The organism is Microcoleus sp. T3_B1 (assembly GCF_036700445.1).
Lineage (GTDB): Bacteria > Cyanobacteriota > Cyanobacteriia > Cyanobacteriales > Microcoleaceae > Microcoleus.
The window spans coordinates 1-55984 of sequence record NZ_JAUBOX010000017.1; the positions used below are offsets into that span (position 1 = coordinate 1).

Sequence of the window (55984 nt, forward strand, 5' to 3'; positions counted from 1 at the left end):
TTTGTGTGTTTTTATGTCTATTTGGAAAAAGAAGGCCTGTTTTTTGGTTGAAGATAATCTACAATTATCATTGGGGTAACTATCTACCGAAAAAACTTATCTTTAATCGAGCTTGAATATATCGATCGCTCTTATTCTTGATGTGCGATCGATTATTCAGCAAGCCCTAATTATGAGAATGATTTAGGATTGCTATAGTACAGTTACATCGATTAGTAGACCATCCGTAGATGCGGAATAATATCAACTCAGCCCTTCATCGGAATTATTCATCTCTCTTCCCTTCCTCTGTATCCTCTGCGTCCTCTGTGGTTTAATCATTCCGATATAAGCGGAATTGAATATCCTAAAGAAGCTGATAAATTAATGCAGCCTAATTGCAGTTAAGGCAAAAACAACGCATCGCTGACTAAATCCCACCTGCTAAGGGGACTCGCCATGCCGAAAATTCCTGAATTTGTAACTCCTAATTCCCAAAGGGCGGTAAATCGAGTAACTGATTTTTAGAAGGTGGAAGCTGGGCGGGATTTTTGCCTGGGGCAGAAGTTTGGCGGATTTCCAGAGCAGTTTCGCCAGGATTTGCAGTGCGAGTAGGTACTATCTCTAAAGAATATACTGTCTCCGTTTTTGCAGGGGCAGGATTTTGGGCTTTCGTGAGCAAGTCAACGGCATCTCCGAGGGCGCTAGTTAAATTTTTGCTAGTTTCGGCGTGACGGGCTTCTTCTTGTTTGAGGGCTTGAGTGAGTTGTTTAACTTGTTCGATCGCCCGATCGCGTTCTTCGAGAACTTCTGCTAACTTAGCTTTAAGTTCGCCTACTGTTTGCAGTTGTTCGACTTCCTGCTGGCGAGCAACTCCAGCATCGTCGCCTTCGGGCACAAGGGGGGAAAAATTTTGTAATTGCTCTATTTGTGCTTCCAGAGAAGCGATGGTTTGCTGAGTTAATTTAGCATCATTCCGCCGCTGCTCGGCTTCGGTATTGTATAGTTGGCGCCACTGAGCGGCACTTTCACCGGCCTCATCTCGATCGCGCGAAACTTCTGTTAACTGCTGTTGCAGCCGCTTGATTTCATCTAACCACTGTCTGACATCCTGAGCCATAATATTGATTTTAGATTTTAGATTTTAGATTTTAGATTTTAGATGGGGGAATTGGGAATTGGCAATTGCGAGTTGATAATGCCTTAATTAATTAACGACTTGTGTACCTCATCTTTCGCCCCATTGCCTGTGCGCTATGAACATTTTTTACTGGTTGCGCTACCTGATTTTAGCTTTGTTTCAGGCATTTTTGAGGCTGCTTCGAGCACTCAAACGGAAATTTGGGGGATTTTGGCTGTTTTGTCGGTGTTTGACTTGGGGCACGCTCAAGGAAGTCGGGGCGAAGGCGGGAGAACAGCGCTTGCCGGGGCTGTCTGCGGAAATGGCCTACAATTCTATGCTGGCGCTGTTTCCGGGGCTGTTGGCTATCTTATCTGCGATCGCCCTCTTTGAACCTTTGCAGTCAACACTGTATCAAATCGCCCGTCTTTTGGGCGAAGTTATACCCGATGACGTGCGGAAGTTGATTGGTGGCTTAATCAAAGAAATTCTGTTAACTCGCAGTAAAGGGCTGTTTTCGGTGAGCTTTCTTGGGGCGATTTGGGCATTTTCTGGAGTAATGAGCGCGGCGATGGCTGCACTCGATCGCATCCATGAAATCCCTAGCGATCGAACTCGACCATTTTGGAAAGCAAAACTTATTTCTCTGGCGCTGAGTATCGGTACAATTGTGCTGTTAATTCTAGCATCGGGAGTAGTCTTTGTCAGCGACTTAATTGTACAAGCTATTGCCCGCCAGAGTTGCCTGCTGGAGTCCGTTGCCAATTGCGATTTAAAAGATGTTCAAAATTGCTTGCTACTCGCCGGCAATTGCCCTTTGGAGTCGCAATTGTTAGGTGTTTGGCGGCTGTGGCGGTGGCCGATTTCTTTGGGAATTGTATCACTTGCCTTTGCCTTTGTTTACCGCTACGGGCCTAGCCGCCGTCAACCAGATATTCCTATTTTGTCTGGAGCTGTTTTTGCTGCTATTTTGTGGGCGCTCTTTTCAGCTTTATTTCGGGTTTATGTTGGGCATTGGGGCAATTTCAGTTGGACTTACGGCACGATCGGAACTTTTATTGTGTTGCTGCTGTGGCTCGATATTTCTTCTTTGGTGATGCTGATCGGCGCTCAGTTAAATGTAACAGTCGCAAAGGCAATGAAACTAAAATAACGGGCATTGGCCAAACAGGGCATTGGCCAAACAGGGCATTGGGCATTTGTTATTTGTTATTTGTTATGACAACAGTGAACAGTGAACAGTGAACAGTGAACAGTCAAAAAACTATTATTAATTACCGGATGCCGGCTTACCTGCGGAGTAAAGTGCTGAGGATACCCGCAACAAAAGACAACAAAATTAGTATCCATATCACACCACCGGGAATGAATGTCAATATCCCAACACCTCTGAGAATCCAAACTAGGAGGGTGAGGCCCAGGATAGTCAAAAAGATGCGGGTAGATAGTCGCATTTGAAATCTAGGAGAATTAGTCATGTTGAATATTAAAGTTTTGTCTGGATCAATGATAGCTGCTTTGCTGGCGATCGGCAGTTACCTCACCTTAATTTCGGTTCCGGGTTCCGCTATTGCGCCTAGGGGTGCAAATAAGCTGGGGGAAACGGCAAATGCTGCTCAAAAAACACCTTCTGCAAGTTTAACAATTTCCGATCGCACAATTGGAGCGGCGAAGGTGGGAATGACTTTCGGACAATTGAAAAAGGCTCTGGGTTCCACGGCGCAGTTTAAGGTAGAGTCTCCTTTTATGGTAGACTTTGATGCTGTGGCTGTCAGCCGATCGGGAAAAGTGCAATATCGGATTATCTACGCTGCGGGTACAAAGCTAAAAGATACCGATGTCATTGAACTTTTGATGACTGATAATTCTAATTATAAAACTGTTCAGGGCGTCGGGCCGGGAATGACTCTGAAACAAGCTGAGGCCATTTACGGCAAGGCTACTTTATCTTATAACGTGGATAATGAAATGAGAGAAGGGGTTGTATTTGCCAAGCAACCCACTAGAAACATTATGTTTGTTCCCAAGGCTGAAGGGAAACAATTTGCGGGAGTTTATGGCGCTGGTCAAGGGGGATTTTTTCAGACTAATAAGTATCAGCCTAATGCTGTGATTAAGTCTGTGATGGTGCGAAAGTAAGTTAGTAGTCCTGGACGCAAAAACGCGGTTTTTTAACGTAATTGCGTCATTTTAGGTTGATGGCGATCGCGAGAAACCGGGTTTTTTGCTGTTTCAGCAGGCTGTAAAAAGTATTCTCGCAAAAACCCGGTTTCTGGACACCTGCGCGGACTGAAGAAAACAAAAATTAAGGATTACCTGTGGGTAACTCCAAATACTCTTCATTGTCAAGATAATCTCTGATATTTTCCAGTATTTGCGTCAAATACTCTACGACTTCTTCCTTAATTTCTAATAGTTCCTCAATAGCCTGATCTTGCCCCACTTCCTCAAAAGACTTAATCCCATGCGCCAAATCATTCCTGTTGCTTTTAACAACTACAAGATTTTTCCCGTTCTTTGTCTTAGTAAAGTCTGTTTGATATGAAAAACCATATTTTTCTGCTATTTCTTTAATCAACCTAGCATCCACATTTCCTGAAAACAGTTCCTCGCGCTCAAATGTAGCTGTGATGATATCTGTAGAGATTTGGTTGATTGTTAAATGAATTTTCTTAGGAGAACGATTTTTAAGATTTTGAAGAACAACTATTTTAATTTTTGGTTTGAGATCGTCAAAAGAGATGGCTTTATTTTTAAACTCCTCGAATATGGCTTCAATCGCATTTCGCATAGTGGATTCAACTAAGTTATACAGTAACAAAAAACCATTAGCTCTCAGAGTTTTTGCTAACTCAGGATCGAGACTTTGTATTTTGTATGTGCCAGCAGGATCGAATACAGCTAACTTCGTTGTCTGTTTTTCCAAGCTCTCCAGAAAAATGAAGTAATCATCCACATCTTTAGCGCGTGTATGAAAGTCGAAGAGTACAGTTTCCATGATTATCTTACCAGTCGATCGCAGATATATTCAATACACACAACTACTTTTTGATTCCTCAAACTAATACCCAGAGATTTTTGGCTCTCTTTTAAATGTATTTACTTGGCTATTAAAATGATTGTAGCCGCTCAAATAAATCTCTTCGGAATTCCTCATTGGCAGTTTTGCTTAGTTGGATTACCCGAAGTGTAGTTCGATTGAAATGCCTCTGACGAGGCAGGAGTAAATCAGCAAACTTAAATCCATTCAAATGCTCTAATTTTTTCAGTCCAATTAAGGTTAATTCGTTGTTTACAAATCTGGTTAGAGTACGAATGCGTTCTGCACCGTCTACGATCTCTAAACGTGATTCATCATTTTCATCATCACCGATATCAGCAACGAATAGATAAGGTATTGGCAGCCCCAAAATTACAGATTCGATAAACTTTGATTGCCTTGCTTCATCCCAAGTCATTTCACGTTGGTAGTCGGGAATAAACAACTTATTAGTATCATCGTCAATTCCTTCCATATATTTTTGAACGAGTATTTCGAGTGGATACTGTTTGGTGTCGTAATTAATTTGCTGCCGATTGTCGCGAATTTCCATTTCAGCAGCATTTCTGTCTTGCAGCGTAATTTGTTCTAGTTTCGATCGCATATTTTTAAGTAACGAGAAAGTGGTGTGGATACGATCATTTTACCACAGCCCAAGGTTGATAAAGTCCTGTTCGGAGAATTTTAGTCTTGAGGCCACCCCAGTATAAATTCTGATTTGGCTAAGATGGTACGGACGATCGCACTTATCAAAAAAAGTGCGATCGCCAATGTTTAATTAACTGAAACCGCCGCGAAAATTACCATTTATAACGCGCTGGTGACGGAATTGGAAGGGCGGCCCAAGGCCGATAAACGGTGACTGTCCCCACTGGAATCGAACACAACCTCGAACTTAACGTGGGGTATAGTTTGACGCAGAAACTGAAAATGCCCGTCTGCATCTGAACGACTGCGGAAGCGGGCAACAATTATCCATTGCTCAGAGGGTAACAAACGGGCGATCGCCCAACAACACAAGCGTTCTTTGTATGTCATCATAGAATTTGTCTCCATTGAATGTTGGAGCCAGAGCCAGCCCGGAACCTTGGACAGTAAGGGGCTGGCTTTTGACTGTTTACAGGTGGTATTATAACACACAATGACGTACAATAATTTAAAACAACTTAAAATGAAATATTTTTATCGGTCTTAACTCAAAACAGCGTAAGATGGACTGTATTGAGATTTTTTGTAGTGCAACGAATGGCTTCACGGGGAAGAGTTACCGCATACCTACCAGAGGAAATTCAAAAAGCTCTGGAAGAATGGGCAGAAGAAGAAAGCAGATCCGTTAGCAGTTTGACAACTTACCTGCTGACGAAATCTGTTAGAGAGCGCCAAGAGCAGAAAAAGGACCAATCCCGGAGCGATCGCCCGAGTTGAAGACGGCGCCATACTGAAAGGGTTTGCAGTGTAAAATTTAAGACAATTGAAGTAAAACCGTGCCCACCTATGCCTTCACGAATGCGAGTTACAGTTACACTGCCAGAAGACGTTCATCAAGCCTTGTCCGAATGGGCCGAAGAAGAAGATAGAACCCTCGCAAACCTGCTTTCCCATGTGGCAGCTAAAGCAGTCAGAGAACGCCAAGAGCTCAAAAAAGATAAATCAGAAAACGATCGCCCTTAAGAACGATCGCCCGCAATCCCATCCGCGTCCATCAGCAGTAAAAAAAAGAACCATCGCCTCAAAAAAATAAGGTGGGCCGCAGCCCACCCTACTCAAATTATTTCGCAGTCACCAACTGTGCCGGCAGCCGCTTAAACGCCAACCTTTCATTCTCGATATCCACAAAAATGGTATCGCCGTCAGAAAAATCTCCCCGCAAAATGCCCTTCGCCATTTGCGTTTCCAACTCGCGTTGAATTCCCCGCTTCAGAGGCCGCGCACCGTAAACCGGATCGTAACCAATTTCTGCTAAGAAGTCGATCGCAGATTCCGACAATTTCAGAGACATTTTGCGATCGGCTAACCGTTTTTCCAAGCGCTTAACTTGCAACAGCACAATCTGCCGCAGTTCCGTCTTACTCAAACCGTGGAAGATAATCATCTCATCAATCCGGTTCAAGAATTCCGGGCGGAAAGTTCCCCGCATCGCTTCCATCACCCGACTCCGCATTTGTTCGTTATCTCCCGCCACATCTAAGATGTATTGAGAGCCGACATTCGATGTCATAATAATCACAGAATTCTTAAAGTCTACTGTGTGACCTTGAGCATCGGTAACGCGGCCGTCATCCAGAATTTGCAGCATGATGTTGAATACATCCGGGTGCGCTTTCTCGATTTCATCGAATAGAATCACTGAGTAAGGACGGCGGCGCACAGCCTCAGTTAACTGTCCACCTTCATCGTAGCCAACGTATCCCGGAGGCGCACCAATTAACCGCGAAACCGCGTGTTTTTCCATGTATTCCGACATATCAATTCGCACGATCGCTTCTTCGGTGTCGAACAGATAAGACGCTAATGCTTTAGCTAACTCAGTTTTACCAACACCCGTGGGGCCGAGGAAGATAAAACTCGCAACCGGACGATTGGGATCGGCTAAACCTGCGCGCGATCGCTGAATTGCATCTGCAACCGCCGTCACCGCTTCATCCTGTCCAATTACCCGCTTGTGCAGTTCATCTTCCAAGTGCAAAAGTTTCTGCATTTCCGATTCAACCAACTTGCTGATCGGAATTCCCGTCCACTTGGAAATAATCTCGGCAATGTCAGCTTCAGTGACTTCTTCCCGCAGCAAAGTTTTGCCTGTGGTTTGAGTTGCTAACAGTTGAGCTTCTGCTTCTTGCAGTTGTTTTTGCAATTCGGTTAACTTGCTATATTTCAACTCAGCAGCGCGGTTCAAGTCATATTTTAGCTCTGCTTGTTGAATTTCAATGTTAACCTTGTCAATCTGTTCTTTAATCTTTTGAATGTTTCCGATGACACCTTTTTCCGATTGCCATTGGGCGTTCAAAGCGCTTTGCTGTTCCTTGAGGTTGGCTAAGTCTTTTTCCAGTCTTTCCAAGCGCTCGATCGAAGCAGCGTTACTTTCTTTTTGCAGCGACAGTCTTTCCATTTCTAGCTGCAAAATCCTGCGGTCAATTTCGTCTAGTTCTTCCGGCTTGGAGGTGATCTCCATTTTGAGTTTAGCGGCTGCTTCGTCCACTAAGTCAATGGCTTTGTCTGGAAGGAAGCGATCGCTAATATATCGAGTAGACAAAGTAGCCGCCGCCACTAGGGCGCTGTCAGAAATTTTCACGCCGTGGTGAACTTCGTAGCGTTCTTTCAAGCCCCGCAAAATCGAGACAGTATCTTCAACTGTTGGTTGGTCAACATAAACTTGTTGAAAACGGCGTTCTAGTGCCGCATCTTTTTCGAGGTACTTGCGGTATTCGTCGAGAGTTGTAGCACCGATACAGCGCAATTCTCCCCTCGCTAACATCGGTTTGAGCAAGTTACCGGCATCCATCGATCCTTGAGTCGCACCCGCACCGACAACGGTGTGAATTTCATCAATAAATAAGATGACTTTGCCGTTGCTGTCCATCACTTCTTTGAGCACCGCTTTCAAGCGTTCTTCAAATTCTCCCCGGAATTTTGCCCCGGCAATTAACGCGCCCATATCTAGGCTAATTAATTGTCTGTCTTTGAGAGATTGCGGCACATCTCCGGTGATAATTCGCTGGGCGAGTCCTTCGGCGATCGCAGTTTTGCCGACTCCCGGTTCCCCAATCAATACCGGATTATTTTTGGTGCGACGGCTCAAAATTTGAATCGTGCGGCGGATTTCGTCATCCCGTCCGATTACCGGATCGAGTTTGCCTTGACGCGCGGCTTCTGTCAAATCTCGGCCGTATTTTTCCAGCGCTTCGTATTTGCCTTCTGGATTTTGATCGGTCACTTTGTTCTTCCCCCGGACTTGGGTAATGATATCTTTGAGCTTGCCTTCATCTAGTTTAAATTCTTGTAGTAGATTTCTGCCGAAGCGATCGTCCTTAACGTAACCTAGTATCAAATGCTCGATCGAAATAAATTCATCGCCGTAGTCTTTGCGATAAGTTTCGGCGCGATCGAGCAAAGTGTCGAGAGAACGACCTAGATAAACGTTGCCGCCGCTTCCAGTAATTTTCGGCTGGCGACTGATAAACTCATCAGTGCGATCGCGCAATTTTGCTACAGAAACTCCCGCTTTGTTAAATAAGCTGCTAGCAAGTCCCGATTCTTGTTCCAGCAAAGCTTTCATCAAATGTTCGCTTTCTAGCTGCTGCTGCTGACCTGCTTTGACGATTTCGGGGGTGCGGGCGAGGGCTTCCCAGGCTTTTTCGGTAAATTGGTTTGGATTATTCGGTTGCATAAATTTTAATTCCCTGCATTAAAAATGATGACTGCTGTAGAGGCAATTGCTCGATCGCCCGTACAATTGTCATTGTAGGGAGTTGCAGACGGGGGACGGATCGGTGTTCCCCTATCTTGAGATAGGTATTTCCGTCCTGTGTAGCAGTGTCTGGCAAGGAAAAGCAAACTGTCGCCCCTAAAAGTTGGACTCTTGGATAAGACTGAGATGTTGCACCATTGTCAATAAGCTTTTTATGAACAGGCTTTCCGGCGTGTTCCACAAGAAGAAAATTCACTCTTTGTAGAACAGGCCGGAAAGCCTGTTCTGGAGAATAGTACAAGATGTGAGATAAGACCAACTCTCACATTAAAAATGCTTTCTAGTGCCACTTGAAAAAACGGCACATTCTTAAACAGTCTCCTGCTGCGGAAAATGGAGAAATACTCATGTAAATAGGAGAGAGGACTTGAGAAGCGTCACAGTCCTATAGCTAAACCGGAAGCGTTATTGTTTTACTCATCAATAACAGCCGCTATAACTCTCACACATGGAAAAGATAGCTATGAAAATTTTACCTTTAACAGCGTTAGGAATTATAGCAAGTGCCGCGATCGCAGTAGCCCCTGAAGCTTGGGCAAATACCTGGCGTGCCGCACACCGGATGTCTGGTTTTTCCGCCGACAGCAATTACTACTTGTATCTAGAAAGTTCCAGAGATACAGGAGCGGGAATTCCCAAAGCAGAATTGCAAATTGTCCAAGTTGCTGCAAATTCCTGCATCAGAAATGGGTGTATCGAAACTAAATATGGCGAACCAGACTCCAATAAAAGCACTAAAATGGCAGAAGATGACTTGCTTAAAAAAACTTGGAATAGCAGGCAAACTTTGAAGTTAACTCCTCCTCACGCTGGAACTAAACTCAACATTATTTCTCGTACTCCCGGAGCCAATGGAAGCGAGACAGTCGCCGTCAGAGTCAATACAGCAAAGCCTTTACAAATTCGCCTAGAACAGCGGCAAAAAAATGCTTCTGCTGGCAGAGAAAGCGCCGCCATGCGTCTTGTAATTAATCATAACGGTCGGCAGCGTGTCCTCGGAACGCTGAACAATTTTCAAGATTGGGTGTTCTCTTATTCAATCCGAGAAGTTCGTTTGTCTCCGAACCGGCGCAATGTCGTTGTGCTGGTGGACAAGACAGAACGCACTTTTGAAGGAGTCTTGAAAACTACTGTTGTACAAGGCTTTGTTCTTTAGGCTTGCTATATTGCCAGGTTTTAACCTGGGAATTATCAAAACTTACGCAGAACCCCTATATAGCAATCCTAAATCATTTGTGAATTTCTTACTCCCTCCCCTTGGTAAGGGGAGGGCTGGGGTGGGGTAAAAATTTACGACTCCTGCAAGGATTGCTATTTTACTATCTCTAGACCGAGATGAAATCTTCAGAACCGATGAGATTGGGAGCAACACCTATCAAAGAAGCTAAAACTTCACCGCTGCTGGCTACTGTAATTAATGTGCCGTCAGTTCCCGGCGAAATTGATAGCTGTCCGAAGGTCAAACCATTGATTAATTGCACGGTATCTTGAGACTTGGCGAAATCAACGATCGTATCAACTCCCAACCCGGCACCTAAAACAAATACATCATTGCCCGCGCCGCCGATTAGAATATCGTTTCCCAAACCGCCGTTGAGGGTGTCAAAACCTTTGCCGCCATACAGGACATCGCTGCCGTCGCCCCCGACAAGGATATCGTTGCCCCGCAAACCCATAAGTACGTCATTCCCTTCCACACCGTTGATGATGTCGTTGCCGCTGGTGCCAAACAGGATGTCGTTGTCGGGACTGCCGTTGATGCTGTTATCAGGAGGGTTATTGCCTGGAGTGCTACCGGTGTCAGAAACAAAGACATCGAGGCGGCTATTGAAAGTAAAGTTAGTATCCCCCGGTACGAGGTTACTAGCCTCAGATGAAAACGCTACTTTCTGCCCATCTGCAGAGATGGAGGGCTCAAAAGACCCGCTGTTCCCCTGATTACCGGCTGAGTCAACTGAGACGCGGGTGGTGGTATTTGTCAACAAATCCCGCACGAAGATATCGTGGCTATTGTTACTATCCCCCGGCACGAGGTTGGAGGCATTAGAAGAAAACGCCACAAACCTCCCGTTGGCTGAGACGGAGGGGCTGAAGACGGAGGAATCGTTCGCCTGATTGCCGGCTGAGTCAACAGAGACGCGGGTGGTGGTATTGGCTAGCGTGTCCCGCACGAAGATGTCGTGTCTATTGTTAGTATCCCCCGGCACGAGGTTGGTGGCATTAGAAGAAAATGCCACCAACCGCCCGTCGGCTGAGATGGAGGGTTCGCCGAACCCATTATTCCCCTGATTACCTGCTGAGCCAACAGAAACGCGGGTGGTGGTATTCGTCAACAAATCCCGCACGAAGATGTCAGGATTATCGTTAGTATCCCCCGGCACGAGGTTTGTGGCATCAGACCTAAATGCCACAAACCGCCCGTTGGCTGAGATGGAGGGTGCGCCGGAATACTTGTTTCCCTGATTGCCTGCTGAGTCAACAGAGACGCGGGTGGTGGTATTCGTCAACAAATCCCGCACGAAGATGTCAGGGTTATCGTTAGTATCGCCCGGCACGAGGTTGGTGGCAAAAGATAAAAATGCCACAAACCGCCCGTCGGCTGAGATGGAGGACCCGACGGAATGGCTGTTCCCCTGATTGCCTGCTGAGTCTACAGAGACACGGGTGGTGGTATTGGCTAGTGTGTCGCGCACGAAGACATCGTTTTTATTGTTACTGTCCCCCGGCACGAGGTTGGTGGCATTAGAGGAAAATGCCACAAACCGCCCGTCGGCTGAGATGGAGGACCAGACGGAAATGCCGTTCGCCTGATTGCCTGCTGAGTCAACTGAGACGCGGGTGGTGGTATTAGCTAGAGTGTCGTGCACAAAGATATCGGATTCAGCGTTAGTGTCCCCCGGCACGAGGTTGGATGCTGGAGATCCAAACGCCACAAACCGCCCGTCGGACGAAATGGAATGAGAGGAGGATACCGATGGACTTTGATTGGCCTGATTGCCTGCTGAGTCAACTGAGACGCGAGTAATATTCATAAACCCTCATATTTCAATAGTCCGAACTGTTTTTATTTCGTAGTCTGAAACCCTCGGTTTTCCCTTGGTAGCTCGATCGCCTTGGAGCCTTGAAACCCTTATTCTACGGCTGGTAATCAAAAACTGTCCGAAGTATTGATATTTAAGAGTACAACTTTGGAGATGGGTTTTGCGATCGCACGGCAATTGGGGCTATTTACACTTTATCCCCTAACCGCCTTGGCGGTTGCTATATCAATACATTTTAAAATTTCCCTCTTCCTTCCTCCCTCTTTCTTTTTCCTTGAATATCTGCCTCCTGACTATTGACGAATACTCAATAATTAATCCGTGTATCCGTGTCAAAATCCATATATTGCCTCACCGAAAGCATCCAGGATACAAGCCCCCGGATTCATCCGTCCAGAAATAAAAAACCTGTATCCGATGAAACTTGCCCCCCGAATTTATCCGTGGGGTCAAGGCTTCAATTCTTTAATCTAAAATCTAAAATCTAAAATCTAAAATCGATTGACTTCATGCCTGCATCACAACCCGTTCCGGGAGACTGACAATAAAAGTTGAACCTTTACCGTCTTCGCTTTCGACGCTAATTTCGCCACCGAGAATTTGACACAAACGCTGGCTAATTGTCAATCCCAAACCTGTGCCTCCATACTTGCGGGTAGTCGAAGCATCAGCTTGGGTAAAAGGTTTAAATATCTGCTCTAATTGCTCGTTTGTCATCCCGATGCCGGTGTCGCTGACTCGAAACATTAAAACTTGAGAAGTGTAGCTTGAACCCGAGTTAATATCATTATTTTTATTTTGTTTCGCCGCTCTAGATTTTTCAATTTTAATTCTTTCTACGCCGATAGTAATGACGCCTTTTTCGGTAAATTTGGCAGCATTGCTGAGCAAATTAAGGAGAATTTGCCGCACTTTCGGTTGATCCGCATACATTGTGCCGAGTTCGCCTTTTGTTTTCAGTGCTAAAGCATTGCCTTTTTTTTCTACTAGCGGTTGAGCAGTAGTCATCACTTCTTCAATCATGGTCGCCACGTCGAAGTTTTCCAAATAAAGGGTGACGTGACCTGCTTCTATTTTGGAAATGTCGAGGATGTCGCTAATCATATCCAGCAGGTGTTTGCCTGCGGTTTGAATTTTTTCTAAGTCGGGGAGAAAATCTTCGGAACCGGAATCTTGAGCATCTTCTTGCAGCATTTCGCTGTAGTTGATGATGGCATTGAGGGGGGTGCGGAGTTCGTGGCTCATGTTGGCGAGAAATGCACTTTTCGAGCGGTTGGCAGCTTCGGCTGCTACTTTTGCTTCGTGCAATTCTTCTGTGTATTCTGCTACTCTTTGGATCAGTTCGTTGAGGGAAATTGCTAGCATTCCCACTTCGTCGGAAGTAGTGACGGGTACTTGCAGGTCAAAGTTAGATTCTTCTGTCACTCGCTGAGCAATGAGGGTGGTGGCTTCTAGGGAGCGAGCGATCGCCCCGCTGGTGTATGCTGCTAGAATTGCTGCGATCGCACCTGATATCAAGAGAGAGCAAACGAGAATGAGAGTTCCGAGTTTTTCGGCATTTTCGTAGGTTCTCAATGCCTCGTCTGCTTTTTCGCGAAAGTTGACGGCCAGTTGGGCTGAATCCTCGGAAAACTGTTTGAGTTTCAAAGCAGTTTCGCCCGCCACAAAATTGTTCAAGTTCCGCCCCAAAGCCTGCTGCTGTTGCGGATTCAAAGCAGATAATTTGGCAGCAGCCAACAATTTTTGTACTTGTTGAAAGTATGATTCTACGGTTTTGCCGTTGGCTTGAGCGAACTGTTGAAGCTGTTGGTAGTCTTTGGCAACCTCGGGATTCTTCGTCGGCGGTAGGGTTTGCAGTTGTTCGAGGATGCCGCTCATCTGAGCAACGCGAGTCAGGAATTCCGATCGTTGGCGATCAAAAATTTGCGGTTTGGTCGTCAGACTCGCCAGCTCTTGCTGCTGAATTCTGACTTCCTGCACCGTGTTGTTGAGGTTTGTCAGGATTTCCGCTTTATCTCGGTCGAGCGCTAGTTTTTCTCTAACTTGCTGTTTGTGATAGGATTCTACTCCCCGTCCCGCCACAGCACCCAAAACGGCAATACTAATGACCAAGGCGTATCCGCAGCCGATTTTCTGCCTGATACCCAAGCGGCCCAACAGACTTTTCAACCCTATTTGAGGACGGTTCTGCAGTTGATTTTTCAAAGCTAAGGTTAAAGACATGGGCAATGTACTCGTCACCTTTGAGAGGCACCATCTATATTCTAATTGATGCCTGTCTGAGGGTAAATAAAGTTCTGGCTTGAAGCGAGCTTTCGGCAGTTATTGGGCCTTTGCAAGGTTCCACAGCTCGATCGGCTTGACAGTTTGGAGCAGTTATGCGTAACAAATTATAGCAGAAGAAAGAAGAAAGAAGGAAGAAACAGTCAAAGGGAGGGTTTGAGTAATTAAGAACGTCCTCACCGTCGGGCGTGGTTGCGATATTATGAGTGGCGAGTTATAAGTTGCAAGTTATGAGTTAGATGTCTGATTCAAGACTCTACTCTACTCGCAACCCACAACTCTATCCCTGTTCCTCTACTGGCAAAGTCGAAATTGTGCTATCTCCGCAGGAATTCTTGAAGCATTAGGTACGCTAGCACTTGCCGGAACGAAGATTCCCAGGCCGTAACTGCAACCCTCCGCCGTCTTGCATTCCCCAGGCTTAGCACTGATTTGATATTCGCCTTGGGATGGGGGAGTAAAAGAGATTGACGCCAGTTCGCCTGTTTTTTGACTCACAGCGATTTCCTGACCGCTGGCATCCTTGAGAGATAAGTTTAAATCCTGGCAATTTCCGTCGCAAGTGGCAACAAAAACATACTCCACATTAGGATGCAGTGTTGCTCTAAAAGGAGATGAAACTTGCTTGCGAACTTGGCCCAGCAACGGCACAAATACTAATTTTTGACCGTTGCCTTTCCGCTGGTCAACTTCTGTTTTCAAGCGACAAACAACCGTTTTTTGGTCGTTGGTCAGTTCTTGAGCAATAGCATTTCCTACGATTGCAGTACCGAGGAGCAGGGTCAGGCCAGAAATAACCAGATGTTTGAAATTCATTGATGTCCCTTAATGGTAATTTTTTGCTAATTGATTGGACTTCCACAAAGAATCTATCGGTAGGGTACGTCTCGGCGCGCCTTACTGCGACAGGTAGTGTCTAATTTAGCAGGCCTGATGCAGCACTGTCTATTTACAAAGGCAATTGATTAATTGTCCCTATATACAATCGAGATTCTGCTAGTAGACTACCAATTGCCATCTCTGACTCCATCGGGATCGACTTTGAGCTTTTTAATTTGTGCTTGAGGAATGTCAACAGATGTATCGTCTTGCTGCGGTGCAAATCCCTGATTTTCGTCCATCTCTTTGACAGACTTGACTTGAGAAAGGATACTTGAGGGTGCGACAGAGCCTTTTTGTTCGTCGTAAAGGTCGAACCAAGGAAGATTGTATTGACTGTAAGTTTTGGCAGTAACTGGCGTGTTTGGCGGTTCTTTACCAGTGATTTCCCGATACATCATGCTATTAACAATGTGGACGTATACTCTGCCGAAATTTGTCTCGTCCCAGGTGTTGATACCGTAACTATCGGGATAAATTTCTTGTTTCATTTTACCACCTGCTGCTAATCCCATTTCCGCACCACCAAATGCGATACAATCGAGAGGTGCAAAATCACTAAAGCCTCTACCTCTCAGTAATTGTGAGGGCGGCGGTTCTTCTGGAAATAACCCTGGTTTCGGATCGAATACAATGATTTGAAGGCCACCAAATTCTTCTTTACCAGTTACTTGTCCTTCGACAGTGTAACCCATACCGAGAGGCATAGCAACAAATTGGCGGATGTAACCTTCACCAGCATTGATACCATCTAACCAGGGTTGATCGGGACAAATGACATAATCTTGGTCATCAGCTTGCAGTTTTTGCTGCCAAGGTTTGCCTGAAACGGCATTGATTTTACCAACAGCAATTTTAACAGCATTGGGCCGCCAATCAACGCCTCTAAAATAAATCCACAAAGCTTCCCGTTGATACATGGGAATAAACACGCCCCCGTGTTCTTTCCAAGTTTCAGGTACTCTAGAAATGTAGTCATCAACTTTGCAGACTGGAAAATCGCCTAATCCCGGCGGTAAGGGATAGGTTTTACCGTCGTCGGGTATCCGCAAAGTGCGTTCAAAATTCAGGGAGAAGTGTTTACCGAAACAGATAGCGTTGTTTTTTACGGTGATTTCTAACATGGGGATTCTTAGATAAAGAACAATTACCACAAAATCAAAATTTCGCTCATTTGCCGTTCTGTCTAAATTGCCAAGCTGGCACAAACTTGGAATCACCCCAAACGCCGCGGCGATTTTTCTTAGCTTCGGCTTCTGCTTGTTCCAGAATACTTGCACTCGGACAGTTTTTCAAGTAAGGACGGTAAACCATTGCTAATCCTTCGCGGGTCAAAACTTCTTGGGCAAATGTGCCGTTTGGCAAGCGAACTTCGCTAACTTGGCGGCCGTAGCGGTCAGTATCGGTGACAGTCAAAACAACGCGACCACCCCCTTTTTTGACTAGCTGCTGCATTCTTTGGTGGGCTAGATTTCCCCACTTAAATTGATTTTTTTTTGCTGCTGCTTTGCTATTTTTCTCAGCATTGGTGTGCGCGACTTCCGGTGCATCTACACAGGCAAAACGCACTTTGATATCTTTCCCGGCGGCATCACTGGCGACAAGGGTGTCGCCGTCGCTGACTCGCTTGACAGCATAGTTATTCGGTGCAAACTTTTGCGGACACCCGAATAGTAGCAATAGCACAGCAACTGCACTTATGGTTTTTATTTTTGGGAAAATGGCGATTTTAAGTTGGCTCATATTTCTGTGTTTTATTTAGTTTCCATCCAATTTTGCCCAGCGTGGATGTCAACTATCAGCGGTACGCTAAGTGGCAGAGCATTTTCCATCGCACTTCTAATTTTCGGCTGCAATTCTTCCCATTCATCGGGAGGTACTTCAAAGATTAATTCATCGTGAACTTGCAGCAGCAGCCGCGCCTGATAGTTTTGCAAAATTTTGTGTACCTCAATCATGGCAAGTTTAATGATATCAGCACTAGAGCCTTGAATCGGAGCGTTGGCTGCGGCCCGCAAAGATTGGGCATCATCTCTGCTGACAGATTTAAGTCGATCGGAGTGAATGTCTTGGGGATTGCGGCCTTTTAAGTCGCGGAGGCTTTCGCTCTCGAAGTTTAAGTAACGGCGGCGGCCTAAAATTGTGGTAACGTATCCGAGGGCGATCGCCTCTTTTTTTACTTTCTCCAAAAATTCAAAAACTTTACTATAGCGAGCGTTAAATTTAGCAATAAACTCCTTGCCATCTTTGGAAGTCTTGCCCATCGATCGCCCAAACTTGATCGCTCCCATACCGTAAACTACCCCAAAATTAATCGTTTTGCCAAACCTGCGCTCGTCGGGAGTTATTTCTTCCTTTTCAAATAAAAGTTGAGCCGTCACGGTATGCACATCTCGGTTATTTTGATAAGCTTCAATTAACACAGGTTCTTGACTCAAGTGAGCCAAAATTCGCAGTTCAATTTGAGAATAGTCAGCAGACACCATCAGCCAACCTTCTTCGGGTAAAAAAGCTTTGCGAATTTGCTTAGAAAATTCCGTACCGATGGGAATATTCTGCAAATTAGGATTAGAAGAAGACAGACGACCTGTGTCTGTAACAGTTTGATTGAAATCAGTATGCAATCGCTGAGTATCGGGACGCACCCGCTTCGGTATAGCATCTACATAGGTAGAATAAAGCTTTTGCAGGGTACGGTAATCTAAGATAGCATCGACAACCTTATGGTCTCCTTGCAAATTTTCTAGGAAGTCAGCATTGGTGGAGTAGAAGCCTGTCGCAGTTTTACGAGACTTTTTGGTGTTTAGCTTGAGTATGTCAAACAGCAGTTCGCTCAACTGGGATGGTGAGTTCAACTTTAAAAGTTCACTGGGTGCTGTGTTGTCAACTTTCTGCTTAATTTCAGCCAAATTAAGGTTATTTTTTGGCAATATTTTCTTGAGATAAGGCTTTAAAATTGCACTAGGTACGGCTTCGTAAACTTTCTGAGGAACCGTCCCTAAAGTGGGTTCGATATGTTCGATTTTTTCGGCGAGATAAGCCTTGAAATCCTCAAGAGGTATGGCGTTATAAATTTCCTGCTCAATAGCTGCTAATTGCGGTTCCAGTTGATTGGAGAGTTCTTTAAGATGTCCTAGGTCTATGCGAACCCCCTGATATTCCATTTCTGCTAAAACTGGTTCTAGGGGCTGTTCTACTTCCAGCAATAACCCCTCCAAAGTTTTTCGGGGAAAGCTAGTTTTATCAGCTTCCTTCAATTCTGCTCTAAGTTTACCTACTAACTGAAATGTAGTGTAAACATCCATGCCGCAGTATTTAGCTACTTCTCCAATGCTGATGTCAGCAATTGTTTTGTTTTTTGGCACTAATTCATTGTAAGTTTGGGCAACAATGCCTAAGTATTTCTTTGACAATTCGCTGAGGCTGTGGCTAGTTTCTGGATTGAGTACGTAACTGGCTAGCATGGTGTCGAAGACGACTCCGGCTAGTTTGATTCCTTGACAACGCAGGATCGATCGATCGAACTTAGCATTTTGCAGCGCCTTGGGATAATTCTCGCTTTCCAAAATCGGACGCAAAGCATTCAAAACTGTGGCTTTGTCCAAGTTTTTGCCCGTTTTATGTCCCGTGGGAATGTAAGCGAGATCCTCTTCACCGATTCCCCAACAGCAGCCAATTCCGACTAATTCGGCGTCTCGCGGTTCGATCGCGGTGGTTTCGGTATCCCACGCCACGGGTGTAGTTTTGTCGGTGAAGGTTTGTAGCAGTTCGACTAATTCGTTTAACTGTTCGGTTGTTTGAATTATTCGGGGTTTAATGGGCAGTTTGTTTTCCTGCTGGGCGGCTTTGGTATCATCATGACTCCAAAAGGATAAGGCGTTTTCTTCTGAACTTTCAGAAGTTGGAGGTGACTTATCTATTGTGGGGTGGGCATCTTGCCCGCCCTGTTCCAAGGGCTTTTCTACACCCTCCAATGGCTGTTCTAGGGTGTTTTCCGACGAGGCAGAGCCTCTGGATATGCGTTCCCGGGCAGAGCCGGGGAACGAGGATTCTTCTTCTTGTTTTTCCTTCTCTTCTACGCCACCAAAACGCTTTTGAATTTGTTTAACTTTGCTTAAAAATGTTTTAAATTCCAACTTTTCCAGCATCGGAATCAAGGCTGATTCGTCAAAACCTATAAGCTGGCAATCTTCTAAGTTGATTTCTAATGGCACGTCTTGGACAATTGTCGCCATGCGTTGAGAATGATAAGCAGCTTCTTTGCCTTCTTCTAGCTTTTTCTTAGTTGCTCCTTTAATCTCGTCGATGGCTGCATAAATTCCATCAAGGGAATTGTAAGCTTCCAGCAATTGCAGGGCGGTTTTGTCGCCGATGCCTTTTACTCCGGGGATGTTGTCGGATTTGTCGCCGCACAAAGCTTTGTAATCTACTACTTGTTCGGGCAAAATGCCGAGTTTTTCTTTGACTGCTTCCGGGCCGTATTCTTGGGATTTGCCTTTGCCCGATCGCCTGAGTTCATCGGTACTCAAATATAATACGCTGATTTGTTTTTCGGTTTCTACTAATTGAAACAAATCTCGATCGCCCGTGAGGATTTTGACCTGATAACCCGCCGCGCTGGCTTTGTTTGCCAAAGTTCCCAAAACATCGTCCGCCTCGTAGCCGGGAGCAGTTATTGCAGGTAAATTCAAATAGGTGAGCAATTCTTGCAGATTTTTGATATCCGGCTTAAAATCTTCGGGTGTTTCGGCTCGACCGGCTTTGTAAGTGTCGTCTGCTTCGTGGCGAAATGTGGGTGTGGCGAGGTCAAAGGCGATCGCCATGTACTGGGGGTCGTGGGCCGCCATTACTTCCAGCAGCGACTTGAGAAAGCCAAAACAGACGCTGGTGGGAATGCCTGTTGTCGTTCGCAAGCCTCCGTCTCGACTTTTGGCAAAGGCGAAGTAGGAGCGAAAGGCCAGAGAGTGGCCGTCAACTAAGATGAAGATGGGAGCTTGATTTGCCGACACAGACACAAATACCGATCGCACGAAAGGATTTTCTCATTGTACTCAGTTGTCCGCCTGCATTGATCGACCGGAAGGATGGCCCGCAGACTTGAGGACGCTTGACACTCGATCGGATCTCGGCTTAATGTGCAGCTTGGCTGAGAATAGTACAAGATGGTGAAATACCTCACACTAACCTTGCGGTGAGCGTGTAGGCTTCGTGTCTCATTTGCCGTTGCGGGCGTTGGGGATATCCATTGCTGAATATTCGTCACTCAAGACGATCCAAGTCTTACACAGCATAAGAAGGCTTTGCAGCCTTTATCCCTTCGTAGGGAACCCACGCAGAAACCCTGTTTCCCAAGGCAAAAAACTATTCCGTATGACAAACTTGGATTGTATTTCAAATTAGGACGTATCCCAATAACCAGCGGTCTGTCTTTTCCCCCTTTCTCTCGCAGTTATCCTTGGTAAGCATACTACTGCTACTGTGACCTGTTGTTTGCAGCCGAGTGGGTGGGTCGCAACCACTTATATCTTACCATCTTTTTGTGAGAAATCAGGAAATTTTTGATTATTTCATAGACCTTGCGAAAGCTTATATCCCAACGCCCAATTGAGTACAATTACAGCGTGGGACTTACGCCAATTGAGTTAAGTACGATTCCCTAGGGGATAGCTTCGCTTCACGCGAATTTACCAACACCTGCCCGAAGCCTATGGCTGACATTAATCGATGCTACGAAATCCTCGAAATTGAGCCGGGAAGTTCCCTAGAAGAAATTAAGCGCGCTTACAGGGATTTAGCGTTTGTGTGGCATCCCGATCGGTTTGCCCACAACGATCGCCTGCAACAAAAAGCTCAACAACGATTAACAGAAATTAATGAAGCTTACCAGGAGTTGGTGTTATTTCTGAGTCAGCCTGAATCAAAGTCGATCGAACAACAGTTTCAGCAGCCACCGCCCCCTGCGCCGGAAAAGCCGCTGAGAAGGCGTTCTGCAAAATCAGCCGCCAAGCCTGGTTCCCAGCGCCGTCAAACCCGCCCAAAAGCCCCCTCCAAAAAATTTCTAACTCAAAAAAACTCTTCAAGCAAGAAACGATTTACCACTCACAATAGCCCAGCGTGGCGGGGCACAAAGCAACCAGGGCGAATCGTTGCGAGGAAAGCAGGGCCATCTCAAAACTATCGAAAGCTTACTTCGAGAAGGAAAACAGAATTTTCAACTCAATACTCAAAACCACGAATCCCGCCGAGGGAAGTGCGGCCATCTCAACACTATTCAAGCTTCCCTTGGTGGCCGCTGGCAATCGCTGTGGCGAGTTACGCTTTGACCGGTTGGATTTTGACGAAATCAGCGGCCCCGCTGTGGATGTGGGCTTTAATCTGCGGTGCAGATTGGCTGTGGGCCGCGATTTTGCTGGCGGAGGGTTCGGCAACGCCTAGAGTGTGGCTGGCGGCGTTAGTTTTGGCTGGGGCGGTAGGGGGGTCGATCGCTGGTTTTCAGGCGGGAGGAAGGGTCACAGGGGCTGCTTGGGCAGCAGTTGGGGCTGGTTTGGGGGCGATCGCCAGTTCCGAGGCCCAGTATCGGGCTGTGGCTGCTGTTTTGGCTGTAGGGGGAGTGGTGGCAGTGGTGGGATTGATGGCGGGAACGGTTTCTGGGAATTGGGTTAAGGCGTTGGTGGCGGCCGTGTGTTGGGCGATTGTCGGCTTGATGTGCGGGCTGGCGACGGAACTAGGCGTCAATTCTGGCGGCCCCGTCGGGCTCCGAGGTGCGATCGGGCTGGGGATTGGGGCGTGGGCGGGGGTTTTTGCTGGGGCGGGTTCGGGGGATCTCGTCCAAGCTTTGGCTATCGCCGGATCTAAGGCTGTTTATGGGGCTTGGGCTGCGATCGGCATTATTGCTGGAGTTGTGGCCCGGATGGTAGCCGCAGAAAGGTTGATCCACACCAGCAGCGGGCTTTACACGGTTATCCTGTTGGTGGCTACTTCCGGTTTTGGGCTGTGGCTGGGAAGTTGGTTGGGCGATCGTATCTTTTGAATTAGTCAGTTGGCAGTTGTCAGTTGTCAGTTGTCAGTTGTCAGTTGTCAGTTGTCAGTTGTCAACAGTTAACGGTCAACAGTCAACAGTCAACAGTCAACTATTCCGGAGGATTGCAACCGGAATTGATGTAAATCCCAGCACTTATCGCTTTTCAGCAGCGCTTCAAACTCAGCCCTTGGCAAAGCTGGGCTGAAAAGATGGCCTTGAATTTCGTCGCATTCGTACTCGCACAAAAAATCAAGTTCTTGCTCATTTTCTACCCCCTCAGCCACCACCGTCATGTTCATGCAGTGTGCCATTTGAATAATCGCTATTGTGATCGCTGCATTTTGGCGATCGTCTGCAATATCGCGAATAAAACTCTTGTCTATTTTGAGCGCATCAAACGGAAAGCGTTTTGGATAACTCAAAGAAGAATATCCCATTCCAAAATCATCAATTGCTATCCTAATACCCTGATCTTTCCACACCGTAAAAGCTTTAGCTGCTGCAATTTCGTCTTGCAAAACAAGACTTTCCGTCAGTTCTAATTCCAAACACTGGGGATCGAGATCGGTTTCTGTTAATATCTCCCTGACTCTTTCCGTGAAATTTTTGCGCTCGAATTGACGGGCTGACACGTTAACTGCCACTCGCAGGGGCGGTAAACCTGCTCTCTGCCATGTTTTAGTTTGCCTGCAAGCAGTCTCTAATACCCATTCACCCAACGGCGCAATCAAGCCCATTTCTTCAGCCATTGGAATAAATTCCCCCGGAGAAACTCGCCCCCGTTCTGGATGATTCCAGCGGACTAAAGCTTCAGCACCAATAATTTTACCTGTTTTAATTTCTATTTGCGGCTGATAGTATATTTCAAACTCTGAGCTTTTTAAAGCATGGCGCAGCGAAGTTTCTTGAAGAAGTGTATTGATGAAATAATTCGCCTTTTTGGGCGTATAAAAATTATAATTATTCCCGCCTTTTTGCTGAGATTGATACATTGCTATATAAGCATTTTTCAGCATTTCATCTCCGTCGATGCCGTCTCCGGGATACAAGCAGATCCCCATACTAGCCGTGACATAGACTTCGCAATCTTTGATAATCATACCTTGGGATACAATATCTAAAATGTTTTGAGCAATCTTAGCCACATCCTGTTTTTCTGCAACTGGTTTAAGAATCAGCGCGAATTCTGCCGCTTCCAAACGAGCAACAATATTAATGTTTTCCATGCAGTTAGTTAGCCGCTGGGCGATGCTGCAAAGCACCGAGTCGCCGATATCGTGTCCCCAGGTACTGTTAATGCGGTTGATTTTATCTAAGCTAAGCGTGACAACTGGAACGACTCCTGACAATTCTTTTTGACCATCTAATACTCGACTTAACTTTTCTCGCAAAAATGAACGATTCGGCAGGTTGGTCAAGCTGTCATACTGATGTCTGTAGAGTGCCAGTTGAATAGTTGTGTGCAAGTTTTTTTCTTCAAAGGGCTTGACAATATAGCCGAACGGTTTGGTACTATTGACTCGTCGCAAAGTAGTTTCATCGGCATAGGCTGTCAGATAAACTACGGGAATTTGAAAGCGCAAGCGAATTTCTTCGGCTGCTGTAATGCCATCGATTTCTCCTTGCAGGTTAACATCCATTAAAACTAAATCCGGGCGGAACTTGGCGGCCGATTCAATCGCTTCTTCTCCAGAATATACCATCCCAGTTATTCTATATCCTAGAGATATCAAACTGTCGGAAATGTCTTCCGCAATGATGCTCTCGTCTTCAACTATCAGAATTTTTTTGTTTGACACTAATTTTTCTCCTCCGAGTGCAATTTGGGTTGACAAAAGGTTATTCTAAAAGTCGTGCCCGCAGTTTCTAACAGTTCTATTTCCCCCCGGATTTGCTTGACTAAAGACCCGACAAGTCGCAAACCCAAGGTTCGGGCTTTGCGATAATCTAAGTCTTGAGGAAAACCAATTCCGCTGTCGCTCACGGTTAGCACGCAAACTCTGTTATTATCTAAAGTGAAATCTATGTTAATTTTACCTTTAACTTGTCCTTTAAAGGCATATTTGAGGGCATTTGTTACAAGCTCGTTGATAATTAACCCGCAAGGAACGGCCGTATCAATATTGAGTGAACACGGCGCAATATTTGTTTGCAAGTTGACGCCTTCTGCATGATTTTCATAAGCTTGGAATAAATTGTGGGCGAGATTTTGGATATATTCAGCAAAGTCAATGTTTGACAAGTCTTTGGATTGATACAATTGTTCGTGAACCAGGGCCATTGATCTGACTCGGTTTTGACTTTCTTTTAACATTTCACTAACGTGGCTGTCTTGGATGTAGCGTGACTGAAGTTTGAGCAAACTGGAAATAACTTGGAGGTTGTTTTTGACACGGTGGTGAATTTCTTTGAGGAGAACTTCTTTTTCTGCGAGGGATGCTTTGATGCCATCTTCGTCGCGCTTGCGATCTGTAATATCCCGCACTACTGCTTGAATTACTTTTCGTCCGTTAATTTCCATTGCATTTAACAGCACTTCAGCGGGAAATTCTGAACCGTCGAGTCGTTTTTGTACCCAGTCAAAGCGACAGCTACCTGTTTGCATTGCTGTCGATATTCTCTGTATTGCTAGACTGGATGAGTCTTGTCCGCTAGGCTGAAATTGTGGGGAAAAGTCGCTCAGTTTCTTGCCGTAAAATTCTTTGGTGTTGCTACAGCCAAATATTTTTAAGGTAGCGGGGTTGCAGTCAAAAAACTCCTTTTCGTCAAGCAACATTACTGCGTCGCTGGTGGCTTCATAAAGGCTACGAAATTTGTGTTCGGATTCTTGCAGCGAGCAGATCAATTGGTTTTTGAGAGCTTCTGCACGCTTGCGGTCGGTAATGTCTATTCCTACAGAAACTGCTGCGGTTCCCTGATGATATTTCTGAGCTACTATCAAATAGTTGCGGACGAAACCGTTAATTTCTATTTCTATTTCTTGGCAGGTTTGCTGAGATGAACTGTTAAAAAAAATTCGGATCAGTTCTCCGAAAGTCGAGCCTTTGTCGAGAAAGTTGATTTCTTGACCGACAAAGCTTTCAGGAGACAGGTTGAATGAGGTTGCTAAGTGCTGGTTGACTCCAATATACCGCAAATCGGAACTGATCCAAGAAATCAGTCCGGGTACGGCATCCAAGACGGCGCGAAGTTGGTCTGTAGCTTCTTGGAGTGCTTGTTCCGATCGCTTGCGATCGCTAATATCTGTCGCCGTTCCGCACAACCCTAAAATAGCGCCGTTTTCAGCTTGGTTGACGATGCTGTTGACGCGCAGGTGGACGGGAGTACCGTCTTTGCGAAGGTGTACTGTTTCGTAAGGAGAATTAGCGGTTTGTGGCTGAATTTTGGTTCTCGCTAAAAGTTGGGCAAATATTTCTCTTGGTCTATTTTCTTGATCGGGAACTAAAAAATCGGTGAAACGCCGTCCGATCATTTCTGGCGGTTCGTAACCGTAGATGCGTTTGGCGGCGGAATTGACAAAAGTCAAGAGGCCTTCAATATCGATCGACCAAATCAATTCTTGGGAGGTTTCTACGAGGTTGCGGTACTTTTTTTCGCTTTCGGCAAGTGCTGCATTGAAGACAGCCGTTTGCTGCTGCAGTCTGTCTTCTAATTCTTGATTTGCCGTTTCCAGAGTGGCGATGGACTGCTCGCGCTCGGTAATTTCAGTAGAAACACCGACGGCGCCGACAACTTCGCCGTTTCCATCTCGCAGGGCTGCCGATCGAATTTCGTGAATAAAATGCCTCTCTCGGACGTTCCAAGTGCGATCGTTTCCTGCTAGTACCTCAGCAATATTTTCTAAGATATCTGGCTGGCTGCTGTAAACTTCACAAATCGACAGCCCGACAGTTGCACCTGGTTTGAGTCCCAAATTTTCTAATCCTTTCCCTGCTGCAAGGGTTAACTTGCCGTCTCTGTCTGTGGCCCACAGGAAAATTGGGGCACAACTGACGGCGGCGTGAAGGGTTTCGTTGGCTTGTTTGAGCCGAGCGATTTCTGCGTGAAGCAGATCCTGGGTGGTGTTTAATTCTACCCTTAGTCGATCGGCTTTTTGCTGCCAACTGGCAGCAGTAGCGCACATTTCTGGGAGATTGCGGGAACGACAGATGGATTGGTTGCAGTGTGACATGGTTGCTCTAGGGCGCACTGTATATTTAACCTCAGCCTATCTTTTAAGCATAAACTTTTTAAGTCAAATATTACAATTAGCAGGAATACTCCTCCGACCAAGATGCGATATATTAAAGCTACTTTAAAGGATTCAGAAATTGAGGCTCGCTCAGGCTTTCCGGCGACAGTTCACAAATTGATAATAAGCTGAATAAGGCCGATGCGTCGGTATTTTTACGGTCACTATTTGTAGTAATGCAAAAAGAAGTTCCGCAATCCTCGGCTTGCACAAGAACTGGGATTGTAAATTTATTATATTTGTTTGCGTAGATTCACGCACCGAGGAATCTGGAATCGGGAAAATAGAAATATAGGCAGCGCCTGAATGGTTAGGAGGTACTTAATTTGTGAAAATCATGAAGTCGATTCCCTCTTCTTTCTGCCTTCTGCCTTCTGCCCTATTCCCTATTCCCTATTCCCTATTCCCTATTCCTCTTTCTTCCATCCGCTACATCTTGTACAGTGATCGTTGCCGAACTTCCTTCAATTAACTCCCCAAATTTTGACAGTTTTGTCTAAGCTGCCGCTGATAATAGTTTCACCATCGCTGCTAAAAGTAAGACAAGTAACAGAGTTTTGATGTCCGCTGAGAGTGTGAATATTTTCGCCCGTACTGGCATTCCAAAATTTGATATTACCATCGGCACTAGCAGTGACAACAGTGAGTCCGTCGGCACTAAAGGCGATCGCATTTATCGAGTTAAAATGCCCGGCCAAAGTGATTGAACTATCTGGATTCGATAGCGGCCGCAGTTGAATATTTCTGTCCCAGCCGCCAGTAGCCAAAGTCTGCCCGTCTGGACTGAAAGCCAGACAATTCGCGTAACCCTTAATTGTTTGGAAGCATTCTCTGCTGCGGAGGTTCCACAGTTTAATTGTACCGTCAGAACTGCTGCTAGCGAGAGTTTGTGCGATCGGGCTAAAAGCAAGACTAACAATTCCTGCTTTATGAGCTCCCCAAGTTAAAAGACTGCCAAAAGTACAGATTAACTTTCCCGTCTCTAAATTCCAAATTTTGATAGTAGTATCTGCCGAACCTGTGGCGATAACTTGACTATCGGGACTGATAACAATTGCGCTAATTTCCCCTTCATGTCCGAGAGAAGTATGCCGCAATTCTCCTCCTTGCCAAATTTCGATCGCACGATGTTTCGGAGTATTTCTGCTTCTCACAAAAACTTCGCTTTCTTGGCAAAGGACAAAAGTTTCTTGAGCGCGGGGATACTTGTCAACAGTATAGAGTATTTCTCCTGTATCTACATCGCAAATTCTAATTATTTTGCCGTGCAAACTCGCCGTGCGAGATCCTCCGGGACTAATCGCAACATTTGTGCCAGTTTTCACACTGCGAATGGAGTCAAAAAGCTTGTAAGGCACGAATTCTTTTAAAGCTTGGCGCACTAGAGGTTCTGTCCTCGATCGCAAAATTAAATAAGCAACTCGCTGCACTTCTGCTGCGGGGTCAAGCAGCGCCTCAATTGCTAAATTTAAACCAGCGCCTCCGTATTTAGGAGCATCTTTAACAGCGGCAATCCGAGCCTCGATACTAGGACTGTTGAAGCGCTGCTTGACTCCGGCGATGCCTCCCAAAACTGCGGCGGCGATCGGGATTTGACTTTGGCCGCCGAGGACGGCATCATATTCTCTAGGTTGATTAGAATTGTCGGCCATCATACGATTTTAGATTTTAGATTTTGGATTTTAGATTTGAAGAATTGGAGGATTGAAGAAAGCGAACTCACGCACGGATAAATCGGGGCAATTGTTATCGGATACTCTGTTGTGATTTTCTGAACCTATGAATCCGGGGGCTTGTACCCGGGCTGCTTTCTGTGACGCTAAAACCGGGTTTAAGAGCACAATTTCTAACTTCTTGACTCTTGCTGTTTATGCTATTATAATCAAATCAGCGTTTTACACAAAAATCCGAAAGTGATATGTCACACTTCACAACTATCAAGGTTCAGATCAAGAACGGCGAACTGCTGCATCAAGTGTTGGAAGAGTTGGGTTATCAAGTAGAGTCCAATGTGCAGGTACGGGGTTATCGGGGTGACAAAACTAATGCCGAGTACGTGATTCGGCAATCCAATGGTTACGATTTGGGTTTTCGCCGCAGCGGAGAGGATTACGAATTGGTGGCGGATTTTTGGGGCGCTCGAATTAATCAGCAGGAATTTATCAATTCAATCAGTCAAAAATACGCGCGGAAAAGTTTGATGGCGGCGGTGCATTCAGAGGGTTTTCATGTTGAAGAAGAGGAAACTTTGGCAGATGGAACGCTGAGAGTTGTAGTTGGTAGATGGGTTTAAGACTCGCTCTGGATTAACTGGTAAGCTATTTGGCATTTAAATTGAAGATGGAGCGCGGGCAGGATGCCCGCGCCACAAAAGTTTAAGTAAACCCTAGCTTAAAAATTAAATGGGCGACAGCTTATTGAAATATCAAGAGGAGTAATCATGTGCCGATCGTACTAATTATCCTGGCGCTTGTAGTTGGCATTGTTGGCGCGATCGCCCTTGGAGGATACCGCTGGCATCTGGGTACCAAGGAACTGCGAACAAATCTGGAAGCTGCGCGATCGCCGATTAAACCTCTCACATTTGATGCGCGGGAAATTGCCGATTTACCCCAGCCAGTGCAGCGCTACTTTCGCGCGGTGATCGAGGATGGACAACCGCTAATTGTAGCAGCGCGGGTTTCCCACGAAGGCACGTTTAACATGAGCGAAACCGCAGAAAAATGGAGCGCCTTCACCTCAACTCAATTGGTAATTACTCAGCGCCCAGGCTTTGACTGGGAGGGGCGAATTGCCATGATGCCCGGTATCAATGCGTTTGTTCATGATGCCTACATTTCTGGCGAAGGCATCCTCCATGCAGCGCTGCTGGGCCTGGTGACTCTGGCGGATCTCCGCGGCACTCCAGAAGCTGCACAAGGCGAACTGATGCGCTTTTTCGCGGAGGCGGCTTGGTATCCGACGAGACTGCTGCCGAGTCAGGGTGTTCGCTGGGATGCGATCGACAATTCTTCGGCCAGAGCAACGCTACAGGATGGCGACACCGCTGTTTCCCTGGATTTCCGCTTTGATGAAGCAGGGCTAATCGCCAGTATCCGCGCCGAGGCCCGCGCCCGTACAGTTAACGGCGGGCTGGTGTTTGCGCCCTGGCAAGGCCGCTTCTGGGACTACGAATTGCGAGACGGTATGCGGATTCCCCTCTCCGGTGAGGTGGCGTGGCAACTGCCTGATGGCTCGCTATTGCCCTACTGGCGCGGCCGCATCACGAATATTGCCTATGAGTTTGCACGATGATTCTATAGCAATCCTAAATGATTCAGATAAATTTGTAGGGGGTAGTGCTACCCCTACTCCCCGTGCCTACCCCTTATCTATCGGGCAACCACGGGGAGTAGGGGTCGGATTGCCCCTACAATAATTATGCAAATGATTTAGGATTGCTATAGTTTGTGTTGTCGGTTGCGTCGGAGATTTTCTCCCCTATTTCATGGGAACAATCTGATAATTAGAGTACACAGGTAAACGGCTATTAGCAAAAAAAGTTAATTACCCATGAACATTTCAGAACTCAAGACAGCAGTAAGGGAACTTCCAGAAAATGAACTCGCAGAGTTTCTCGAATGGCTTGATGAGTTTCAAGCAGCTCTCGCCGATCGCCAGTGGATCGATGGTGTACGAGTTAAGATAGATGCTGCTGTTGCCATGTCGGAACATACTCCACCGATTGATGGCGAAACGTTTATTGCAGGGATTTTGGATCGTTTCCGGCAAGTACGCGAGAGTAAACAAGGCTATACTAATTGAAATGCTTGTATGATAGTTGCATTCAATTCCTGCATTTTCTGACTTCCTAACTCGCCCAATCTTCTCACTATTAATCTCTGTTCAAGACTGACAATCCGAGTCACTATAACTTTAGAAGATACTTTTAATCCCGTGCTGGGAAATTCTGGATCTGAAGCATTTAAAGCAAATTCATCTAAACTTAGGGTAGTGACATTTTGCGAAGAAATGAAGCAGAGCGTAATTTCATCTATGGTTGAACTTGCCCACAGCACTAAAGCCGGACGTAACTTTTTCTGACTCAAATCTGTAAAGGGAAATTCAGCTAAAACAATATCTCCTTTTTTTAGCTTCACTAAATTGGCTCTCCATCTTCAAGGGTGTAAATATCAGGTTCGTCGTGCAGGAATTGAAATGCTCCTCCGCTTTGGGCTAACTGGGCTATTTCCGCAGTAGAAGGATAGGGGATGTTACTAAATAGTTTTGCTTTGATTAGCAATTGCTCTTCTTCTGAGAGTGTCTGGATGATTTGTACTAAGGATTCAATGAGTTTTGTGTTCATAGCTGAAAAAATCTGGGGATATTTTATCTTACTTCAACAAGGCAACCTTCGATCGCTTCATAGAGGTTTTGCAGCAATTCCTCAAAAGTTTCTCCCTCAGTTGCACAGCCAGGAATAGCAGGAACTTCTGCCCAGTATCCGCCTTCTTCTGCTTCGTGAATGATAATTTTGATTTTCAATTGATCCTCCTAATTTATTCTCAAAACTTACCTGTTCATTACTGTAGCAGACTTTACTCCTCCAAGTCCACCTGTTTAACCTGCTCTAAAGGTATATCTAGCGCTTCTGCAATTTGCTCGTCGCTCAAGCCAAACTGCCGTAATTTATCAATTGTTTCAATCTTAGTTTGATTTTTGCTTTCCTCCTGCAAGTCGGGAATTTCCGGCTGACTTTTATCTGGCGTAGGAGTAGAGGGTTCAGGGCAATTATTTATGCAGCCAATACCAATAAGATTTTTATTAATATTGTTTTCATTGCCAAAAGTTATATTCAGATTTATATGCCTTTCTAAGACGGATTCAAGATTACTTTTTTTCACTTGTTCGCCAAACACTTCAGATAACATTTGCAAAAGCTCGTGACTAGCCTTTTTAACGTGCTGGGAGCTATAACCATAAGTTTCTGCAACGTCAGCATATCTTTGACGCTTCAGTATGCCTGCGATAATCCTCCGCTGCAAGTTATTTAGACGTTTACCTGTGTTGGTATAGACAGCTTCATCGACAAATTGCAATATCTGAGGACTATCCATAGGTGGGATGGTGAGATAGGTATGGTTACTATACCAAACTTTTTCCAACTTTTTCCAACTTTTTCCAGCTAGTATCTAAAGTGTCTATAGCAATTTTATGAAGATCCAACTTTTTCCCACTTTTTTGGGTTTACGGCTTTGAATGCTCCGTTTATAATTAAAAGTAATGATTATATTAATATTTGTGTAAAGTCAATTGCGATTATTTCCTACAAGCGTAATAAACTGCAAATGAGAAATTTCCGCCAATATTCAAATATATGTAAATATGAAGCATTACATCAAGAATATGGATATGGTGGCATGAGGATAAATAAAATGCTATTAGCAATATGTACTATTTCATTATTAGCTACTTCAATTAAATCCGTAGCTCAGCAACCTACAAATAGACCAGATACTGGCACCATCAAACAAGGCTCTGGTACTTCAACTAAAAAAGCACCGATATCATCACCTACTCCATCGCAAAATGTTTTAACACTCAACGATACTACCGCTGTACAACAAACAAATAAAGAAACTGATTGGATCACAATGGTAGTTTCTCTACTTAGCTTACTTGTATCTTCTGCTGTTGCTTATAGCTCTAATTTTAGAAAAGAACGTATTCAGTTATGTTTTGGAAGAGATATCATACTTTTCCCCGTTCCTAAAACTAATGTTACAACAAGTAGTACAAGCATTGCGGGAGTAGGATTTAACCTACCGATCACATTTTACAATTGGAGTCCAAAAGGTGGAACAATTCAACGTATTCGCTTAGTTGTTTCCAAACAAGGTCATGATGATTGTTATGACATGACATGGACTACCTTCGTTAAGATTGAAAATTCTGAATTTCAAGATGAAAATTTAGCTCAGCCAATTGCTATAAAAGGTCTTTCTTCGGTGAATAAAGTAATTCGGTTTGATTGGATTACTGAAATAGGAGGAAGACAATTCCAGGTCAAAACAGGTGATTACGAGTTGATGATTTATGCATAAACAAAAGATGTACCAGTGCCTGACTTAGGATTCAAAAGTTGTTTTACCATTAAAGATGAGGACGATCTGAATTTCAAGAATATTATGGCTCAAAATAAAAGCACTTCAATTTGGATACCACTGAAAGCAAATGAAAAGCCAAATCGGTTTTTATCAAGAAACGATGTTGATACATTTTATCCTAAATCAATAGTAAAATAGTTTGTGATTAAGGAGTATTTTAAAGTATGTCTGACAATAATCGGTCAATTAATGTGAGTGGTGGAAATGTTTACGGTGCTGTGAGCGGTGGAACCATCTACGGTGCTTCTAACAGGGGAAACGTCGCTAATCAAATGACCCAGGGAGCTAGTATCCAAGTCAACAATATATTAGACATCTCCGAAAACAATCAAAGCCTCTGTGTAGTTAAGTTCTAGGACGTAAATGTAATCCTCCTAAATTAGCTAGTGTGTACGATAAAACCAGACTTTGAGATATTTATTGTTGATAATTATGCCAAAATATTGAGTGAAATCTGTTAATTTTAATCTGACGCTTTCACCGCATTTCCTAATGGTAATATTAAAGCTCCAATTCGCAACCTTACTATTCCACAAATCGTTAAAATTACTTGCTCATATTTTTGGGGATTCAACCTAAATCTTTCTTGTACAACTCGAAATATTTTGAGCGAGCGAATTCGATGTTCAACAAAGATTCTTTTAGCCGAAAATGCTTTGTTTTGTTCTTTTTGTTCAGTTGTTAATTCTCGATTTCTGGGTTTTTTAATGGGAGTTGTTATTAAATCTTCTCCAACGTAACCTTTATCTCCCTTAAATCTCTGTTGAGGGTCAAACTCGGAGCGATATTCCCGGAATAAGGTTATATCGCTTTTAGGTCCAGGTTCCCCTGCCACAACATCAACTATATCTCTACCATCTGGCATGATAATTATTTGACTTTTGAATGTATGATTACTCTTCTTGCCTGAAAAGTATTTTTCTTGTTCATCCTTATCTCCAGGTCTCTCTCTGACTTGTTCGTAGGTATCTACTATTAATTCATATTCTGTGAGTATTTCCTTAACTATTGCATGGTCAGCAGCGTTTTTTTTTACTTGTTCCAGCAAGCTAGATGGTAGCAATTGTCGCAGGTGCGGCAACCAATAGTTAAATGTATCATTAGCTGTAGACTCACTTACTCCAAACTGGATGCCCAGAAGTTGAAATGTTGTCATATGCCTCAGATAGACTAAGGTTAAAATTATTTGTTCTGTCAGAGATAGTTTCGGTTTCCGACCTCCTCCTCCAGCAATAATTCTCACTTTCTTTGCTTCTAGTAAAGCTTGTTTTTCATGATGTAATCCTTCGGCATTTTGGAGCAATTGTTGTAACTCTTCATAGGCCAGACCAATTAATCGCTGTGTTTGTTTAGGATTTTCTTCAATATGATTCAGGATGTCGCTCATCTTTCTGTGTAAAAAAGGTCTCTTATGTTCTTTTACCACATAATGTTACTATTTTGGAGATGTCTATTATCTGAGTCTGAGCAAAAGCAAACTCTTGCTGCTTCAGCTAAAGAAATTCAACAACTTCTCGAACAGTTAGCAAGAATTAATCCAAATCCTACTGAAGCCGAAAAGATTGAGTACGTTCATGATGAAACAACCCCTAGTTTCAAGCGTCGCTTGATTGCTGCATTGCAGGCTAGTGGTGAAGCTGCGATCGAAGAGTTTTTAGACACTCGCTATGTCATTGTCGGGAAGGCTATCGTTAAAGGTTGGATGAAACCAGAATAAATTGTGGTGCGTGAAGTGCGATCGCCCTAACCAGAAAAAAGCCCGATCGCCCGCAACTCCAAATCGTTTCAACGTCAGGAATATCATACCGCCGCGCGATCGCATCTTAGTTGCGATCGCGCCTATCTTTGTAAAACTCCCCTGGAAGTTGCAATTACTACGCTAAGCTGCTACCGTTAACATAGACGCATCGTAGGAAAACAACTGATGACACTAACAGAATTACTCCCTACCATTAGACAACTGTCTGCGATCGAGAAACGAGAGTTAATCCGCATTCTAATGGCGGAAGAAGATATCAGTGAGGATATTTTCCCTTTGGAACCTTACAAGATTTACTACCTACCAACACCCTACGATACTTTTGGTGCTGGTGCAGCTTTGATGCAGGCAATGAATTTGGCTAACAACAACGAAAACTGAGTATTATGCGATTCCAATACTCTACCAATGACCCCTCTCAAGATGAGTTTGATAGCCTACCCCGCATTCCCTTGATTCTGCACCACAATAACCAGGGAGTCGAAGTTGTTGGGTTAGTAGATAGCGGTGCAACCGTGAATGTATTGCCTTACCAAATAGGAACTCAGCTTGGCTTAGTTTGGGATGACAGTAAAGCCATTATTCGACTTGCTGGTAACATTGGTAATCAACCAGCGATGCCAGTATTTTTCATGGCTGAAATAGGGGAGTTTGCTCCGGTAAGATTAGTATTTGCTTGGGCAAAAAGTGACCGCGTATCATTGATTCTGGGACAGACAAATTTCTTCTTAGAATTTGACGTTCACTTTTATCGTTCTCGGCTTGAGTTCGATATTGAGCTGAAGCGTTAATCTCCACCAGAATTCATGTACCCAGCGCATCCCATAAATCTGACATCGGCTCATCAAAATCCTCAGCAATTACCAACGGCATCCCGCGCAGAGGATAATGCTTTTGCGCTGTCAATCCAGCACTCGAAATCTCAGCTAAATCTGTCAACATAGAAGGCTCAGCATTCGACAAGCGCGTCTGACGCAAAAAACTCAATAGCACCTGAAGTAAATCATCTGATGCTCGATCGATCTCATTGATTAGTTCTTCCCGGACGGTCACGATCGCACATTCTCCTTGCTAGACTTCTGTACCCATTATAATTATCCAAGAGCCGCTTTATTAAAACTTCCGCATCAGGGCCCAGAAACCGGGTTTTTTGCCTTGGGTACTGGCTGCAACGAAATATTTTCCTAAAAACCCGGTTTCTTTCTAAAAAAAACATTGCCGCATCCTTGGGAATGGCTAAGCCACCCCAAATCCCGTATATTCGCGCACATAGGTTGCTTGAAATCCCAAGATAATATCATCCTCTGCCACACCCATTGCCACCAACTCGTGCGCGACTCGCATCTCCGTTGTATTCTGCTGCAACCAAATCTTGCCATCCTTAATATCCAAATGGATCACACATCCATACACCCGCCGATGCCCATCCCAACCAACATTCGTCACCTGATAATGATCCCGCTGCGTATCAAAAATTATTTGCGACTCGATCGCACCGTTGGAGACCGGAATTGCCGCATATTGGGTCAATAATGCTTGAATCGACTGACGATAATGCTCTAGTTTATCCATTGCACAATCACCTCATTTATTGGCTCGTAAACAATGCGGTTAACTTGATGCCGCTCTACCGAGATTCTTCAACTTTATTGTACTTCCAATCGCGTCTATCTGGAAAAGCTCGATCGACCTTCTGAACAATAAGTCTATTCTGTGTTTGTAGATCGATCGACCTCACCCTCACCCTCATCCTCCAAAACTTCACCCAAATAGCGCTGCACAAACTCCCGCGCTGCATCTATATCTAGCAACTTTAACGCCACAACCATCTTCACAAGCGTGTCTCCCGTTGGATCGATGAGCTCATTAAACCAACGATAGACAACGGAACGTCGCACGCCCATTGCGATCGCCAATTTGTTTTGGCTAATGCCATAGGTATTCAGCACATCTCTCAAAACTCGACCAGCTTTCCCCATGCACCCCATGATGCCAAGGGATGCCCCAACCGTAAATGACTACATATATGTATTCATTGCGGTATGATATTGGTAACTACACATATGTAGTCATAGGTTGATTTTGAAGATGAGGACTTCCCAATGGCTAAAGACTTTCCAATCGAACCGCCCAAGGACACCCAACAAGAGGCAGAACCCACGGACGATCGAGAAAACCGGGAACCCGTGCGTATCATGGTTGTTGGCTCCCGCCAAGGCATAACCGCCGTAGTAAATTGGCTGGTGCGACTAGGTTTTGCCCAAATGGCAGACTGGAGCGACTTGCAGCGTGCACCGAATACCGGCCAGTGGATGCGCGTGCTCACCAAATGGTTGCAGAAGAATTGACGCAACTGACGAGGAGGGCGATCGCATTTCATAAACCTGATGTTTCGGAATCGTGCGATCGCCCGTCAAGTTCGTAGGCCGGGGCCGGGGCGTAGCCATCGCCCTATTGATACAATCGAGATAGCGGTCGTTATTCCCGATTCCCACCATGACATTCATCAACCCCAAAACCGATTACGCCTTCAAAAAAATATTTGGTTCCTCAGAAAGCAAAGACATTCTGATCAGCTTTCTCAACGCCATAATTTACGAGGGCAATCCTACCATTGAAGACTTAGAAATTATCGACCCCAACCTCCCGCCCAAAGTCGAAGGTTTAAAAGACTCCTCTTTAGATGTCAAAGCCCAACTAGCCGACGGTACTTTAGTCATCATTGAAATGCAGGTATTAAACGTCGAATCTTTCGGACAAAGAATCTTGTACAACGCCGCCAAAACCTACGCATCTCAATTGCAAAAGGGACAAGGATATCGAATGCTCAGACCAGTAATTGCCTTAACAATAACTGATTTCGAGATGTTTAAAAACAGCAACAACTTAATTTCGCGATTTGTCTACAAAGAAGAGATTTCTAACTTACCCTATCCCGATAACGATCTAAAGTTAGTATTTGTAGAATTACCAAAATTTACCAAAACAGTAGACCGACTAGAAACTCTAGCAGATAAATGGCTCTATTTCATGAAATACGCGGTAACGATAACGGAAATCCCGCCAGTAATGGATAGCGTACCCGAAATCCATCAAGCTTTTGACATCGCAGATCGAGTGAATTTAAGCCCGGAGGAAATAGCAAATATCGAACGGCAAGAAATGTTTATTTACGACCAGCAAGGAGCGATAATTAAAGCTGTTAAAGATGCTGTTCAAGAAAGCAGACAAGAAAGCAGACAAGAAGGCCGACAAGAAGGCCGACAAGAAGAAAAGCTGACGATCGCACGGCAGTTACTCGATCGCCTAGATGACGCAACAATCGCTCAAATAACCGGACTTAGCGTTGAGTACGTGCAGAATTTGCGATCGGAATGAGATTTATTTCAAAAAGAGCACCGATGATAAAATCGAAATAGCGATCGTGATTCCCGATTCCAACCATGACATTCATCAACCCCAAAACCGATTACGCCTTCAAAAAAATATTTGGCTCCTCAGAAAGCAAAGACATTCTCATCAGCTTTCTCAACGCCATGATTTACGATGGCAATCCTACCATTGCAGACTTAGAAATTATCGACCCTAACTTACCGCCCAAAGTCGAAGGCTTGAAAGATACTTATTTAGATGTCAAAGCCAAACTAATTGATGGTAGGCTAGTCATTATTGAAATGCAGGTATTAAACGTAGAGTCTTTCGGCAAGAGAGTTTTGTACAACGCAGCCAAAACTTACGCCTTTCAATTGCAAAAAGGAGAAGGCTACCGAATGCTCAAACCAGTGATAGCATTAACACTGACTGATTTCGAGATGTTTGCAAATAGCGCTCGACTAATTTCGAGATTTGTCTACAAAGAAGTAACGAGCAATCTCCCATATACCGATAATAACATCGAGTTGGTATTTGTAGAACTTCCTAAATTCACCAAAGAAGTAGACCAGCTAGAAACCCTTGCGGATAAATGGATATATTTCATGAAATATGCGAGGACAATAACGGATGTCCCGGCAGTAATGGATAGCGTTCCAGAGATTCATCAAGCCTTTGACATCGCAAATCAAGTCAATTTAACACCTGATGAATTGGCGGATATCGAACGGCGAGAAATGTTTATTTATGACCAACAAGGAGCTATACTCCAAGCCGTTCAAGCAGAAAAGCTGGCGATCGCACGGCAATTGCTCGATCGCCTGGATGATGCAACTATCAGTCAAACAACCGGACTCAGTATAGAGGATGTGCGGAATTTGCGATCGGAAGTTTGATGCGTCGAAAACCAGACATGACTTTGTTCGCGTCCATTTTCTTAGTCTCGCGTTGCGCGGACTTCGTTTGACAAGAAGCGGTTGAAACCGCCGAGTCATAAACCCTACCTCAAAAACAACTTATAAGCCGGATTTTGACTCTCATCCCCATACTGATAGCCCAGCGTATCCAAAAAAGCCTGCCATTCCTGCATCTCATCGGGCGGTACTTGAATTCCCACCACAATTCGCCCGTAATCGGCGCCATTATTTCGATAGTGAAAAACGCTGATATTCCAGTTAGGACTCATCGAACCGACAAACTTCATCAACGCACCCGGACGTTCGGGAAATTCAAAGCGATAAAACAATTCATGATCTGCCAGCATCGAACGCCCGCCCACCATATGCCGCACGTGCAATTTCGTTAATTCATCATCAGTTAAATCCAAAGTCTTGAAACCACAATCTTCAAAACTTGCGGCTATCTTCACCGCATCCGCACGGTTTTCAATTTGCACGCCGATAAAAATATGTGCTTCTTTTTCATCCGCAATTCGATAGCTAAATTCAGTTAAATTGCGCTTGCCCAGACATTCGCAAAACCTGCGGAGACTTCCCGGTTGTTCGGGAATTGTGACTGCAAAAATGGCTTCGCGGCGTTCGCCAAACTCGGCTCTTTCTGCTACAAAACGCAGCCGATCAAAATTCATGTTCGCGCCACAAGCAACAGCAATTAATGTTTCTCCTGCGATTTGTTCCCGTTCCACGTAAGCTTTCGCACCTGCGATCGCCAAAGCGCCAGCAGGTTCTAAGATCGATCGCGTATCTTCAAAAACATCCTTAATCGCCGCGCAAACATCATCCGTATCCACCAAAATAATCTCATCCACATACTCCTGACACAACCGAAAAGTTTCCTCCCCAACTTCCCGCACAGCAACGCCATCAGCAAATAAACCCACCTGCGACAAACGCACCCGTTTACCCGCTTTCAGGGATTGATTCATTGCATCGGAATCCACCGGTTCGACGCCAATAATCTTAATTTCCGGCCGCAACCGCTTGACATAGGCCGCAATTCCCGAAATCAATCCGCCGCCACCAATTGCCACAAAAATCGCGTGAATTGGTTTTTGATGTTGCCGCAGAATTTCCATGCCGATCGTACCCTGTCCAGCAATCACGTAGGGGTCATCAAAAGGGTGAATAAAAGTCATACCTTTTTGGGCCTCTAATTGACGCGCAAAAGCGTAAGCATCATCGTAAGCATCCCCATGCAAGACTACCTCTCCACCACGGGCTATCACCGCATTTACCTTCACCTGCGGCGTCGTTACGGGCATGACTATGATCGCGCGAGTTCCGAGGTGGCGGGCGGCGAGGGCGACTCCTTGGGCGTGGTTGCCGGCGGAAGCTGCAATGACGCCTTGTGCTAGCAAATCCGGCGACAGTTGCGCCATTTTGTTGTACGCACCCCGCAGTTTGAAGGAAAACACCGACTGCATATCCTCTCGCTTCAGCAAAAGTTTATTGTTGAGCCGTGCTGATAGATTCGGGGCGCATTCTAGGGCTGTTTCTTGAGCAACATCGTAGACGCGGGCGGTGAGGATTTGTACTAGGTAATCGCAAAGCATGGGGTTAGCAGGTTGGTTGATGCCGGATGGTGGGTTAATTGTACGGCACTTGTGCGATCGTTAGGTCGGGATTTTGGGGCGATCGCAGTTCGCAGTTAACGAAAGATTCAGTCAACTTGGTTTGATTTAGTTACATAAATAGTCAATCCTATTCTGGCATCCCGATCGAACTTTAACCCTACTTCTGCCTCCGAGGTTATTTCCACCTGATTGTGGGAAATATCATTAAGCTGAATGCTCTCAATTTTAGGAGAGTAGCAGTACGACAATTCATCATTAACTAAAACTAGAAAAACACGTCCTCCTACAGTTAAGGTAACTTCCTGAACTTTGGCTACGCCTGCTTGTGGCTTTTTGAACCACTCAGTAATTTTTCCAATCTCCCTTACCAGCCCTCGATCGATCTGGCGTAAAATTATATTGTAGGTGACTAAATCGGCAAGGGATTTACATAAAGCCTCAACAAAATCACCTAAGTCCAACAGTTCTTGAGTTCCCAAAATCTCATCTGTAGAGCCGTGTGCTGCTTTATTTCGATAGTCAACCAGTTGTTTGAGTTCTCCTTCTGCCGTGTTTTGACTGCCGCCAACTTCCTCTACAAAATATTTAATTTCTTTGTGGTTAATTACCCATTTCCACGCCTCATCAATCCCAGCATTTTTCAAAACTGTTTCTAGCACTTCCTTCCGTAAATTTTGCTCGTGCAATAGGAAAGCATCAGGAAGTAGTTCGTATTTTCCAGTGTCAGTAATTCCACAGGATAATCCTTGCACTACTTTCTCAACTGAAAGGTGTTGAAACCTATTCTTTTTGATGTCAATCAATAAACGCCCTATACCCTCTCGATGGGTATTTTGGATTTTTTCTCCCAAATCTGAATAACGTGGAACCAAATCGGGCATCCGTCGCAGCCAATCAGAAATTAAATCCTCAACGAAGCGCTCGTAAATAGCATACAATCGGGTTACAACAGCAGAGCGATCGTAAATTTCCCACTCCTTTTCGCTAGGAATTACGTCTATTAATGCGGCAAATTCATCATCTTCTGCCAACTTCTGTTTATTTAAACTGTCTCGAAATACGATTCTTCTAAGTCGATGGTTAGTCTTGATTATCGCACGAACTGTTGAAATTTTGACACTAGCTTTCTCGATCAGCTCCTCAAACATCGCAAGTTACTCTCCGATAACTTGCGAAAGCATTTCGTCAAATATTCCGAGCCGCTCCTGAATCTCTGCTTTACTTGTTCCACCTCCTGTCAAAAAACGAGCTTCCGGTTGGTTAAAGAGGTTTTTTGTTGCTTCAATAACGCGATGTCTTCCAGACATTAATTGATAGGCATCAAGTAAATGCTTGTTAAAACCAAGCATAGTCGCATCATAATAGAATCGATTGGATTGTTCAGACCAAGTTTGAGATTGAGGATCGAATGGTTTAAATAAATGCTGTCCGTAAACTCGATAGGCTAATGAAAGAGTTTCTATAAAAGAATCTTCCAGAAAATTAATATCGTGCAGGGAAAAACTTGCAGTTTTCATCATATACAAGTCTAAAAAATCTGGCAGTTCCATTTGATAATGTTCTATATTTCTTAGGGCAAAAAAACGCAAAACTAATTCAGCATCTTCCATTTTTTCATAAATACTGTTCTTCTCTAAGTCTCGGCTTTTATCGTCTGTCGGAATTCCCCAAGCTTCAGCAAATATGGGATTGCGCGCTAATCTTAGCAACAGTTCATTGAACTTTCCACCATACAAAATGTTTCTCATTTCCTGTTGGCTGAAATTTAATCTTCCAGTATTTAGACGTTCAAAGGTTTTCTTTTTGAGGAACTTGTCTGCTTCAGGATTGGATGTTAATTCGGCAAGAATTGCTATTGAGGATATGGATCTGCGATCGATATTAGCCCTAATTTGTAGAGGAAGTCTGCTGTAGGTATGTCCATTTAATTCAGGCAAAATTTCCAGCTCAGTCAGTTTTAGTTGGTTTTCATAAAACTCTTGAATAGCGGAGATTCGCTGCTCACCATCCAAGACTTCATAAGGCTTGAAATCTTGTTTATACAGAATTATTGAAGGTACGGGAATATTGAGAATAAATGACTCTATCAATCTGGATTTCATCGTCGCAGTCCAACGACCCCTTCTTTGGTAGAACGATCGCATTTCTATATAATTAGAAAGTTTTAATGATTCAACAAACCGGGGAAGCTTTTCACGGTTAATTTCGGTAACGATTGGTGTTTCTTTGAAGTCGTAGCGCTGGTATGTGTCGCGATCGAACCTGCGATGATCTGGTGTGTTTTGGGACCAACTATTCCACATCTTTTCTTCAAATGGTGCGAGCTGCATTTCCGTAGTCTCCCTAAGCACAACTTGTTAATAATTATAGCATTTTCAGGATTAGCCGATCGACTCAAATCTAGCAAACTAGCGATCGCAAATTATCGCTGCAGAAGATCGATCGCCCTTACCCGATCGCCAAATCCGATTTTATGGCAAAATTAGCCTAGAATGAAATATGAAATCTGGCTATCGGGCAAGCTGTAGCGAATGTTGCCCTCGTGAGTCCTGACTTCGTTTTTGCCGTTTACCCCGGTTCTAAAATCCGGTTTGTGAGCGTATTAGTCCGTAATCCTTGATTTAGTATGTAAAATCATGAACGTACAAATTACAGATTTGCGTGCGGTTGACGAGCCAAAAATTCAACAGGTAGCTAAATTAATAGTTGAAGGTTTTAAAGAGCATTGGCCCGATGCTTGGCCCGATCTAAATTCTGCTTTGCAAGAAGTGCAAGAATCTTTGGGAGCCGATCGCATCAGTCGAATTGCTGTGGCCGACAACAATCAAGTTTTGGGATGGATTGGCGGGATTAAACAGTATGACGGTAATGTTTGGGAACTGCACCCGCTGGTAGTGGGAACAGAATTTCGCAGACAAGGAATTGGTCGATCGCTCGTAGCTGATTTAGCAGCAGAAGCTAAAAACCGGGGAGGGATCGTGCTGTGGGTGGGTACCGACGACGAAGACAATCAAACCACTCTTTCAGGCATCAATCTTTATCCTAACGTTTGGGAACACGTCGCCAAAATTAGAAATTTGCGCGGTCATCCCTACGAATTTTATCAAAAGATGGGTTTTGCGATCGTGGGAGTGATGCCCGACGCGAACGGAATTGGCAAGCCAGATATTTACATGGCAAAGCGGTTGTAAAGTTTAATGTAGGTTCTAAATTTACTGACTGGTGGCTTGCCAATTCAACACTTAGCAAAATTAGTTGTTGAAAGTTTCCCAGAAAATCGGTCTAGTCTGGACGTGCGAACCCCGTTCGAGGGTCGCTGATAAACAAACCCAGAACTAACGAATCCATCACCGTATCCCAGACAGGAGTCAAACGCTCTGCATCGTCAACCCAGTAATCAAAAGTAATCAAACACTGAACATTAGAACCCAATCCAATACAGATTCGCGAATAAGCTTCCCGCTGTTCTGGAGGGTCGATAAACTTAAATTCAGTCCAAACAACGCGGGCAGTTTGCCGCTTCAATTGGATAATTTCCCCAAAAGCGATCGGATTTCGCGTATCATCTTCAACTACCTTCTGTAATAGCGGCACCAGCGGAAAATCTGCCCAGTTATTAGGTGGTAGCAAATTAAACGAAACCTCCAAACGACAATCATCATCCGGCGGCTTTTTATCCGTAAACCGGAACGAATTAGTATCCGGTTCAAAATGCCAATCTTCCGGGACATCAAAGCGGACTGCACCTCTTCCTGCTACAAAAATTCGGGTTCCCGGCTTTGACTTCCAATTGTGGTCTTCTTTGAGTTCTAGAGTTTCCTTGAGCCATGCTTGCTTTTTGCGCTTAGACATAAACAGAACACCAAATTGCTGCTAATGTGTAGTTTTAGACCTTGCCAACACATTTTAACTCTATTTTGCTCGCCGTTTGCTCAAATATAACAATCCTTACAAAAATTATGAATTCCTCTCTTCTCTATTCCTCTGTGTTCTCTGCGCCTCTGCGGTAAAAAAGAATTCCTTTCACAATTGGCTAACTTTTATTTTTCACTCTTGGGAATCACATACCTAATTCCGCCTTTATTCCCAGCCGCATCGCCATTGTAGCGGGGGATAACATGAATAGCCGCGTGACTGCGACTTTGACCAGCCTGTTTATTAATATTGATTCCCACATTAAAACCGTCTGGCTGAAACTCTTTACTTAACATTTCTTGCACCTTATTAGCCATAAACCAGCAAGCGGATTGCTCTCGAAACGGCAGTTCAAAATAATTGGCAACGTGACGCTTGGGGATGATTAAAACATGACCTTTGCTGGCGGGATAACCGTCAAACATCGCATAAGCTGTTGCTGATTCAGTTAGCAAAATTAGGTTTTTATACGGATTGCAGAATATGCAGTGATTAGTTGAATTTCTTTGATGATTGTAATGCACGTATTTGTAAATTTCGCAAGACTCATCTAGGTGAACTGGCTTAAAAGGAAGTTTGACAATGCACTGATATGTAGGTTTTTTGTGGACATAATGTTCTCGAAAGCCTTCTTTTTTGATATCCCTTCTCACCGCAAAATACGCCTGCCCTCCCGGTTTCAACAGGTGCGACACTTCCATCAGGACATTAGCTTGTTCTTCGGGAAACAAAACATTCAAAACATAAAAGCAAATGATTGTGTCGAATTTATCTTCGGGGAATTCCGGGAAATAATAAGGGTCATAACCCGTAATATCGAAGCCTTTTTGCTGCAACAATCTAACATCGCTGCCCAAGCCGCACCCAAAATCTAAGACTTTGCCTTGCAGCAAGTTTTTATCCAATAAAAATCTGGCTGGAAAGGACAGGGAAATTCTTTCCATTGCCGTCAGGTGGCTGAATTTATTTTGTTGCTTTTTCATGGGGGCATAAATTTGATTTCAATCGTTGTTTTTAGTCTTTTCGTAAAGGTTTTGTTAAAATTCCGAGAATTTTGTCAACTTCGTTAATATAATAATCGTTCAAGTCAATAAAAGCTGTTTGATTTACCAATTTGAGAAACTTCCAAGCATTTCCCGTGGTAACACCTCCGTAAATCGCCTCAATTTCATCATTTTGCTGTTGATTGAATCGCTGGGCTCCCAACATTTCAGCAATACACTGTCCTAATCCGTTTTTGATGTTTTCATTTTTGGCTTCTACTAAGGTTACAACTGGTGTTCTGATTTCGTACAAATCGCTGGATGCGGTGAGGATATAATCGCAGTACCCGTTAAGTCCACTTTCGGGATCGGCATTAAATTCCGTGCCGGAAAAAAAGCCGATTTGGAAGTTTAAAATGCGCCGTACTTCTAATAATACGGGAGCAATAATTAACTCGGATCGAGCTTTTTCAGTATTGATAGCATTGGCGAGAGGGATATATTCTGCTAGGGTTGTTTTGAGATATTCGCTAGGTGCAATTGATTCTACATCTGCAAACAAAACAGTTTTTTCATTAACAGTGAGGTTAAATGCTGCACGCACTTTGGTGATGGTAGTAAATTCACTATATGACATTTTAAAAGTCCTTAACTTAACTAAAAAATACCGATGATACTTGAGATTTTACCATTATTGCAGTTTGGCGATCGCCCCTTTTTCCACCAACACCTTACCAGTCACCAAATCCCGCACCGTCGCCAACAAAACCCGCCTCTCATCCACCTCAAAACTCACCGAAACCCTGTCAATTCCCAATACCCCAGGCGGATTCAAATGCGCTACGCAAACCTGCTGGTGGTGGCTTTCCAGAGAGCGAAAATCCGTTTGTTTGTTGAGTAAGCTGCTCATCATTTGCCCTTTTTCGTTAAAAATAACCTCCGCTTGCAATACCTCCGCAACTTCCCCAATATCTAACCGAATTTCCCTTTGCCCTTCAATTGCCACTTGCAACGTCAACTCTTCGGAACTTTGGCAGGGATACTTCATTTCCTTGCTAAATATCGGCGAATAAGCATAAGCTTTAGCATAAGGTTCCCAGAGGCGAATTGCATAGCTGTGGCGCAAATAATCGTCAACACTCGCTAATTGTGTCAATGCTAAAGCACCGTGCGCCACTGCTTCAAAAGGCTTGTCTCTTTGGACTTTTTGCCGCCCAAAATACGAAACCACTAAGTTAGATACAGCCGGAATTAGAGAAGTTCCTCCTACCAGCAAAACCTGTTCGATATCTGCTTTACCGATACCTTTTCCCTGTGCAATAATCAGCACTTCATCTAAACTTTCCCGCAACTGTTCTAACAACTGCCTAGATTCCAGAATTTCCTCAAGCTTCTCTCGGTTTAGCTGCAAGTCGTAAGACATAAAATTTTCATCGTCAAACCAGCTTTCCTTCGCCTCATTAACTTGAGAAAGCTGAATTTTTAATTTTTCCGCTATGTCTAATAAATTTTGCCAGCCAATTGGGCCGACTTCTGCCCGCGATGAACCAATTTGCCGCAAATAATCTTCGACAATCCAGATGTCAATATCTTCGCCGCCTACATAAGCATCGGATTTTGCTAACACTTCGGCACGCACCCCCCCCAGCCCCCCCTTGCTAAGGGGGGGAGCGAGATTTATCTCCCCCTTGCTAAGGGGGGGAGCGAGATTTATCTCCCCCTTACTAAGGGGGGAATCGAGATTTATCTCCCCCTTACTAAGGGGGGAATCGAGATTTATCTCCCCCTTACTAAGGGGGGAATCGAGATTTCTCCCCCCCTTGCTAAGGGGGGGTAAGGGGGGGGTTACAGCAGTGCGAACTAAACTTAAATCTAAAGTTCCGCCGCCAAAATCAACTACTAAAACTAGAGAGCCGGGGCGTTTTACTGCATATCCCAGGGCGGCGGCTGTGGATTCATCTATTACCTGAACTTCCGCAACTCCCAAACTTTCTCCTAAGTCGCGAAACCAATCTAGATATCGCTCAAATGATCCAACGGGGACGGTAAAAATTACTTTGTCTGCCTGTATATTTTGTAAATATAATTGTTTCCAAATAGTTTTGATAAACTGTTCAGCTACTGATTCGACTGTGTAGGTTTCGCCGTCGATATTGCGGGGCGGCGGCTGAAAATCGGCAGCTAAATTGCGTTTAAAAGCTTTGAAAAAACGGTCGGGCTGGGATTGTCCCAAACGCTGCGATCGCACTTTTTCTCCTAACACCAACTCTCCCGCCTTGTTCACAAAGACTAAAGTCGGCACTACAGATATTTCTCGAACATCTCCGCTCGAATTCTTGGTTTTAAAAATGCGGGACATCTCGCCCAATCTCAAAGTTTCTGGTGTTTGCGTATCCGGGTTAAGAATGCAGACAACCGTGTTGCTGGTGCCGAAGTCAATGGCAACTGTAGTCATGGTGATTTTAAATTTAAAATTTAATTTTTCATTCCCGCTGGCAGGGTGCGACTAACTTTAGCAGGAGTAAGAATTCGCTCTCCCTCGCGATAGCCGACAAACCGAATATAAACTAATTCTCCTTCTGTTATATCCTCAACATCCGGCTGGTGCAACTGCGGATTGTAAGGAGTTTGTTCCCACGCAGAACCGATTGTTTGAAAATCCCAGCTTGATAACAGGTTTTCTAAGGGAGTAAACAAAGCTGAGAGATTTTTGGCGGGCATATCCGGCTTGGCTTCTGCCATTTTGCGGGCGGCGGGATAGTTGGTTAACAAAGTTTGCAACTGTTCAAAGGTAGCGCGGCGAAAATCGGCAGTTAGTTGAGCTTTTTGCTGCTGCAATTCTTCTCGCAGCCGGAAACACTGCTGCCTCAATTCTTCTATTTCGCTGGGATTAGTTGTGATTGTAGCCGATATTGGCAGCGCGCTCAAAGTGCGATCGAACTCTTGAAAATTCAAATTCAGCACTGTTGCCAGCCGCCTCAGTTGGTCTAGGGTGAGTTTTCCCACGTCTCCCTGCCGCACTAAGCGCACCCCAAAGCGACTTAAGCCTGCTTTTTCGCCTAAATCTTGCCAATCGAGAATGTCTAGCTGATTCATGCGTTCCCGCAGAATTGTATCGTACTTAAACTCGATCGCATCTCCCGCCTCAGATGCAGCATAAACGTACACTAAAATTAGAAAAATGCCCCCGATAGCTAGCGCGAAGCTGAAGGCAGGCACTGTTGTTACATCAACTGTTGCACCCAGGATATCAAACATCTTTAACTCTTCTAAACTTGTTTTAAAGTCTGCGTTTGTTCAACGACCAAATTTTCTTCGCCTTGGTAGTATTCTGGCAGCAAGTCTTGAGATTCTACTTTTCCGAGGGCTTTTTCAATTCCGGCGGTGGTTTCGGTGCAACTCGAACCTGTGGCGTTGAGGACGGTTTCGGTAATTTTGCCGTCTTTGCCGATGCGGTATTCTATTTGGCGGTATTCTGCCATAATTCTGCCTCGTGGTTTAATGCTTGAGTGTTGACTCTTGAGTGTTGAGTTATATTATAGATTCTATTTACCAATTATTCTAATGAATTTTTGTAGCGACAATGCAACCGGGGTTTCGCCGGAGATTATGGCTGCGATTGCAGCGGCTAATTGCGGTGCTGTGATGTCTTACGGAGATGATGAATATACACAGCGTTTGCAAGTTAAATTTTCGGATTTGTTCGAGACATCGGTGACTGTTTTTCCGGTAGCAACTGGTTCTGCTGCTAATGCTCTGGCCCTTGCGGTTGTTACTCCTCCTTACGGCGCTGTTTACTGTCACGCGGCATCTCATATTAATGTAGATGAATGCGGCGCGCCGGAGTTTTTTACAGGCGGTGCAAAGTTAGTAACAGTAACAGGAAATCATGCTAAAATAGAGGCAGAGACTTTAGGAAAAATACTCGATCGCGCTGGTGCAGGTGTCGTCCATCACGTACAGCCCGCAGCCGTCAGCATCACTCAAGCAACGGAAGCCGGCACAGTCTACAATCCAGCGGACATTTCCCATATTTCGGAAGTAGTTCGCGCTCACAATTTGCACCTGCACATGGATGGAGCTCGCTTTGCCAATGCTGTCGCGAGTTTGGGCTGTTCTCCTGCGGATATCACTTGGCGCGCTGGTGTAGATATTCTCTCGTTTGGAGCGACAAAAAACGGCGCGATGGCTGCGGAAGCTGTGGTTTTTTTAAATCGCGAATTAGCAAAGACTTTCCCTTTTTACCGCAAGCGCAGCGGGCATCTTTTCTCGAAAATGCGGTTTTTGTCGGCGCAGTTGGAAGCGTATATAACGGATGATTTGTGGCTGAAGAATGCGGCTCATGCAAATAATATGGCCGCCAAATTAGCCGCAGGTTTGGCGGGAGTTGAGGGAGCGAATTTTTGCCATCGGGTTGAAGCCAACGAGATTTTTATTCAACTTCCCGAATCGGTAATTACAGCGGTTTTAGCTGAGGGCTTTCTGTTTTATCGGTGGGATGAATGTACTGTTAGACTGGTAACGGCTTTTAATACTTTGGAAGCGGATGTTATTGCTTTCGTGGAAGCGGTTAAACGACATCAATGATTAAAATGTAGGGGCGGGTTTTACAAATAATACCGGCCAGCTATGAACAATCTAAGAAACCCGCCCCCACCTAACAAATCATCCACATCAACCTTGATTTATATATTAAATGCGAAAAATAGGCGCGGGGATTTCTCGTTGGGTGGGGGCGGGTTTGAGAGATTGTTTGTTATTTACAATTATTGTTGGTGAAACCCGCCCCTACATTTTAAATGGGAAAAATAGGCACGGGGATTTCTCGTTGGGTGGGGGCGGGCTTGAGAGATTGCTGGTTATTTACAATTATTGTTTGTGAAACCCGTACCTACAATTTAATAGATTGAGGAACAGGTTCGGCAACTGCGGCTAGTTCGGGTTCAGCCTCTTCGAGATGTGCTTCTAAAAGGGCCAGATTCCTCATGTTTGATTTATAAAAAGCATCGAAGATATCTCCTACTAAAGGTACTGATCCCACAACGGCTTCTAGACCGATGTTGTAAACCATTTTCCCTAGAGTTTTTTGGGGAATGTTGAATCGAGTTGCTAAATAAATTAGGTAGGCGGAAAACGCGGTATCTACGATATCCCCAGCACCCGGAACTAAACCGATAATGGGATCTAAACCAATGCGAAATTTAGTGCCGGGGATGCCAATGGCGGTATCCATCAGGCGGCTGAGTTTGCGGATGCGGTTGAGGGTGGCGAGACGCTCTATGTTGTTCATATTATTATTGTTGAACTAGGTTGAAAATTTGAAATCTGTCGGAAGACGGAAAAAACCATCTAGAAACCGCTCATTTTCCATCTTCGCTAATATGCTGAATTCCCCATTCGTGCATGGCATTAATAATCGGTTTGAGACTTTCGCCCAAAGGCGTTAGCGAATATTCAACTTTTGGCGGCACTTGCAGGTAAATTTCCCGGTGCACGATCGCATCTGATTCCATTTCCCGCAGTTGCTGCGTCAGCATCTTCTGAGTAATGCCGTTGACAGCTCGTTGCAGCTCGTTAAAGCGCTTCACTCCTGGAAACAACTCCCGCAGAATCAAGACTTTCCAGCGCCCGCCTATCACCTCTAGAGTGCGTTCTACAGGGCAATTTGCTCGATCGACCTTTACTTCTTGGACTTGCATAGTATCTTTTTGGTAAGTACCGCACTTTTAAGTGCGTACTATCCATAATAGCTTGACTCGGTTTAAAATAAAAACATCAAAGAAACACCCGATAAATTTCACTGAGGATTCAGAAAATGATTACCGTCAGAAAAAGTGAAGCAAGAGGACACGCTAATCACGGTTGGCTGGACAGTTACCACACATTTTCTTTTGCCGGCTATTACGATCCAAATTATATGAATTTTCGCTCTTTGCGGGTAATTAATGAGGATTTCGTTAGCCCCGGCAGAGGTTTCGGCACTCACGGCCACAGCGACATGGAAATCATTACTTATGTATTAGAAGGAGCATTAGAACACAAGGATAGTTTGGGTACCGGTGCAGTGATTAAACCCGGTGAAGTGCAGCGGATGAGTGCAGGTACGGGTATCCAGCACAGCGAGTTCAATAACTCGCAAACAGACCCGGTTCATTTGCTGCAAATCTGGCTGTTACCCGATACAAAAGGCTTGCAGCCGAGTTACGAGCAGCGCGAATTTCCCCTAGCAGAAAGGCACGGAAAACTGCGCTTAGTGGCGGCGCGAGATGCGAGAGATGGTGCTGTGAAAGTGCATCAAGATGTTGATTTGTATGCGGCTGTTTTGGATAAAGAATCGCGGGTTTCTCATGCTTTGCAGCCGAATCGCCATGCTTGGGTGCAAGTGGCTCGCGGCTCGGTTTTGCTGAACGGTTTGACCTTGAAAAATGGCGACGCTGCGGCGGTTAGCGGTGAGTATGAGGTGGTGATTGAAGCGGCAGCAGATGCAGAAATTTTGCTTTTTGATTTAGCATAAAATTGGGCAGCCTACATACTCAGTAAGGTGCGTAATTCGCACCCTACTTAGGGTGGGTTACTACTTAGGAAATAAGTAAATAGGAGGAAGAAAGTAAATTTTATTTGTGATATTTTTTCTAAGGGTGAGTCTTTAGGATAAATTTTTATGCAACAAAACCCGATCGCCAGAAAGCATCTTGTTTGGAGCCTCATCACTGGTTTAGCAGTCGGCGCGATCGCAGGCGCACCCCTCGGCTGGATGGCTAATGGGGAATATTCGCGGCAGCGTAGGGCTGAAAGTATCATTTGCCGAGATCAAAATAGAGATAAGCCAGTTGCTATGGTTGAGTCTATTTGTGGTTCCCAATTCTAAATTTTTCTGCTAGCCAGAGGGCTGTGTCAAATATTGTGAGGCTTGTGCGAATGTCGAAAGTTCGATCGCGCAGGCATTTTCGCGTTGTAAATATGCCACAAACCGGATAACTTTTCCGTCAGTTGATATGTGGGTATGTTAAATTGACACAATAATGAATTACAGCAGAACAATTCCGGCTATTTTGAGTGCTACGATCGCCCTGAGTTCGATCGCCCTCATCCCACTGACATCACCTCAAATCGCCCTCGCATTAACCGCCGACAAAGTTAAAACCGTTGCCCAACAAATTACTGTTCGCATCCAGGGGGCAAAAGGCGGTTCAGGAGTAATTTTAGAGAAGCAGGGCAGCACATACTATATTCTCACAAACTGGCACGTTGTCGATAAAGCCGGCGATTACGAGGTCGTAACTCCCGACGGCAAAGCTCACTCTGTATACTATAGCCTCGTGCGGCGAATGCCCGGTGCGGATTTGGCGATCGTACCTTTCAGCAGCACTCAAAGCTACCCCTTGGCTCAATTAGCCAATTCCGCAGCAACTAAGGGAAACAAGGCTTATGTGGCGGGCTGGCCGATATCCGGCGGTTCCCTGAGACAGCCGATTTTCATCGCCACGGAAGGTCAGCTTACCGGCCGCCAAACTCCCTGGAACGGCTATACTTTGGTATACAACAACTTAGTGAGAGCGGGCATGAGCGGGGGCCCGGTGCTCGATGATGCAGGGCGAGTTGTCGCAATTAACGGCATTGTCAGGTTAGAGGAAAACTCCGATAAAATCGTGGCGGCGGGAATAGAAATTAATACTTTCATGAAATGGCGATCGACTATTTCCCTGCCAGTCGTTCCCCAATCTCCTACTGCCGGAAACCCTAAAACTCCGGCGAATAATGCGCCCCGCACGCCCGCAAGTGCGATCGCCTTTGCTGCTACAAATACCCTCAAAGGGCCTTCGGAAGTTGTCAGTTCCCTTGCCCTTGCTTCAGCTTATTTTACCACAGGAAATAGCAACGGCACTATCTCAGTTTGGAATTTTCCCAGCGGGCAATTAAAAACTACCCTGCAAGGTCACACGGAAGCCGTAAACGCACTGGCCGCGAGTGCGGACTCCCAGGTGTTAGCTAGCGGCAGCGACGACAAAACTGTGAAAATTTGGAATTTAGAAACTGGTGCGGTTGTACGCACTTTGAGCGGGCATTCCAATGCAGTTTCGAGCGTTGCCGTTAGCCCTGATGGTCAATTTGTAGCCAGCGGCAGTTGGGACAAAACGATTAAGATTTGGAACCCGAAAACGGGGGAACTGCTGCGGACTTTGACCGGGCATTCTGGGTTGGTGAATGCTGTTGCAATTAGCCCCGACAACAAAACTTTAGCTAGCGGCAGTAAAGATGGTTCAATTAGGTTGTGGAATTTAGCTAGCGGTCAAGCAATTCGCACGATTGGCGGCAAAAACTTGGCTGTTTTGTCGCTAGCTTTTACTCCCGACGGCAAAAGTTTAGCTGCGGGAAACAGCAATGGCACTGTTGGGTTGTGGAATGCCGGAAACGGGCAGTTAATTCGGCGTTTAAGCGGGCATACTGACGGGGTTTGGTCGGTGGCATTCAGTCGGGATGGCACTACGCTGGTTACTGGGAGTTGGGATAAGAGTGTGAGACTTTGGGATGTGCGATCGGGGGATTTGAGAGGTAATTTGAGCGGGCATTCTGGCTATGTTAGTGCTGTGGCTATTAGCAGCGATGGGAAGACTATTGTTAGTGCGGGTTGGTTGGGGGAAATTAAGATTTGGAAAAGGAGTTGAGATTTTTTTTATTTAACCGCAGAGGGCGCAGAGGGCGCAGAGGAAGAGTAGAGAGAACAGGGTTTGCGTTTGATTGAGTGGTGTTATACGATCGAGATATTTGGGATAAAAAAATGAGTGGACTAAAGACTAAATTGCCAACTGATATCTGGGTGGTAGCAACCTGGGAAGAGTTCATCGCGATGGCAGATGACCCAGCTTACAGTAAAGCAAAATGCTATTACCGCAACGGACAAATGAGGATTGAAACTATGTCAGTAGGGCCTGATCATTCACGAGATAATGCGATCGCACTTTTCGCAATTAATCTATTTTGTACTATCAAAGGTATTTCTCTTAACGGATTGGATAACTGTAGCTACCGGAAAACTGGAGTGCGAGAGTGTCAACCGGATGTATCATATTATATTGGAGAAAGAGCGCAATTAGCACCGAGGGGAAGTTCGATCGCAAGTCTTGATGTTACCCCACCGCCAGATTTAGTGATAGAGGTTGCGGACTCAACTTTGGCTGATGATATTGGTGAAAAACGGTTGCTTTACGAAGAGTTAAAAGTCGCTGAATATTGGGTAGTAGACGTGCAGAAATCTCAAATTATTGCCTTTGCTATTATTGCTGATAATGGCAGTCGGCGGCTTGTGCGATCGGAAGTTTTGCCGGGATTAACTATTGCTGTGTTGGAAGAGGCTTTGCGGCGGAGTCGCACTGAAGATCAAGCACAGGTAGGGGCTTGGTTGCTGGCTCAATTTCAGCAGTAATCTAAATAGAAAGCGATCGCCCTCTCTGCAAAAAAGCGCGATTGTCCAACCTACTTTATTTTAACTCCCGAAGCTACACGACTAAATCTTCGATCGAGAATTTCAATAAGTCGCACAGGGCTTTCATCTGTGCTGGGTATAGCTTGGGGACGTGTCTGTCGGTTTCCCAGTTGATAACTGTGGATTCCACCACATTACACGCTCTTGCCACTTGTATTCTAGTCAAACCTAGACTTTCACGTCTTTCTCTTAGCTTTTGCCCCAGCGTCATTATCTATCCCGTACTTAGTTCAGTTTATTCTATTTATTCAGTTGACTATATGTAGTTCGTGTCATAACCTAGATATAGACACAAAGTCTAACAAAGGTCAAAAGCCAGTCCGCGCCCTAGACAAGCATTGAACTGGCTTTTGCTCCAACACTGAATGGAGACAAACTTAATTATGCCCTACAAACAGCGCCTTAACAGGTGGTTGGTTGTTCGCCTGCTTCCCAATATGCAGCGAATCACTGTGGCCCACTTTTTCAGGCATTCCGATGCTGACGGCTATCTGCGGATCGTCCGGCAGTTAATCCCCAAGGCTCAATTTGTGATTGTTTTTAATGCCGATATCAACCTAGAAACAGCGCCTAACAACATCGAAGGCAGCTAGTTGAGGGTTCGGGTAGGCACGGACTCTACTGGTAGGGTGCGTCGGTTGGTAGCGATTCGATGTACATCGGCTACTCATTTCCGGGCTTGGCACCCTACTACCTAGCATTTTGCTTCAAAGTCCGATCGACACTTATGATAGATTTGGTTCTTGCCAGACTACACTGGGAAACAAAATCAAATTAGCATTTGAGCCATAAATTCGATCGACCCGCCGATCGGGCGGGACTCTCCACTTCGTGGAACAGGCGTCCCGCCTGTGGTTGGCAAAGTAAATCTAAAATCTCAAACCTAAAATCGCGTCACTTCTGACAAATGATTGAAGTAGAACACTTAAGCAAAACTTACGGTTCGACCGCAGCGATCGCGGACGTGTCCTTCTCGGTCGAATCAGGAGAAATTCTCGGTTTTTTGGGGCCAAACGGCGCTGGTAAAACCACAACCATGCGGATTTTGTCGGGATATTTGCCGGCATCCAGCGGTACGGCCCGTATCGCCGGCCTCGATGTTCACGAAAACTCGATGGGAGTCAGACAGCGCATCGGTTATCTGCCGGAAAACCCGCCACTGTATCCAGAAATGAGTGTGGAAGGGTTTCTGTTTTTTGTCGCCAGGATTAAGCAAGTACCTGCGGGCGATCGCGCGCGACGAGTTACCTCCGCGATCGAACGCTGCGGCCTGGTTGATAAACGCAAAGTTTTAATCCGCAAGCTTTCTAAAGGATTTCGGCAGCGCGTCGGTATCGCACAGGCGATCGTCCACGATCCACCGGTCATTATCTTAGACGAACCAACCGTCGGCCTCGACCCCCGACAAATCATCGAAGTCCGCAATTTAATCAAAAGTCTTGGCGGCCAGCACACAATCATCCTTTCCACGCACATTCTGCCGGAAGTCAGCATGACTTGCAACCGCGTCACCATCATCAATCGCGGTAAAATCGTCGCTGCGGGTACTCCCGAAAATTTGATGGGAGAGTTGGCTGTCGGAGAGGGTTACGAACTCGAAGTTGAAGGCGAGGGGGATTTGGTAAACAGTCTGCTGTTGCCTTCTTTGGAAACATTGCCGGGAGTTCGATCGATCGAATTGATTCCAAGCCAGCAATTTTTAGTGAATCGCTACCGCCTGCGGGCCTTGTGCG

60 protein-coding genes and 1 pseudogene (1 of these 61 cut by a window edge) are annotated in these 55984 nt (G+C 45.0%); 26 read left to right on the top strand and 35 right to left on the bottom strand.

What is annotated here, in order from left to right; translation table 11 throughout:
* Positions 1–466: 466 nt before the first annotated feature.
* Positions 467–1099: a hypothetical protein gene (locus tag QT990_RS11650; protein ID WP_333142618.1), complete on the bottom strand. Its 633-nt coding sequence runs from the start codon at positions 1097–1099 to the stop codon at positions 467–469.
* A gap of 136 nt (positions 1100–1235) precedes the next feature.
* On the opposite strand from QT990_RS11650, the gene QT990_RS11655 reads away from it, so the two are divergent.
* On the top strand, positions 1236–2252 hold the full coding sequence (locus tag QT990_RS11655; RefSeq protein WP_333142617.1) for a YihY/virulence factor BrkB family protein: 1017 nt from the start codon (positions 1236–1238) through the stop codon (positions 2250–2252).
* 323 nt (positions 2253–2575) lie between these two features.
* On the top strand, positions 2576–3238 hold the full coding sequence (locus QT990_RS11660; RefSeq protein WP_333142616.1) for a hypothetical protein: 663 nt from the start codon (positions 2576–2578) through the stop codon (positions 3236–3238).
* Between the two features lie 166 nt (positions 3239–3404).
* Here the strand turns inward: QT990_RS11660 and QT990_RS11665 are convergent, their stop codons facing one another.
* The 3 genes from QT990_RS11665 to QT990_RS11675 form a co-directional block, all read right to left on the bottom strand.
* Positions 3405–4097, bottom strand: a complete 693-nt coding sequence (locus QT990_RS11665; protein ID WP_333142615.1) for an MAE_28990/MAE_18760 family HEPN-like nuclease — start codon at positions 4095–4097, stop codon at positions 3405–3407.
* Positions 4098–4209: 112 nt separating this feature from the next.
* Positions 4210–4743, bottom strand: a complete 534-nt coding sequence (locus QT990_RS11670) for a DUF262 domain-containing protein (RefSeq protein ID WP_333142614.1) — start codon at positions 4741–4743, stop codon at positions 4210–4212.
* A gap of 203 nt (positions 4744–4946) precedes the next feature.
* Complete coding sequence (locus QT990_RS11675) at positions 4947–5180, bottom strand: hypothetical protein (RefSeq protein ID WP_333052782.1); 234 nt, start codon at positions 5178–5180, stop codon at positions 4947–4949.
* A 204-nt stretch (positions 5181–5384) separates the two neighbouring features.
* On the opposite strand from QT990_RS11675, the gene QT990_RS11680 reads away from it, so the two are divergent.
* The gene (locus QT990_RS11680; RefSeq protein ID WP_332960054.1) at positions 5385–5564 is read left to right on the top strand and encodes a ribbon-helix-helix domain-containing protein; all 180 of its coding nucleotides are present in this window, start codon (positions 5385–5387) and stop codon (positions 5562–5564) included.
* Between the two features lie 69 nt (positions 5565–5633).
* Positions 5634–5810: a ribbon-helix-helix domain-containing protein gene (locus QT990_RS11685; protein ID WP_333465270.1), complete on the top strand. Its 177-nt coding sequence runs from the start codon at positions 5634–5636 to the stop codon at positions 5808–5810.
* A 97-nt stretch (positions 5811–5907) separates the two neighbouring features.
* Here QT990_RS11685 and clpB read toward each other — a convergent pair whose 3' ends face one another.
* Both clpB and QT990_RS11695 read right to left on the bottom strand, forming a co-directional pair.
* Positions 5908–8523, bottom strand: a complete 2616-nt coding sequence (clpB, locus tag QT990_RS11690) for an ATP-dependent chaperone ClpB (RefSeq protein ID WP_333465271.1) — start codon at positions 8521–8523, stop codon at positions 5908–5910.
* On the bottom strand, positions 8510–8800 hold the full coding sequence (locus tag QT990_RS11695) for a hypothetical protein (protein WP_333465272.1): 291 nt from the start codon (positions 8798–8800) through the stop codon (positions 8510–8512). The genes clpB and QT990_RS11695 overlap by 14 nt, the downstream gene beginning before the upstream one ends.
* A 267-nt stretch (positions 8801–9067) precedes the next feature.
* Between QT990_RS11695 and QT990_RS11700 the strand changes: the two genes are divergently transcribed.
* Entirely contained in the window at positions 9068–9760 is a 693-nt protein-coding gene (locus QT990_RS11700) for a DUF2259 domain-containing protein (RefSeq protein ID WP_333465273.1), read from the top strand.
* Between the two features lie 169 nt (positions 9761–9929).
* On the opposite strand, the gene QT990_RS11705 is transcribed toward QT990_RS11700, so the two are convergent.
* From QT990_RS11705 to QT990_RS11730, 6 genes are all read right to left on the bottom strand, one after another.
* Positions 9930–11636 carry a calcium-binding protein gene (locus QT990_RS11705; RefSeq protein ID WP_333465274.1) on the bottom strand — a complete coding sequence of 569 codons (1707 nt, stop codon included), beginning with the start codon at positions 11634–11636 and terminating at the stop codon, positions 9930–9932.
* Between the two features lie 516 nt (positions 11637–12152).
* Positions 12153–13868 carry an ATP-binding protein gene (locus QT990_RS11710; protein WP_333465275.1) on the bottom strand — a complete coding sequence of 572 codons (1716 nt, stop codon included), beginning with the start codon at positions 13866–13868 and terminating at the stop codon, positions 12153–12155.
* Between the two features lie 354 nt (positions 13869–14222).
* A complete protein-coding gene (locus QT990_RS11715) occupies positions 14223–14744 on the bottom strand; it encodes a hypothetical protein (protein WP_333142604.1) in 522 nt (173 codons plus the stop codon).
* Between the two features lie 188 nt (positions 14745–14932).
* Positions 14933–15931 carry a hypothetical protein gene (locus tag QT990_RS11720; protein WP_333142603.1) on the bottom strand — a complete coding sequence of 333 codons (999 nt, stop codon included), beginning with the start codon at positions 15929–15931 and terminating at the stop codon, positions 14933–14935.
* 46 nt (positions 15932–15977) lie between these two features.
* Positions 15978–16550, bottom strand: coding sequence for a thermonuclease family protein (locus QT990_RS11725; RefSeq protein WP_333142602.1), 573 nt, complete (start codon positions 16548–16550; stop codon positions 15978–15980).
* 11 nt (positions 16551–16561) lie between these two features.
* Positions 16562–19837 (bottom strand): DNA polymerase I, encoded by a 3276-nt coding sequence (locus tag QT990_RS11730; RefSeq protein WP_333142601.1) that lies wholly within the window; start codon positions 19835–19837, stop codon positions 16562–16564.
* Between the two features lie 677 nt (positions 19838–20514).
* Between QT990_RS11730 and QT990_RS11735 the strand changes: the two genes are divergently transcribed.
* Positions 20515–21837 (top strand): J domain-containing protein, encoded by a 1323-nt coding sequence (locus QT990_RS11735; RefSeq protein WP_333307787.1) that lies wholly within the window; start codon positions 20515–20517, stop codon positions 21835–21837.
* 89 nt (positions 21838–21926) lie between these two features.
* Here QT990_RS11735 and QT990_RS11740 read toward each other — a convergent pair whose 3' ends face one another.
* The 3 genes from QT990_RS11740 to QT990_RS11750 all read right to left on the bottom strand — a co-directional run bounded on the left by QT990_RS11740 (position 21927) and on the right by QT990_RS11750 (position 27714).
* A complete protein-coding gene (locus QT990_RS11740) occupies positions 21927–23627 on the bottom strand; it encodes an EAL domain-containing protein (RefSeq protein ID WP_333142599.1) in 1701 nt (566 codons plus the stop codon).
* On the bottom strand, positions 23627–25999 hold the full coding sequence (locus QT990_RS11745) for a PAS domain S-box protein (RefSeq protein ID WP_333142598.1): 2373 nt from the start codon (positions 25997–25999) through the stop codon (positions 23627–23629). Before QT990_RS11745 ends, QT990_RS11740 begins: the two co-directional genes overlap by 1 nt.
* Before the next feature lie 524 nt (positions 26000–26523).
* Positions 26524–27714, bottom strand: a complete 1191-nt coding sequence (locus tag QT990_RS11750; protein WP_333142597.1) for a WD40 repeat domain-containing protein — start codon at positions 27712–27714, stop codon at positions 26524–26526.
* A gap of 263 nt (positions 27715–27977) precedes the next feature.
* On the opposite strand from QT990_RS11750, the gene QT990_RS11755 reads away from it, so the two are divergent.
* The 3 genes from QT990_RS11755 to QT990_RS11765 all read left to right on the top strand — a co-directional run bounded on the left by QT990_RS11755 (position 27978) and on the right by QT990_RS11765 (position 29863).
* Positions 27978–28352: a DUF1257 domain-containing protein gene (locus QT990_RS11755; protein ID WP_333142596.1), complete on the top strand. Its 375-nt coding sequence runs from the start codon at positions 27978–27980 to the stop codon at positions 28350–28352.
* 149 nt (positions 28353–28501) lie between these two features.
* Positions 28502–29353, top strand: a complete 852-nt coding sequence (locus tag QT990_RS11760; RefSeq protein WP_333142595.1) for a DUF6920 family protein — start codon at positions 28502–28504, stop codon at positions 29351–29353.
* A 258-nt stretch (positions 29354–29611) separates the two neighbouring features.
* The gene (locus QT990_RS11765; protein WP_333142594.1) at positions 29612–29863 is read left to right on the top strand and encodes a hypothetical protein; all 252 of its coding nucleotides are present in this window, start codon (positions 29612–29614) and stop codon (positions 29861–29863) included.
* Here QT990_RS11765 and QT990_RS11770 read toward each other — a convergent pair.
* Genes QT990_RS11770 through QT990_RS11785 form a run of 4 tightly spaced genes read right to left on the bottom strand, consistent with a single transcriptional unit; the run spans position 29851 to position 31155 of the window.
* Positions 29851–30198 (bottom strand): type II toxin-antitoxin system PemK/MazF family toxin, encoded by a 348-nt coding sequence (locus QT990_RS11770; RefSeq protein WP_333142593.1) that lies wholly within the window; start codon positions 30196–30198, stop codon positions 29851–29853. The genes QT990_RS11765 and QT990_RS11770 overlap by 13 nt on opposite strands.
* Positions 30198–30404: a hypothetical protein gene (locus QT990_RS11775; protein ID WP_333142592.1), complete on the bottom strand. Its 207-nt coding sequence runs from the start codon at positions 30402–30404 to the stop codon at positions 30198–30200. Before QT990_RS11775 ends, QT990_RS11770 begins: the two co-directional genes overlap by 1 nt.
* A 23-nt stretch (positions 30405–30427) precedes the next feature.
* Positions 30428–30583 (bottom strand): type II toxin-antitoxin system HicB family antitoxin, encoded by a 156-nt coding sequence (locus QT990_RS11780; RefSeq protein WP_333142591.1) that lies wholly within the window; start codon positions 30581–30583, stop codon positions 30428–30430.
* A gap of 53 nt (positions 30584–30636) precedes the next feature.
* Entirely contained in the window at positions 30637–31155 is a 519-nt protein-coding gene (locus QT990_RS11785; RefSeq protein ID WP_333142620.1) for a hypothetical protein, read from the bottom strand.
* Between the two features lie 138 nt (positions 31156–31293).
* Between QT990_RS11785 and QT990_RS11790 the strand changes: the two genes are divergently transcribed.
* The gene (locus QT990_RS11790) at positions 31294–32142 is read left to right on the top strand and encodes a hypothetical protein (RefSeq protein ID WP_333142590.1); all 849 of its coding nucleotides are present in this window, start codon (positions 31294–31296) and stop codon (positions 32140–32142) included.
* Between the two features lie 227 nt (positions 32143–32369).
* Positions 32370–32561: a hypothetical protein gene (locus tag QT990_RS11795; protein WP_333465276.1), complete on the top strand. Its 192-nt coding sequence runs from the start codon at positions 32370–32372 to the stop codon at positions 32559–32561.
* 107 nt (positions 32562–32668) lie between these two features.
* Here QT990_RS11795 and QT990_RS11800 read toward each other — a convergent pair whose 3' ends face one another.
* Positions 32669–33592: a transposase family protein gene (locus tag QT990_RS11800; protein WP_333465277.1), complete on the bottom strand. Its 924-nt coding sequence runs from the start codon at positions 33590–33592 to the stop codon at positions 32669–32671.
* A gap of 42 nt (positions 33593–33634) precedes the next feature.
* Here QT990_RS11800 and QT990_RS11805 point away from each other — a divergent pair, with 42 nt between their 5' ends.
* The 4 genes from QT990_RS11805 to QT990_RS11820 are packed head-to-tail and all read left to right on the top strand — an operon-like array spanning position 33635 to position 34755.
* A complete protein-coding gene (locus QT990_RS11805; protein WP_333465278.1) occupies positions 33635–33922 on the top strand; it encodes a hypothetical protein in 288 nt (95 codons plus the stop codon).
* Between the two features lies 1 nt (position 33923).
* Positions 33924–34088, top strand: coding sequence for a hypothetical protein (locus tag QT990_RS11810; protein WP_333142588.1), 165 nt, complete (start codon positions 33924–33926; stop codon positions 34086–34088).
* Positions 34089–34129: 41 nt separating this feature from the next.
* On the top strand, positions 34130–34345 hold the full coding sequence (locus QT990_RS11815; RefSeq protein ID WP_333142587.1) for a hypothetical protein: 216 nt from the start codon (positions 34130–34132) through the stop codon (positions 34343–34345).
* Between the two features lie 5 nt (positions 34346–34350).
* On the top strand, positions 34351–34755 hold the full coding sequence (locus QT990_RS11820) for a hypothetical protein (RefSeq protein ID WP_333142586.1): 405 nt from the start codon (positions 34351–34353) through the stop codon (positions 34753–34755).
* Positions 34756–34768: 13 nt separating this feature from the next.
* Here QT990_RS11820 and QT990_RS11825 read toward each other — a convergent pair whose 3' ends face one another.
* From QT990_RS11825 to QT990_RS11835, 3 genes are all read right to left on the bottom strand, one after another.
* On the bottom strand, positions 34769–35017 hold the full coding sequence (locus QT990_RS11825) for a hypothetical protein (RefSeq protein ID WP_333142585.1): 249 nt from the start codon (positions 35015–35017) through the stop codon (positions 34769–34771).
* A gap of 183 nt (positions 35018–35200) precedes the next feature.
* The gene (locus QT990_RS11830) at positions 35201–35536 is read right to left on the bottom strand and encodes a XisI protein (protein ID WP_333142584.1); all 336 of its coding nucleotides are present in this window, start codon (positions 35534–35536) and stop codon (positions 35201–35203) included.
* A gap of 134 nt (positions 35537–35670) precedes the next feature.
* Positions 35671–35943, bottom strand: a complete 273-nt coding sequence (locus tag QT990_RS11835) for a helix-turn-helix transcriptional regulator (protein ID WP_333032399.1) — start codon at positions 35941–35943, stop codon at positions 35671–35673.
* Between the two features lie 123 nt (positions 35944–36066).
* On the opposite strand from QT990_RS11835, the gene QT990_RS11840 reads away from it, so the two are divergent.
* The 3 genes from QT990_RS11840 (at position 36067) to QT990_RS11850 (ending at position 38232) form a co-directional block, all read left to right on the top strand.
* Complete coding sequence (locus QT990_RS11840; protein WP_333142582.1) at positions 36067–36312, top strand: hypothetical protein; 246 nt, start codon at positions 36067–36069, stop codon at positions 36310–36312.
* Between the two features lie 148 nt (positions 36313–36460).
* Positions 36461–37342, top strand: a complete 882-nt coding sequence (locus QT990_RS11845) for an Rpn family recombination-promoting nuclease/putative transposase (RefSeq protein ID WP_333142581.1) — start codon at positions 36461–36463, stop codon at positions 37340–37342.
* A 65-nt stretch (positions 37343–37407) separates the two neighbouring features.
* Positions 37408–38232 carry an Rpn family recombination-promoting nuclease/putative transposase gene (locus QT990_RS11850; RefSeq protein ID WP_333142580.1) on the top strand — a complete coding sequence of 275 codons (825 nt, stop codon included), beginning with the start codon at positions 37408–37410 and terminating at the stop codon, positions 38230–38232.
* A gap of 104 nt (positions 38233–38336) precedes the next feature.
* Here QT990_RS11850 and ilvA read toward each other — a convergent pair whose 3' ends face one another.
* From ilvA to QT990_RS11865, 3 genes are all read right to left on the bottom strand, one after another.
* Positions 38337–39869 (bottom strand): threonine ammonia-lyase, biosynthetic, encoded by a 1533-nt coding sequence (gene ilvA, locus QT990_RS11855; RefSeq protein ID WP_333142619.1) that lies wholly within the window; start codon positions 39867–39869, stop codon positions 38337–38339.
* An 86-nt stretch (positions 39870–39955) separates the two neighbouring features.
* Positions 39956–41017: an MAE_28990/MAE_18760 family HEPN-like nuclease gene (locus QT990_RS11860; protein ID WP_333142579.1), complete on the bottom strand. Its 1062-nt coding sequence runs from the start codon at positions 41015–41017 to the stop codon at positions 39956–39958.
* Between the two features lie 6 nt (positions 41018–41023).
* Positions 41024–42199 (bottom strand): DUF262 domain-containing protein, encoded by a 1176-nt coding sequence (locus QT990_RS11865; protein WP_333142578.1) that lies wholly within the window; start codon positions 42197–42199, stop codon positions 41024–41026.
* 306 nt (positions 42200–42505) lie between these two features.
* Here QT990_RS11865 and QT990_RS11870 point away from each other — a divergent pair, with 306 nt between their 5' ends.
* Entirely contained in the window at positions 42506–43060 is a 555-nt protein-coding gene (locus tag QT990_RS11870; protein ID WP_333142577.1) for a GNAT family N-acetyltransferase, read from the top strand.
* Positions 43061–43151: 91 nt separating this feature from the next.
* Here the strand turns inward: QT990_RS11870 and QT990_RS11875 are convergent, their stop codons facing one another.
* The 6 genes from QT990_RS11875 to QT990_RS11900 form a co-directional block, all read right to left on the bottom strand.
* The gene (locus tag QT990_RS11875) at positions 43152–43721 is read right to left on the bottom strand and encodes a hypothetical protein (protein ID WP_333085073.1); all 570 of its coding nucleotides are present in this window, start codon (positions 43719–43721) and stop codon (positions 43152–43154) included.
* 188 nt (positions 43722–43909) lie between these two features.
* A complete protein-coding gene (locus QT990_RS11880) occupies positions 43910–44767 on the bottom strand; it encodes a bifunctional class I SAM-dependent methyltransferase/HIT family protein (protein WP_333142576.1) in 858 nt (285 codons plus the stop codon).
* A 31-nt stretch (positions 44768–44798) separates the two neighbouring features.
* Positions 44799–45404 (bottom strand): hypothetical protein, encoded by a 606-nt coding sequence (locus tag QT990_RS11885; protein ID WP_333142575.1) that lies wholly within the window; start codon positions 45402–45404, stop codon positions 44799–44801.
* 54 nt (positions 45405–45458) lie between these two features.
* On the bottom strand, positions 45459–47222 hold the full coding sequence (locus QT990_RS11890; RefSeq protein WP_333142574.1) for an Hsp70 family protein: 1764 nt from the start codon (positions 47220–47222) through the stop codon (positions 45459–45461).
* Between the two features lie 20 nt (positions 47223–47242).
* Positions 47243–48025: an XRE family transcriptional regulator gene (locus QT990_RS11895; protein WP_333142573.1), complete on the bottom strand. Its 783-nt coding sequence runs from the start codon at positions 48023–48025 to the stop codon at positions 47243–47245.
* Positions 48026–48036: 11 nt separating this feature from the next.
* Positions 48037–48249 carry a DUF2997 domain-containing protein gene (locus QT990_RS11900; protein ID WP_006633566.1) on the bottom strand — a complete coding sequence of 71 codons (213 nt, stop codon included), beginning with the start codon at positions 48247–48249 and terminating at the stop codon, positions 48037–48039.
* Positions 48250–48331: 82 nt separating this feature from the next.
* Between QT990_RS11900 and QT990_RS11905 the strand changes: the two genes are divergently transcribed.
* On the top strand, positions 48332–49354 hold the full coding sequence (locus QT990_RS11905) for a beta-eliminating lyase-related protein (RefSeq protein ID WP_333142572.1): 1023 nt from the start codon (positions 48332–48334) through the stop codon (positions 49352–49354).
* Positions 49355–49658: 304 nt separating this feature from the next.
* Here the strand turns inward: QT990_RS11905 and QT990_RS11910 are convergent, their stop codons facing one another.
* Together QT990_RS11910 and QT990_RS11915 are read right to left on the bottom strand one after the other, a co-directional pair.
* Positions 49659–50057 (bottom strand): DUF4112 domain-containing protein, encoded by a 399-nt coding sequence (locus QT990_RS11910; protein WP_333142571.1) that lies wholly within the window; start codon positions 50055–50057, stop codon positions 49659–49661.
* A gap of 70 nt (positions 50058–50127) precedes the next feature.
* Positions 50128–50466: a helix-turn-helix domain-containing protein gene (locus QT990_RS11915; protein WP_333129966.1), complete on the bottom strand. Its 339-nt coding sequence runs from the start codon at positions 50464–50466 to the stop codon at positions 50128–50130.
* 116 nt (positions 50467–50582) lie between these two features.
* Here QT990_RS11915 and QT990_RS11920 point away from each other — a divergent pair, with 116 nt between their 5' ends.
* From QT990_RS11920 to QT990_RS11935, 4 genes are all read left to right on the top strand, one after another.
* On the top strand, positions 50583–51281 hold the full coding sequence (locus QT990_RS11920) for a pirin family protein (protein ID WP_333142569.1): 699 nt from the start codon (positions 50583–50585) through the stop codon (positions 51279–51281).
* 147 nt (positions 51282–51428) lie between these two features.
* Positions 51429–51635 (top strand): hypothetical protein, encoded by a 207-nt coding sequence (locus QT990_RS11925; protein WP_333142568.1) that lies wholly within the window; start codon positions 51429–51431, stop codon positions 51633–51635.
* 154 nt (positions 51636–51789) lie between these two features.
* Complete coding sequence (locus QT990_RS11930) at positions 51790–53433, top strand: trypsin-like peptidase domain-containing protein (RefSeq protein ID WP_333142567.1); 1644 nt, start codon at positions 51790–51792, stop codon at positions 53431–53433.
* Between the two features lie 113 nt (positions 53434–53546).
* Positions 53547–54191 carry a Uma2 family endonuclease gene (locus QT990_RS11935; RefSeq protein WP_333052734.1) on the top strand — a complete coding sequence of 215 codons (645 nt, stop codon included), beginning with the start codon at positions 53547–53549 and terminating at the stop codon, positions 54189–54191.
* A 73-nt stretch (positions 54192–54264) separates the two neighbouring features.
* Here the strand turns inward: QT990_RS11935 and QT990_RS11940 are convergent, their stop codons facing one another.
* On the bottom strand, positions 54265–54462 hold the full coding sequence (locus QT990_RS11940) for a helix-turn-helix transcriptional regulator (RefSeq protein WP_332970604.1): 198 nt from the start codon (positions 54460–54462) through the stop codon (positions 54265–54267).
* Positions 54463–54634: 172 nt separating this feature from the next.
* Between QT990_RS11940 and QT990_RS11945 the strand changes: the two genes are divergently transcribed.
* Positions 54635–54844, top strand: a complete 210-nt coding sequence (locus QT990_RS11945; protein WP_332999805.1) for a hypothetical protein — start codon at positions 54635–54637, stop codon at positions 54842–54844.
* Positions 54845–55158: 314 nt separating this feature from the next.
* Positions 55159–55984 (top strand): annotated as a pseudogene (locus QT990_RS11950) (ABC transporter ATP-binding protein) (its annotated part continues 209 nt past the right edge of the window); the annotation flags it as partial.

Excerpts from the sequence above, each read along its gene's own strand:
- QT990_RS11650 (WP_333142618.1), bottom strand. The coding sequence starts at position 1,099 with ATGGCTCAGGATGTCAGACAGTGGTTAGATGAAATCAAGCGGCTGCAA.
- QT990_RS11655 (WP_333142617.1), top strand. The coding sequence starts at position 1,236 with ATGAACATTTTTTACTGGTTGCGCTACCTGATTTTAGCTTTGTTTCAG.
- QT990_RS11660 (WP_333142616.1), top strand. The coding sequence starts at position 2,576 with ATGTTGAATATTAAAGTTTTGTCTGGATCAATGATAGCTGCTTTGCTG.
- QT990_RS11665 (WP_333142615.1), bottom strand. The coding sequence starts at position 4,097 with ATGGAAACTGTACTCTTCGACTTTCATACACGCGCTAAAGATGTGGAT.
- QT990_RS11670 (WP_333142614.1), bottom strand. The coding sequence starts at position 4,743 with ATGCGATCGAAACTAGAACAAATTACGCTGCAAGACAGAAATGCTGCT.
- QT990_RS11675 (WP_333052782.1), bottom strand. The coding sequence starts at position 5,180 with ATGATGACATACAAAGAACGCTTGTGTTGTTGGGCGATCGCCCGTTTG.
- QT990_RS11680 (WP_332960054.1), top strand. The coding sequence starts at position 5,385 with ATGGCTTCACGGGGAAGAGTTACCGCATACCTACCAGAGGAAATTCAA.
- QT990_RS11685 (WP_333465270.1), top strand. The coding sequence starts at position 5,634 with ATGCCTTCACGAATGCGAGTTACAGTTACACTGCCAGAAGACGTTCAT.
- clpB (WP_333465271.1), bottom strand. The coding sequence starts at position 8,523 with ATGCAACCGAATAATCCAAACCAATTTACCGAAAAAGCCTGGGAAGCC.
- QT990_RS11700 (WP_333465273.1), top strand. The coding sequence starts at position 9,068 with ATGAAAATTTTACCTTTAACAGCGTTAGGAATTATAGCAAGTGCCGCG.
- QT990_RS11705 (WP_333465274.1), bottom strand. The coding sequence starts at position 11,636 with ATGAATATTACTCGCGTCTCAGTTGACTCAGCAGGCAATCAGGCCAAT.
- QT990_RS11710 (WP_333465275.1), bottom strand. The coding sequence starts at position 13,868 with ATGTCTTTAACCTTAGCTTTGAAAAATCAACTGCAGAACCGTCCTCAA.
- QT990_RS11715 (WP_333142604.1), bottom strand. The coding sequence starts at position 14,744 with ATGAATTTCAAACATCTGGTTATTTCTGGCCTGACCCTGCTCCTCGGT.
- QT990_RS11720 (WP_333142603.1), bottom strand. The coding sequence starts at position 15,931 with ATGTTAGAAATCACCGTAAAAAACAACGCTATCTGTTTCGGTAAACAC.
- QT990_RS11725 (WP_333142602.1), bottom strand. The coding sequence starts at position 16,550 with ATGAGCCAACTTAAAATCGCCATTTTCCCAAAAATAAAAACCATAAGT.
- QT990_RS11735 (WP_333307787.1), top strand. The coding sequence starts at position 20,515 with ATGGCTGACATTAATCGATGCTACGAAATCCTCGAAATTGAGCCGGGA.
- QT990_RS11745 (WP_333142598.1), bottom strand. The coding sequence starts at position 25,999 with ATGTCACACTGCAACCAATCCATCTGTCGTTCCCGCAATCTCCCAGAA.
- QT990_RS11750 (WP_333142597.1), bottom strand. The coding sequence starts at position 27,714 with ATGATGGCCGACAATTCTAATCAACCTAGAGAATATGATGCCGTCCTC.
- QT990_RS11755 (WP_333142596.1), top strand. The coding sequence starts at position 27,978 with ATGTCACACTTCACAACTATCAAGGTTCAGATCAAGAACGGCGAACTG.
- QT990_RS11765 (WP_333142594.1), top strand. The coding sequence starts at position 29,612 with ATGAACATTTCAGAACTCAAGACAGCAGTAAGGGAACTTCCAGAAAAT.
- QT990_RS11775 (WP_333142592.1), bottom strand. The coding sequence starts at position 30,404 with ATGAACACAAAACTCATTGAATCCTTAGTACAAATCATCCAGACACTC.
- QT990_RS11785 (WP_333142620.1), bottom strand. The coding sequence starts at position 31,155 with ATGGATAGTCCTCAGATATTGCAATTTGTCGATGAAGCTGTCTATACC.
- QT990_RS11795 (WP_333465276.1), top strand. The coding sequence starts at position 32,370 with ATGTCTGACAATAATCGGTCAATTAATGTGAGTGGTGGAAATGTTTAC.
- QT990_RS11800 (WP_333465277.1), bottom strand. The coding sequence starts at position 33,592 with ATGAGCGACATCCTGAATCATATTGAAGAAAATCCTAAACAAACACAG.
- QT990_RS11805 (WP_333465278.1), top strand. The coding sequence starts at position 33,635 with ATGTTACTATTTTGGAGATGTCTATTATCTGAGTCTGAGCAAAAGCAA.
- QT990_RS11815 (WP_333142587.1), top strand. The coding sequence starts at position 34,130 with ATGACACTAACAGAATTACTCCCTACCATTAGACAACTGTCTGCGATC.
- QT990_RS11820 (WP_333142586.1), top strand. The coding sequence starts at position 34,351 with ATGCGATTCCAATACTCTACCAATGACCCCTCTCAAGATGAGTTTGAT.
- QT990_RS11830 (WP_333142584.1), bottom strand. The coding sequence starts at position 35,536 with ATGGATAAACTAGAGCATTATCGTCAGTCGATTCAAGCATTATTGACC.
- QT990_RS11835 (WP_333032399.1), bottom strand. The coding sequence starts at position 35,943 with ATGGGGAAAGCTGGTCGAGTTTTGAGAGATGTGCTGAATACCTATGGC.
- QT990_RS11840 (WP_333142582.1), top strand. The coding sequence starts at position 36,067 with ATGGCTAAAGACTTTCCAATCGAACCGCCCAAGGACACCCAACAAGAG.
- QT990_RS11845 (WP_333142581.1), top strand. The coding sequence starts at position 36,461 with ATGACATTCATCAACCCCAAAACCGATTACGCCTTCAAAAAAATATTT.
- QT990_RS11850 (WP_333142580.1), top strand. The coding sequence starts at position 37,408 with ATGACATTCATCAACCCCAAAACCGATTACGCCTTCAAAAAAATATTT.
- QT990_RS11860 (WP_333142579.1), bottom strand. The coding sequence starts at position 41,017 with ATGTTTGAGGAGCTGATCGAGAAAGCTAGTGTCAAAATTTCAACAGTT.
- QT990_RS11865 (WP_333142578.1), bottom strand. The coding sequence starts at position 42,199 with ATGCAGCTCGCACCATTTGAAGAAAAGATGTGGAATAGTTGGTCCCAA.
- QT990_RS11870 (WP_333142577.1), top strand. The coding sequence starts at position 42,506 with ATGAACGTACAAATTACAGATTTGCGTGCGGTTGACGAGCCAAAAATT.
- QT990_RS11875 (WP_333085073.1), bottom strand. The coding sequence starts at position 43,721 with ATGTCTAAGCGCAAAAAGCAAGCATGGCTCAAGGAAACTCTAGAACTC.
- QT990_RS11880 (WP_333142576.1), bottom strand. The coding sequence starts at position 44,767 with ATGAAAAAGCAACAAAATAAATTCAGCCACCTGACGGCAATGGAAAGA.
- QT990_RS11885 (WP_333142575.1), bottom strand. The coding sequence starts at position 45,404 with ATGTCATATAGTGAATTTACTACCATCACCAAAGTGCGTGCAGCATTT.
- QT990_RS11890 (WP_333142574.1), bottom strand. The coding sequence starts at position 47,222 with ATGACTACAGTTGCCATTGACTTCGGCACCAGCAACACGGTTGTCTGC.
- QT990_RS11895 (WP_333142573.1), bottom strand. The coding sequence starts at position 48,025 with ATGTTTGATATCCTGGGTGCAACAGTTGATGTAACAACAGTGCCTGCC.
- QT990_RS11900 (WP_006633566.1), bottom strand. The coding sequence starts at position 48,249 with ATGGCAGAATACCGCCAAATAGAATACCGCATCGGCAAAGACGGCAAA.
- QT990_RS11905 (WP_333142572.1), top strand. The coding sequence starts at position 48,332 with ATGAATTTTTGTAGCGACAATGCAACCGGGGTTTCGCCGGAGATTATG.
- QT990_RS11910 (WP_333142571.1), bottom strand. The coding sequence starts at position 50,057 with ATGAACAACATAGAGCGTCTCGCCACCCTCAACCGCATCCGCAAACTC.
- QT990_RS11915 (WP_333129966.1), bottom strand. The coding sequence starts at position 50,466 with ATGCAAGTCCAAGAAGTAAAGGTCGATCGAGCAAATTGCCCTGTAGAA.
- QT990_RS11920 (WP_333142569.1), top strand. The coding sequence starts at position 50,583 with ATGATTACCGTCAGAAAAAGTGAAGCAAGAGGACACGCTAATCACGGT.
- QT990_RS11925 (WP_333142568.1), top strand. The coding sequence starts at position 51,429 with ATGCAACAAAACCCGATCGCCAGAAAGCATCTTGTTTGGAGCCTCATC.
- QT990_RS11930 (WP_333142567.1), top strand. The coding sequence starts at position 51,790 with ATGAATTACAGCAGAACAATTCCGGCTATTTTGAGTGCTACGATCGCC.
- QT990_RS11935 (WP_333052734.1), top strand. The coding sequence starts at position 53,547 with ATGAGTGGACTAAAGACTAAATTGCCAACTGATATCTGGGTGGTAGCA.
- QT990_RS11940 (WP_332970604.1), bottom strand. The coding sequence starts at position 54,462 with ATGACGCTGGGGCAAAAGCTAAGAGAAAGACGTGAAAGTCTAGGTTTG.
- QT990_RS11945 (WP_332999805.1), top strand. The coding sequence starts at position 54,635 with ATGCCCTACAAACAGCGCCTTAACAGGTGGTTGGTTGTTCGCCTGCTT.